Below are 56,933 nucleotides of genomic sequence, written 5' to 3' on the forward strand. Positions count from 1 at the left end.
ACCGCGTGGGGGGCGACGCGCCTCAGGCGACGGCGTCGGCCGGTGCGAACTGACCGGCGCGGACACCCTCCATGGCCTTGGTCCAGACGACGAGCTGGTCGAGCATGGGGCCGACGGCGGCCGTCGCGGGCTCGGTCGGGGCCAGGACGGAGAAGTTCTCGAAGTCCGTGAAGATCGAGAGCAGGGCGCTGTTGCGCACGTGCGCCACCTGCATCTCGGAGAGGATCCCGCGCAGGTGCTCGACTGCACGGGCGCCCCCGGCGGAGCCGTAGGAGACAAAACCCGCAGCCTTGTTGACCAGCTCCGGTCCGAGGTAGTCGAGCGCGTTCTTGAGCGCCCCGGTGATGGAGTGGTTGTACTCGGAGACGATGAACACGTAGCCGTCGAACTCGTCCATCCGGGCTGACCAGGCCTTGCTGTGCGCCTTGACACCCGGACCGTAGGCCGGCGGCAGAGCCTCATCCCACACCGGCAGCTCGAAGTCCGCGATGTCGACGATCTCGAACTCCGCGTCCGGGCGCTGGTCCGCGATGGACTTGACCCACGTCGCGACGTTGAGGCTCTGGCGGCCCGGGCGAATGCTTCCGGTGACGATGGCGATCTTCGTCATGTCTCTCTTCCTTGCTTGGGAGTCCCTGTTGGCGATTAGTTGAACTATCAACTAGATCCCGGGATTCCCGGGCCCCAAGTGACCTGGGTCACAGGGGCCGGTATCTGGGCGCCTGCCGGAACTCTCTTCTCTCCATCACGACGAACCGCGACCCGGAGTCCTGCTCCGCGCACGGGAGGGGAGCTGGACATGGACATCACGTACTGCCCCGAGTGCGGGGCCCCCGCCGAAGTGCTCTGGCGTGCGGACCTCGAGGGCACGAGCGGGCCGGTCGAGCACGCCAAGGTGCTCTGCCTCAACCGGCACGCCTTCTTCTTACCTGCCGAGACGTTGTGGACGCCGGAACCGCCGAAGCGACCCGAGGTCGAGGCGGCTGCGGCTCACCGCCGCCAGGGCGACCACGACCGGAACGAAGGCGAAGAGGTAACGGGACCGACCTTGGAAGAGGATCGTGAAGGCCGCGATGCCCAGCACAGTCACCGCCAGGATCAGCACCTCTCTCCGCGCCGGCCCACGCCGTAGCAGCCCTACCCCGGCGACGAGCAGCACGGCGAGCCACAGACCTTGCGCCGCTGCTGCTCGCACCGGGTACCAGCGGCCGTGCAGGCCGTTGACCTCGTTGACCGCCGCCGCCAGGGGATCACCCGGCACGACCCGCTCCGGCTGCGAGTCGGGCCCCTCGCCCCAGGCCCAGAACATGCCATCGCCCCAGTTCCACGCCGCCTTGCTGGCATAGAACTCGAGCATGCCGAGGGGTCCACGCTCGTCCCAGCGGTCGCCGATGAAGGTGCGGGCGTACTCGCGCATCTCAGCCGGTGTCCGGCCCTCGATCGCCTGCACCATGTCGCGCCGGTACGTGCCGTACTGCACGTCTCCCGACGCGTTGACCTGCTCGTTCATGCCGTTGGCGAGCCACCAGACCACGGGCGGAGTCACGTCGGGGGCGATACGGTCGGTGTCCAGGCCCGTCGCGGCAGCCGCTCCGGTGGTGAGCGCCGCGCTCAGCCCGAGGAAGGTCACGGCCGCCGCCAGGCCGGCGGGGATCAGCACGCGTGCTCTGGCGGTCGACCAGTCGTCGGCCAGCCGGACCATCGCGACGGCGACCAGCGCCACGATGACCACCGCCGGCGTCGTCTTGACCACGTAGGCCACGGCGATGGCCGCGACCGCCAGGCCGCCGAGAGTCAGCCGCGCCACCCAGCCGGGCCGGCGCCACGCCGCGGCTGCGAGCGCGACCCCGCCGACGACGAAAGGCATGGCGTAGTAGTCCGTGTAGGGAACGCTCAGCCAGGGGCTCGTCCCGACGAGCGCGGCGACGACGAGCTGGGTGAACAGGGCAGCACCGCGGCCGGCCACGGGCACGACGAGGAGGTGAGCGGCATACAGCGTCACAGCCACGCACACGCCGGTGAGGGTGATGAGGACTGCGACCGGGGCCAGCCCGAGGGCCGCGGCGACCTCGACCCCGAACCGGTCGATGACGAGGAGCGGGATGTTGTTCGGATACAGCGAGAGGTACTCGTACTCACCGTCGCCCAGCATCCGGCCCGCATGCAGGGACCTGGCCATCTCGAGCATGACACGCGCGTCCCACCCGAAGTCGTAACGCAGGGCAAGTCCGAGACCGGTGGCGACGGCGCCGCCCACGACGGCCACGCCGACCGGGACCCAACGGTTCTTCAGAGCGCCCGGCACGCGCCCGAACCACGCCAGCGCGGCACAGACGACCAGGACCGGCACGACGATGGCCCGGTCATAGGTGATGTTGGGCTGCCGTGGGGCGAGCAGCGCCGTCGCGACGACGAGAACGAGCGAGACCCCGGTCAGTCTGAGCAGCGCTCTGCCGACCGGGGTCTCCATGGGCCGAGACGCTACCCGACCGCGTTGGCCTCCGACGCCACCGCCTCGGCGGCGAGGCGGTCGCGAACGGCCCGGTTGACCGCGGAGACGACGGCCTTGAGCGACGCGGTGACGATCGACGGGTCGACGCCGACGCCCCAGAGGACCCGCTCACCGATGGCGCACTCGACGTAGGCCGCCGCCCGCGCGTCCCCACCGGCCGACAGCGCATGCTCGGCATAGTCGAGGACCCGCATGTCCGGCGCGCCCTCGATCGTCATGAAGGCGTCGAGGAACGCGGCGATGGGACCGTTGCCCCGGCCCCTGATCGTGATCGGCTCGCCGTTGTCGACGATGCTGGCCTCGATGGTGCTGTCGCCGTCGACGGTGGAATCGGTCACGACGTTGACCAGCTCGAAGCGGCCCCAGGGAGCGGCCGGGTTGGGCAGGTACTCGTCCTGGAACCTGGCCCACAGCTCGGCCGGGGTGACCTCGCCACCGTCCTGGTCGACGCCGCGCTGCACGACACCGGAGAACTCGATCTGGAGTCGGCGAGGCAGGTCCATCTGGTGCTCGGACTTCATGATGTAGGAGACGCCGCCCTTGCCGGACTGGCTGTTGACGCGGACGACCGCCTCGTAGGACCGGCCGAGGTCGTGCGGGTCGATCGGCAGGTAGGGGACGCCCCAGACGAGGTCGTCGATGCTCGTGCCCTTCTCCTTGGCCTCGACCTGCATCGCCTCGAAGCCCTTCTTGATGGCGTCCTGGTGCGACCCGGAGAACGCCGTGAAGACGAGGTCGCCGCCGTAGGGGTGTCGCTCCGCCACGGGCAGCTGGTTGCAGTACTCGACCGTGCGACGGATCTCGTCGATGTCGCTGAAGTCGATCTGCGGGTCGACGCCCTGGCTGAACAGGTTCATACCCAGGGTGACGAGGTCGACGTTGCCGGTGCGCTCACCGTTGCCGAAGAGGCAGCCCTCGATGCGGTCCGCGCCGGCGAGGTAGCCCAGCTCGGCGGCGGCGACGCCGGTGCCGCGGTCATTGTGCGGGTGCAGGGAGACGACGATCGACTCCCGCCGGTCGAGGTGGCGGATCATCCACTCGATCGAGTCGGCGTAGACGTTGGGCGTGATCATCTCGACCGTGGCCGGCAGGTTGATGATCATCTTGTGGTCCGGCGTCGGATCCATCACGGCGATGACCTCGTTGCAGATCCGGACGGCGAAGTCGAGCTCGGTGCCGGTGTAGGACTCGGGCGAGTACTCGTAGTAGATCTTCGTGTCGGGGATCGTCTCCTCGAGCTTCTTGATCAGGCGCGCACCCTGGACGGCGATGTCGACGATGCCGTCCTGGTCGAGGCCGAAGACGACGCGGCGCTGCAGGACTGAGGTCGAGTTGTAGAAGTGGACGATGGCCTGCTTGGCGCCGCGGATCGCGTCGAAGGTGCGCTCGATGAGGTGGTCGCGGCACTGGGTCAGCACCTGGATCGTCACGTCGTCGGGGATGTGGTTGCCGTCGATCAGCTCGCGGCAGAAGTCGAAGTCGGTCTGGCTGGCCGACGGGAAGCCGACCTCGATCTCCTTGTAGCCCATCTTGACGAGCAGCTGGAACATCCGCAGCTTGCGCTCGGAGTTCATCGGGTCGATGAGCGCCTGGTTGCCGTCACGCAGGTCCACCGCGCACCACCGGGGTGCGTGCTCGATCCGCTTCGTCGGCCAGGTGCGGTCGGGCAGGTCGACGGGGATCTGCTCGTGGAAGGGGACGTACTTCTGGAACGGCATCCCGGACGGCTGCTGGGGGTGGATCATCGCTGCTCACTCTCGTCGCTGTGTGGTCTCTGCGGTGTCCGGCCGGACACGGGACACTCCGCGACGAGGAGGGCCGGGGTCAGGCCTCGTCGCGGCAGCGAAGGAGAAGCAGCGCCGAACGCATGTTTTCACCGTATGCCGCTGGGCTGGCTTCGTCCACCACGCGGGCTCGGGTGCCCGGATCCTGAGACCCCCGAGGAGTCAGCGCGGTGGGCGAGCGGGGAGCCGACTGCGCCCGAGGGCCTTCGCTCCCGCGTCGATCGCCTCCAGTCGCTCGGTCACGAGCTGGACCATGAGGTTGGTGGCAGGCGAGAGCACCGCGCCCTGCCGGTGGACGACGGCGAAGCGGTCGAAGAGTCGGGGACGCAACGGCGCCCAGCCGAGGTGGTCGGGCACGGTCGCCCCGAGCAGGTGGAGCATGCCGAGCGACATGACGGTGTCCGCCTCACCGCTCGCGGCGATCTCGAGCGTGGTCTCGACGTCCTCCACCTCGACCCGCGTCTGCAGGCTCTGGCCGGCGGCTTCGACGGCTGCTGCCAGCCCGGCCCGCGTCGCGTCATTGGCCCAGCTGGCCCAGGCGAGGACGAGGGGCGCCTGGCCCAGTGCCGTCGCCGTCACCGGGCCGGCGAGGCGGTCGGCGTGGGCGCTGACGTAGACGAGCTCGTCATTCATGACGGGATGGACCTCGAGCGTGGGGTCATCGACGGGGAGCGCGATGGCCGCGGCCTCCATCCGTCCGCGGCGCAGCTGGTCGACGACGTCGGTGGAGTGACGTCCCACGAGCTCGACCCGGACGCCCGGGTGCCGACGCAGCAGCTCGAGCACCACGGTGGAGCCGAGGTAGAGCCGGGAGGCGCCGAAGACCCCGAAACGGATGGTCCCAGCCTCCAGCTGGTTGACCGCACGGACGGCACTGGTCGCCTGGGCGATCGCGCCGAGGGTCCGCTCGGCGTGCGGCCGCAGGGCGTGGGCGGCCTCCGTCGGGACGAGTCCGCGCCCGACGCGCTCGAAGAGGCGGGCCCCCAGGGACCTCTCGAGCAGCCGGACCTGCTCGGAGACCGTCGGCTGGGCATAGCCGAGCCGGGCCGCCGCGGCGGTGAGCGAGCCGAGCTCGTAGGCGGCGAGGAAGACCCGCAGCTGATGGATCGTGGCCAAGGTGTTCCCTATGGGTGTCCGAGGAAACTGAGGATACCTCGATGGCCGGCATCTCACCTACGGTGTGCTCGTGACCGACTCCCCACCCATCGCGGCGAGCCACCGCATCGATCGTCGCGGGGCCCTGCTCGTCATGGGCGCCGCCTGCTTCGCTGCCCTGGCGGTCGTCTTCGCCAAGGGCGCCTACGCTCATGAGGTCCCGGTGGCCACCCTGATGCTGTGGCGTTTCGCGATCGCGGCGGTCGTCTTCTGGTCGATGGTTGCCGTGCGGCGCCCGGCCAGGGTGAGTCGGCGCACCCTCCTGACCTGTGTCGGGCTGGGGGCGGTCGGCTATGCCCTCCAGTCGCTCTCCTACTTCGGGGCGGTGGCGATCATGGACGCCGGGCTCGCGGCGCTTCTCGTCTACACCTATCCGGCGATCATCGTGCTCATCGGCTTCCTCACGCGCCGGGAGTCGCCGACTCGCCGACGGATGGTGGCCCTCACCTGCTCGGGGATCGGGATGCTCCTGCTGCTCGGCCTCGGCGGCTTCGCGGCGGTTTCACCGGTCGGCATCGGTCTCGCGCTCACCGCGGGGACGACGTACGCGGTCTACACGATCGTCGCCTCCTCCTTGCCCAGGGACGCCGACGTGACCCTGCTGATGGCCGTCGTCTCGACGTCCGCCCTCGTGTCGGTGTCGGGCTTCACCGTCGCGACGGGGCAACCGGTCGGCCTGCGGCCCGACCCCGCAGTGCTCGGGTGGGTGCTGGCCTACGTGCTGGTCGGCACGGTCTTCGCCATGTTCCTCCACCAGAGCGGCATCACCCGCGTGGGGGCCTCGACCGGCGGCATCATCTCGAGCGTCGAGCCCCTCGTCGCCGCGGGGGCGGTCGCCCTCGTCCACGGTGAGACCATGACGCCCGTCCAGCTGGCCGGTGGCCTCGTCATCCTCGCGGGCGTCGTTCTCGTCCAGCTGCCGTCGCGCACCACCCCCAGCGCCCCCGCAACACACCCGCCTGCCGACCGCTCCCCTGTCCTGCAGCCGACCTGACCGACCCCGCCACGGGCCCGCTGGGCTCGGTCGCCCGACCGAGCCCAGCGGCATACGGCATCCGAGCGGCGGCCGCGTCAGAAACCGAGCCGCTGGAGCTGCTTCGGGTCGCGCTGCCAGTCCTTGGCCACCTTGACGTGCAGGTCGAGGAAGACCTTCTGCCCGAGCAGCGCCTCGATCCCCTTGCGGGCGTTGGTGCCGACCTCGCGCAGCCGGGAGCCGCCACGGCCGATGACGATGGCCTTCTGGCTCGGCCGCTCGACGAACACGTTGACCCGCACGTCGAGCAGGGGGTTGCCCTCCGGACGTCCCTCGCGCGGCACCATCTCCTCGACGACGACCGCGAGGGAGTGCGGCAGCTCGTCGCGCACGCCCTCGAGCGCCGCCTCCCGGACGAGCTCGGCGATCATGACAGCCTCCGGCTCGTCCGTCAGGACGCCGTCGGGATAGAGCTGCGGCGACTCCGGCAGATAGGACGCGAGGACGTCACGCACCTCCTCGACCTGCTCGCCCGACACAGCCGAGCAGGGGATGATCGCGTCCCAGTCGCCGAGCTGGTCGATCGCGATGAGGTGCTCGGCCAAGCGGTCCCGGTCGACTGCGTCGGCCTTGGTCGCGATCGCGACCACGGGCCGGCGGCGCACGGACCGCAGCTCGGCCAGCTCGTTGGCGATGAACGTGTCGCCCGGTCCGATCCGCTGGTCCGACGGGAGGCAGAAGCCGATGACGTCGACCTCGAGCAGGGTCTCGCGGACGAGGTCGTTGAGCCGCTCGCCGAGGAGCGTGCGCGGCTTGTGCAGCCCCGGCGTGTCCACGAGGATCAGCTGGGCCGAGGCCGTCGTCGCGACCCCACGAATCGTGTGACGGGTCGTCTGCGGCTTCGAGCTCGTGATGGCGACCTTCTGCCCGACGAGAGCGTTGGTCAACGTCGACTTGCCGGCGTTCGGACGTCCGATGAGGCAGGCGAAGCCCGCCCGGTAGCTGCCCGACTCGTCAGTGCGTTGCGTGCCCATGGGCTTCCTCCGTCTCGTGGGCCGGGGCGTCCGGCTCGTCGGTGGCCACCCGGTGCACGATGACCGAGGCCACCCGGTGCCGGCGACCGGCCATCCGCTCGGCCGTCAGCGACAACCCGGCCACCGTGCCGGACGACCCGACGATGGGCACCCGGCCGATCACCTTGGTCAGCAGGCCGCCGACGGTGTCGACGTCGTCCTCGTCGATGGTCACGTCGAAGAGCTCGGCGAGGTCGTCGATGTCCATCGACGCGGGGACGCGCAGGGTGCCGTCCTCGAGCTCCTCGATGCCCGGAGCCTCCCGGTCGTGCTCGTCGGCGATCTCGCCGACGATCTCCTCGATGATGTCCTCGATGGTGATCAGCCCGGCGGTGCCGCCGTACTCGTCGACGACGATGGCGAAGTGCGTCTGGTCGCGCTGCATCTCGCGGAGCAGGTCGTCGACCGGCTTGCTCTCCGGCACGAAGTGCATCGGCCGCATCACCTCGGTCGCCGGGTGCTTCGCGTCCTCCGGGGCGGCGTTGAGACGGCGCGCCACGTCCTTGAAGTAGAGCAGCCCGAGGATGTCGTCGGTGTCCTCACCGACCACGGGGATCCGCGAGAAGCCGGACCGCAGGAAGAGTGACATCGCGCTGCGCAGCGTCTTGTCGTGCTCGATGACCACCATGTCGGTCCGGGGCACCATGACCGCCCGGGCCACCGTGTCACCGAGCTCGAAGACCGAGTGGATCATCTCGCGCTCGTCCGCCTCGATCACCTCCGACTCCCCCGCCATGTCGAGCAGGTCACGCAGCTCCGACTCGGTCTGGAAGGGGCCGTCGCGGTAGCCCTTGCCGGGCGTCACCGCGTTGCCGAGGACGACGAGGAGCCTGGCGAGCGGCCCGAGGATGCGGTGCAGGCCCACGGCGAACGGCGCGCTCCACAGCGCGACGGACTCGAAGTTCTGCCGGCCGAGCGTGCGCGGGGAGACGCCGACGACGACGAACGACACGACGGCCATGATGGCGATCGACAGGAGCAGCGCCTGCAGGGTCGAGTCGATGGCCCGCGCGACGGCCAGCGTCACCAGGACCGCGGTCGTCGCCTCGGCGACGACGCGCAGGAAGGCGATGACCGAGACGTAGGGCGGCGACTCGGCGACGACCTTGACGAGCGACTTCGCCCCGGAGCGCCCCTCCTCGTAGAGCTCGAGGGCGCGCACCCGTGACATGCGGAAGATGGCGGCCTCGGCGGCGGACAGGAGGAAGGCGATGACGATGCTGACGACCGCCGGGATGACGAGCTGGGGGAACATCGCGGCCTCAGTCGACCGGTCTGTTGCGCGTCGCGAGGAAGGTGAGGAGCAGCTGGCGCTGCAGCTCGAACATCTCGCGCTCCTCGTCCGGCTCGGCGTGGTCGTAGCCGAGCAGGTGCAGGATGCCGTGCGTCGTCAGGAGCAGCATCTCCTCCATCGGCGCGTGACCCGCGTCGGCGGCCTGGCGCGTCGCGACGGAGGGGCACAGGACGATGTCGCCGAGCGTGCCCTCCTCCGGCTCCTGGCCCTCCTTGCCGGGCCGCAGCTCGTCCATCGGGAAGCTCATGACATCGGTCGGGCCGGGCAGGTCCATCCACTGCTCGTGCAGCACCGTCATGGCCGGCTCGTCGACGAGCTTGATGCACAGGTCAGCCTGCGGGTGCACCCGCATCTGCTCCATGACGTAGCGGGCGCAGGACAGCAGCTCCAGCTCGTCGACGGTCTCGTCGGTCTCGTTGAGCACGTCGATGCTCATGCGCGCTCCTCCTGCTCGGCTGCTGGCGCCGATGCGTTCGATGATGCCGTATGCCGCTGGGCTCGCCGCCGCTCGCGAGTGGCCTCGGGGCTGCCCCCGTCGCCGCCCGCCTGCCGGGTCGCGTCCTTGGCGGCGCGGCTGGCCCTGCGCCGGCCGCGGACCTCGTCGCGCTCGTAGGCGTCCACGATGGCGCTGACGAGCCGGTGCCGGACGACGTCGTTGGACGTCAGCTCGGCGAAGTGGATGTCGTCGATGTCGCCGAGGATGTCGCGCACCACCCGCAGCCCGGAGCGGGTCCCGCCGGGCAGGTCGACCTGGGTGATGTCGCCCGTCACGACCATCTTGGAGCCGAAGCCGAGGCGGGTCAGGAACATCTTCATCTGCTCCATCGAGGTGTTCTGCGCCTCGTCGAGGATGATGAACGCCGAGTTCAGCGACCGGCCACGCATGTAGGCCAAGGGTGCGACCTCGATGGTGCCGGAGGCCAGCAGCTTGGGGATCGTCTCGGGCGCGATCATGTCGTGCAGGGCGTCGTAGAGCGGGCGCAGGTAGGGGTCGATCTTGTCGTTGAGGGTGCCGGGCAGGAACCCGAGCCGCTCCCCCGCCTCGACGGCCGGCCGGGTGAGGATGATCCGGTCGACCTGCTTGGCCTGCAGGGCGGCCACGGCCTTGGCCATGGCGAGGTACGTCTTGCCCGTGCCGGCCGGGCCGATGCCGAAGACGATGGTGTGCTCGTCGATGGCGTCGACGTAGCGCTTCTGGTTGAGCGTCTTGGGCCGGACCGTGCGGCCGCGGTGGCTGACGATGTTCATCGTCAGCACGTCGGCGGGCCGCTCCATCGTCTGGTCGCGCAGCATCGAGATCGATCGCTCGACGGCGTCGCGGTTGAGCGGCTGACCGGCCTCGACGATGACGAGCAGCTCGTCGAGGAGCCCGTCGATGATGTCGAGCTCACCCGTGGGCCCCGTGAAGCTCATCTCGTTGCCGCGCACGTGCGTGTCGACGAGCGGGAACTGGCGCTCCATGGTCCGCAGCAGCTCGTCCCGCGGCCCGAGCAGGGAGACCATCTCGATGGGCGGTGGGATCTCGCGGGTGAGGCGGTGCGCCTCGCGTGAGGCTGCCGGGGTGGAAGGGTCGGAATCGAACGGGTCGTCGTCGTCACTCATCGTGGGTCCGAGTCTACGTGGAGCGGGCGGACGACCTCACCACGAAATCGGCGAGGTCTCGACTCTGCTGTACCCGCGACGGCTCGTGGACGTACATCATGTGGCCGGCCTCGTAGTAGGCGTGCTCGATGTTGGCCCGCAGCGCGTCCGGGAGGCGCAGCCTGGCGACGACGTCCTCTGCCGCGAAGTGCGGCGTCGCCCCGTCGTAGTAGCCGTAGGCGATGTGGACGCGCAGGTGCGGGTTCTGGCGCAGGGCCCGCTCCAGCCGGTCGGAGACGTCGATGGGCCGGCCCTCGAAGTCCTTGTAGGACCACGGGTGCACGCGCGTCGTGATCTGCTCGTAGTGCAGGTCGGAGGCGTAACCCAGCTCGTCGCGCACGTAGTGGTTCCAGGCGGCCGCGTAGGGACCCATGATCGCGTCGTACGACGGGTCGGCGTCCATCCCCTCAGCGATGGCGCTCGCTGCGGGCCCGGTGAACCGGCCGTCGAGCCGTCCCACCGAGAGCCGCTGGTCGCGGAGCAGCTCGGTGAAGAACCGCCAGTGCTCGATCCGCAGGTCGCACCGGTCGACGTAGTCCTCCGAGAGCCCCGAGAGCCGGGCCAGGGTCGCGACGGCCTCGGCCCGCTCCTGCGAGCTCAGCCGGGCACCTCGGGACAGGACCCACGGAAGGTCGCGAGCGGCATACGCCTCGGCCTCCTCGATGACGGAGCGCAGCGAGCGACGCCCGTGCCGCCCGTGGTAGTGGGCGATGGCGGCGTAGGTCGGGAGGTAGAGCGCGTGGGCGCGGTCGTTGCGCTGCTTCTCGAAGTCGATCGAGGACAGGTCGAGGACGCTGCTGATGAGGATGAGCCCGTTGAGGTACATCCCGTAGCGCTCCTGCAGGTGCGCCGTCAGGGCCGCGCCGCGCAGCGTGCCGTAGGACTCGCCGGCGACGAACTTCGGCGACATCCACCGCTGGTTGCGGGAGGTCCACAGCCGGATCAGCTCGCCGACGTGCTCGAGGTCGCGCTGGAACCCGTGGTACTCCCCCGGCTTGCCGCCCTCCACCGCGCGCGACCATCCGGTCGACATCGGGTCGATGAAGACGAGGTCGGCGACGGCGAGGAGGGACTCGGCGTTGTCGGCGAGACCGTAGGGCGGTGGTTGGAGGGCGCCGACGTCACCCATGACGACCCGCCGCGGGCCGAGGAGGCCGAGGTGCAGCCACACGCTCGAGCTGCCGGGTCCGCCGTTGAAGGCGAAGACGACCGGTCGTGTGCGCGGGTCGGCGTCGTCGAGGACATAGCTCGTCATCGAGATCTCGGCCCGGGCCTTGTTGCCCTTGAAGGTGCCGTCCGCGTGGTCCTCCTCGCGGAGCACGACGCGCCCTGCGGTCGCGGTGTACTTCAGGCGCCGCCGACCCACCCGCAGGACGTGGTGGGTGGTGACGAGGTCGTCCTTCGGCTCGGGCTCCGGCTTGCCCTTGTCCTTGTCGCCTTGGGTGCCGTCGTCCTTCGCGCGTGGCTCCGCCTCGTCCGCCCCGGGCCCCGGGGTGATGGAGGCCTCCTCGCTGGCCGCCTTGGCCGTGCTGCCCTCGTCGCCCATCTCAGCCGACCTCAGCGCTCGGTGAAGGTGCGGCCGCCGAGCACGTGCCCGTGGGCGTGGAAGATCGTCTGGCCCGCGTCGGTGCCGGTGTTGAAGACGAGACGGTGGTGCTCGGCGACACCCTCCTGCTCGGCGACCTCCGACACGAGCTCGAAGAGCGCGGCCAGGTCGTCGGGGGCGTTCGCCGCGAGCGCCCCGATGTTGGCCTCGTGGCGGCGGGGCACGACCAGCACGTGGACCGGTGCCGCGGGGTTGATGTCGCGGAAGGCGATGGCCCGCTCGCTCTCGGCGACCCGGTCCGAGGGGATCTCGCCGTTGATGATCTTGCAGAAGAGGCAGTCGTCCTGCTGGGGCGTCGCGGTCATGTCGACACCCTAGGCATGTCAACCGCGGCGTGCACCTGCGCGTCCTTCCAGCGTGAGAACGTGGACCATGGCTGCGAGCGGGCGGACGGCCTCGCCGGGGGCCGCAGGGCTCCCCGGGCTTCCCGAAGACGCCGACCGGGCCATCGCCGAGCTCTACGCAGCGCACTGGCACCGGCTCGTCCGCCTCGCCTGGCTGCTCCTGCACGACCAGCTCGCCGCGGAGGACGCGGTGCAGGACGCCTTCGTCGCGACGCACCGCAGCTGGTCGTCCATCCGGGACAGCGGCCGCGCGGTCGGCTACCTGCGGACCGCAGTCGTCAACGCCTGCCGCTCGGCGCAGCGTCATCAGGGCGTGGTCGAGCGGCAGCACCGACGCGACGCGGCTGCGGCCGACCTTCCCGGACGCGGCAGCCTCGAGAGCGCCGAGACCGCGGTGCTGTATGCCGCTGAGCGCGCTTCCATGGTCACCGCCCTCCGCGCCCTCCCGCACCGCCAACGAGAAGTGCTGGTGCTGCGCTACTACCTCGACCTGTCCGAAGGGCAGATCGCCGAGGCCCTCGACATCTCGACCGGGTCGGTCAAGGCGCATGCGCACCGCGGCCTCGCCCGCTTGCGGGCCGACCTGTCCCCGGCCGAACCGACCACGGGACCCGACCTCCCCGATGTGGAGCAGTGATGAACCTCGACGACCACCGCCCGCCCAACCGTCCCGACGACCCGACGGTCGAGATCGGGTCCGGTCTGCGCGAGCTGGAGACGCAGCTGCGGACGACGCTGGTGGAGGACGCAGCGTCGATCCGGCCCGGCGAGCGGCTGTCGGCCATCCTCGCCGAGGCCCACACGGTCACCGTGCCCGGTGCCGGGACGCCCCGGCGCTGGCTCGTCCTCGCGGCGGCCGCCGCGGTGGCCGTGGTGGCCGCAGGCACCCTCTGGCTCTCGGGGCGACCCACCGGGTTGTCCCCGGTGCCGGCCGGGACGGCCCCGACCTCGCAGGGCAGCCCCAGTCCGTCGACGCCCGCGCCGTCAGCCACCTCGGGCACGGTTACCGACCCCGGCACCTCGGCATCGACCACTGACGTTTCGACGCCAGCGCCGTCCGGGACGATCAAGGGAGTGCCGGTCTACTGGATCGGTGAGACCGGCGGGGCGCCGCGGCTCTTCCGCGAGTTCCGCACCGTGCCCGACGAGGGCGGACCGATCCTGTCCGCGCTCTACGCGATGACGCGTGAGAAGCCCCTCGACCCGGACTACTTCACGCCCTGGGCGCCGGCGTCCCGGATCACCCTCGACCGGGAGGGTGACAACCTCGTCGTCGACCTCTCGGCGGATGCGGTCTCGGGGTCGGGCGTCGGCAGCGAGGTGGCCGAGCGCGCCGTCCAGCAGCTCGTCCACACCGCGACGGCGGCAGCGCAGGTGGCCAGCACCCCGGTGCGCACCGTCACGATCCTCGTCGACGGCCGCCCCGCGGACGCCTGGGGCGTGGTCCGACTCGGTGAGCCCACGGCCCGCGCGCCGCAGGTCGAGGTCCAGTCGCACGTCTGGGTGCTCGCTCCTTCGGAGGGCCAGGAGCTCAAGGCGGGGCGCGTCACCTTCCGCGGCTACGGCACCTCGTTCGAGGCCAACTTCCTCTGGCGGATCGCCACCACGGACGGCACGGTCGTAGCGGAGGGAAACGCCATGGGAGGCACGGGCACGGGCGGCTTCGGTGAGTTCGAGTTCAAGCGGACGCTGCCGGCCGGTGACTACGTCGTCACGCTCTCGACGGACGACCCCTCCGGCGGCGCCGAGGGCGGCGGCGCCCACGTCGACACCAAGACCTTCACCGTCCGCTAACCCCTCCCCAACTCGAGTGGCCCCACGACCCACACCCGGCCTGTGCACACCCGGGCCACTCGACCCACCCCACCACTCGAGTGGCCCCACGACCCACACCCGGCCTGTGCACACCGGGGCCACTCGAGGGTGGGTCGGTCAGCGCCAGCGGGAGGCTGCGTTGAGGACCGCGAGGGCGGCCGGCCCCGCGGAGGACGCACGCAGGATCGTCGACCCGAGCCGCACCGGCTGGGCGCCGGCTGCGACGAGCGCGTCGAGCTCCCGGGGGGAGATCCCACCCTCGGGTCCCACGACGACCAGCACATCACCCGAGGCCGGCGGTTCGATCGCGGCGAGCGGCTCGGTGGCGTCCTCGTGGAGCACGAGCACCAGGGCAGCTTCGCTCACCCGGGCCACGAGTGAGGTGAGGTCGACCGGGGAGGAGGTGAGCGGCACGCGGGAGCGACGGGACTGCTTGGCGGCGCGGGTCACGACGGCGGCCCATTTGGCCAGGGACTTGGCGGCCCGGTCGCCGCGCCACACGACGATCGAGCGCTCCGCCGCCCAGGGCACGACCTCGTCGACGCCGAGCTCGGTCGCCGCCTCGATGGCCTGCTCGTCGCGGTCCCCCTTGGCGAGCGCCTGGACGAGCACGAACCGGGTGTCCGGCTCGGGCTCGTCGACGACCTCCACGACATGTCCCCGCACCGACGTGCGATCGACCTCGTCCGCCTCGGCGAGCACTCGGCGCCCGGCGCCGTCCGCGACGAAGTAGCGCTCGCCGGCCCGCAGCCGCACGACCGTAGCGGCGTGCCGCCCCTCGTCGCCGTCGAGGACGATGGCGGCTCCCGGCGCGGCCGCGGCGAGCTCGGCGGGAGAGCTGAGGAAGAGCTGGTGGGTCACCCCGCCCTCACTTCTCCTTGAAGGCGTCCCGGATCTTGCCGAAGAGGCCCTTGTTGGGCGTCAACCGACCCTCGGGCCGCTCCTCACCGCGCAGGGCGGCGAACTGGCGGAGCAGGTCCTCCTGCTCGTCCGTCAGCCGCGTGGGCGTCACCACCGTCGCGTGCACGAGGAGGTCGCCGCGGCCACCGTGCCGCAGGTGCGTCACCCCGAGACCGCGAAGGGTGAAGACGTCGCCGCTCTGCGTCCCGGGCTTCACCTCGAGGTCCTGCATCCCGTCGAAGGTCGACAGCTTGAGGGTCGTGCCCAGGGCTGCCGCCGCCATGGGCAGCTCGACCGTGCAGTGCAGGTCGTCGCCGCGCCGCGTGTAGGTCTCGTGGTTGGTGACCCGGATCTCGACGTAGAGGTCGCCCTTGGGTCCGTTGCCCGGGCCCACCTCGCCCTCGCCGGTCAGCTGGATGCGGGTGCCCGTGTCGACGCCGGCCGGGATCTTCAGCTTGAGGCTGCGGCGGGTGCGGACGCGGCCTTCGCCGGAGCAGTCGTGGCACGGGTCGGTCAACGTGGATCCGTAGCCCTGGCAGTTGACGCAGGGGCGCGAGGTCATGACCTGCCCGAGGAAGCTGCGCTGCACCTGCTGGACCTCGCCGCGGCCCTGGCAGATGGGGCACGTCTGACGGCCGGTGCCGGGCTCGGCTCCGTCACCCCCACAGCGGGAGCAGCCGATCGCGGTGTCGAGGGTCAGCTCCTCCTCGGAGCCGAAGACCGCCTTGGCGAGGTCGATGTCGAGACGCACGAGAGCGTCCTGGCCCCGCTGGACCCGAGGCCGCGGGCCCCGGGTGCCCGCCGTGGCGCCCGCGCCGAAGAAGGCGTCCATGACGTCGCTGAACGAGAAGCCGGGACCGGCCCCGAAGCCGGCGCCGCCCGTCGCGAACGGGTCCGCACCGAGGTCGAAGGAGCGCCGCTTGTGCGGGTCGGACAGGACGTCGTAGGCCTGCGAGACGCGCTTGAACTCCTCCTCCGCCTCGGGTCCGGGGTTGACGTCAGGGTGCAGCTTGCGGGCGAGCCGACGGTAGGCCTTCTTGATCTCCTCCTGGCTCGCATCACGGGAGACACCGAGGACGGCGTAGTAGTCGTTCAAGCGGGTGGTTCCTGTCATCTTCGTCTGGCGTCAGGTCGGCGTTGCACAGGTGCAACGCATGATCATGCGTTGTTGTTCTCGTCGAGGATCTGGGACACGTAGCGGGCAACGGCCCGGACCGAGGCCATCGTGGTCGGGTAGTCCATCCGGGTGGGGCCGAGCACGCCCAGGCTGGCGACCCGCTCCAGACCACTGCCGTAGCCCATCGAGACGAGGGACGTCGTCTGCAGGCCGGACACGGGGTTCTCCGAACCGATTCGCACGGAGACGGCGTCGGGGTCCTCGCCGAGCTGCCCCAGGAGCCGCAGCAGCACGACGTGCTCCTCGAGGGCCTCGAGGATGGGCGCCACCGACGTGGCGAAGTCACCGCCCGACCGAGCCAGGTTGGCCTGGCCGGCCAGCACGACCCGCTCCTCACGCTCCTCGACGAGCGCATCGCCCAGCGCGGAGACGATCGCCTCGACGATGGGCCGCTCCTCGGTCGGGGCGTCCTCGACGAGCCGGCGCAGCTCGGTCGCGGCAGCGGTGAAGGGGACCCCCGCGGACACCTCGTTGAGGGAGGCCCGCAACCGGCCGATCAGCTCGTCCCCCTCGGGCCCGCCGGGCATACTGCGCGCCTCCACGACGCGCTGCTCCACGCGCCCGGTGTTGACGATGAGGATGACCATCAGGTGCGCCGCGCCCACCGGCACGAGCTCGATGTGCCGCACCGTGGACCGGGTCAGCGACGGGTACTGCATCACCGCGACCTGGCGGGTCAGACCGGCGAGCAGGCGCACCGTGCGGTCCACGACGTCGTCGAGGTCGACGGCGCCCTGGAGGAACTGGCTGATCGCCCGCCGCTCCCCCGCGCTCAGGGGCTTGAGGTGGCTGAGCCGGTCGACGAAGAGCCGGTAGCCGGCATCCGTCGGGACCCGCCCGGCGGAGGTGTGCGGCGCGTGGATCAGCCCCTCCTCCTCGAGCTGGGCCATGTCGTTGCGCACCGTGGCGGCGCTGACGCCGAGATGGTGCCGGTCGACGAGCGCCTTGCTGCCCACGGGCTCGGAGGTCTGGACGTAGTCCTGCACGATCGCCCGCAGCACCATCAGCTTGCGTTCCTCGCTCATCGCCTCGCCCACCTCCTCTGGCACTCTCGTCGAACGAGTGCCAAGTCTACGTCGTCGTCCCTTGCGTCGCGAACGCCGAGACCACGTCCCCACCCCGCGCCCGCGTGGCGTTCCGGCTGGGACCGAGCCCAGCGGCATACGCTCCATGATCGTGTCCTCCCACGATCGCTACGGCTCCGACGTCCTCTCCGGTGACTGGCGCGCGCCCCGACGAGGACGCTCGGTCGACGTGCCAGCGGAGCCCGGCACCGTGGTCGAGGACGTCGAGACCGGCTGGGTGGGCGCGGTGGTCCGCGTCGAGAAGGCCGGCGGCATGCACGTCGTGCACCTCGAGGACGGCCGCGGGCGCGTGAAGGCGTTCCCGTTGGGGCCGGGCTTCCTCATCGACGGGCGCCCCGTCACCCTGACCAAGCCGGTCGCGGCCGCAACGGCCGCGCTCGCCCAGGCCCGCACGGCGTCCGCGCGGACGGCGAGCGGCTCGGTGGCGGTGCACGACGCAGTGGCCCGAGTCGCGAGCGGGTCCCGCATCTACGTCGAAGGGCGCCACGACGCGGAGCTCGTCGAGAAGGTCTGGGGGGACGACCTCCGGGTCGAGGGGGTCGTCGTCGAGATGATGGACGGCGTCGACGACCTGGCCGGCATCATCGCCGAGTTCCAGCCGGGCCCCGGGCGACGGCTCGGCGTGCTCGTCGACCACCTCGTGCCCGGCACGAAGGAGGCACGCATCGTCGAGCAGGCCCTGGCTCTGCCCGGCCTCGCGCAGCATGTGCGCATCCTCGGCCACCCCTACGTCGACGTCTGGCAGTCGGTGCGACCGGCGCGCCTCGGGTGGGAGCAGTGGCCGGTCATCCCGCGCGGGGTCTCGTGGAAGCACGGCATCTGCGCCGCGCTCGGCTGGCCGCACGAGACCCAGGCCGACATCGCGCGGGCCTGGAAACGGATCCTCGGCACCGTTCGGACCTATGCCGACCTCGAGCCCGCGCTGCTGGCGAGCGTCGAGGAGCTCATCGACTTCGTCACCGAGCCGGGCAGCTGAGTCACTCACCCGCCGGCCCGGGTCAGTGACCGGGGCACCTCAGGGACGTGGCGGCGCGACGAAACGACGCACGATCGCCTCCTTGAGCGACGTGAACGGGGGGTAGATCGCCACGAGGGCATCCGGCCTGGCCGGCACGTCCAGCACGGCCTTGGCGTGGCTGAACAGCGCCATGGACTCTTCGCCGTGGTACTTGCCCATCCCGCTCGGCCCCACGCCGCCGAACGGCAGGTCCGGCGCGGCCATGTGCAGGAGCGGGGCATTGAAGCCCAAGGCTCCTGAGGACGTGTCCCGGATGAACCTGCGCCGAGTCTCCGCGCGGTTGGTGAAGACGTAGAGGGCGAGCGGCTTGTCGCGCTCGGTGATGAACTCGATCGCCTCGTCGACACCGCCGACCTCGACGAGCGGCAGGATCGGCCCGAAGATCTCCTCCTGCATGGCCAGGTGGTCCCCGTCGACACCGTCGAGAATCGTCGGCTCGATGTAGCGGGAGGCCCGGTCCACCTGGCCACCCCGGGTCACGTGCGCCCCGTTGATGAGGGCAGCGAGCCGCCCGAAGTGCCGCTCGTTGACGATCCGCCCGTAGTCGTCCGAGAGGGCCGGATCTGCGCCGTAGAACTCGCGGATGGCCCGGTCGAGGAGGGGTTTGAGGGCGTCGAGGACCGGACGCGTGGCGATGACGAAGTCCGGCGCCACGCACGTCTGCCCGGCGTTGGTGAACTTGCCCCACACGATGCGCCGAGCCGCGGTATGCAGGTCGGCCCCCTCGTCGACGAAGGCCGGCGACTTGCCACCGAGCTCGAGCGTCACCGGGGTGAGGTGCTGCGCCGCGGCTTCCAGCACGATCCGGCCCACCGCGCTGGTGCCGGTGAAGAAGATGTGGTCCCACCGCTGGGCGAGCAGCTCGGTCGTCTCGGGCGCTCCCCCCTCCACGACCCTGACCGCGGCCGGGTCCACGTAGCGGGGCAGCAACCGGGCGAGCGCCGCGGAGGTCGCGGGTGCCAGCTCGCTCGGCTTGAGGACCACGGCGTTGCCCGCGGCGAGGGCGCCGACCACGGGGGTGAGGGACAGCTGGACCGGGTAGTTCCACGGGCTGATCACGAGGACGACGCCGAGCGGCTCCCGCACCACCTTCGCGCGCGCGGGTCGCATCCACAGCGGAAGGGAGGTGGCGCGCGGCCGGACCCACGACCTGAGCCGGTTGAGTGTGTGGGTGATCTCGTTGGAGGTGAAGCCCAGCTCTGTGATCCACGACTCGGTGCCGTGCTTGCCGAGGTCGGCCTCGAGCGCTTCGACGAAGGCCGCCTCCTGCTCCGCGAGCATTCGCTGCAGCCCCCGCAGCTGCGCGGTTCGCCAGGCCAACGGCTTCGTCACACCGGCGCCGAAGACTCCCCGGAGCCCCTCCACCAGCTCGGCCGCATCGAGCGCGCCTCCGCTCCCGGTCTCCGGCGCTCCCGGTGGGATCGTCTGGGTCATGGCCACTCCTCGCCTCTGGGGTCTGGTCTCGGGGCGTGCGGTCAGGGCGCGATGAGCCGGTGCACCACGGTGTCGGCGAGCAGCCGGCCCCTGCGCGTCAGCACGACCCTGCCGTCCCGAACTGCCGAAGGACCGTCCACGAGCCCGTCGGCGATGAGACCGGCGACGGCCGCACGCCCTGATACTCGCAGGTAACTCAGCGGCAGTCCTGCGGTGATCCTTGTGGTGAGGAGCACAGTCTCGTCATAGCGCTGCTCGTCGGTCAGGGTCTCCCGCGCGTGGGCAGGAGACTCGCCGGCCGCCAGCCGCGCGGCATAGGCGGCGGGATGCTTGACGTTCCACCAGCGCACGCCACCGACGTGGCTGTGGGCGCCCGGACCGATCCCCCACCAGTTCGACCCGGACCAGTAGGCGACGTTGTGCCGGCAGCGCGCCTGCGCCGAACGGGCCCAGTTGCTGACCTCGTACCACTCGAGGCCCGCAGTGGTCAGCACCTCGTCCGCGAGCTCGTACTTGTCGGCCTCGTCATCGTCCTCGGGCATCATGATCTCGCCGCGGCGGACCTGGCGAGCCAGCTTGGTGCCCTCCTCGACGACGAGGGCGTAGGCCGAGACGTGATCCGGCTCGAGGGCCAGGGCCGCCTCGAGGCTGCGACGCCAGTCGTCGAGCGACTCCCCGGGCGTGCCGTAGATGAGATCGACGCTCACCTGCAGGCCGGCGGCACGGGCGGCCGCGACGGCTCGAGCGACGTTGTCCGGGTCATGGGTCCGCTCGAGCGTGGCGAGGACGTGTGGCACGGCCGACTGCATGCCCAGCGAGACCCTCGTGAAGCCGCCTGCCGCCAGCTCGGCCAGCGACTCCGGCGTCACCGAGTCGGGGTTGGCCTCCGTCGTGACCTCCGCGCCGGGCCGGAGCCCAAAATGCTCCCGTATGCCGCTGAGCACCCTCACGAGGTCAGCCGACCTCAGCATCGTGGGAGTTCCACCCCCGACGAAGACCGTCGACACCGGCGGCGCCGCGTCGCCGAGGACGCGACGCGCCACACCCAGCTCCGCGATCGCCGCGGCAGCATAGGTGTCGAGCCCGATGGACGGGCCGTCCCCGTCGCGGGCCGACAGCTCCGTCAGCGTGTAGGTGTTGAAGTCGCAGTAGCCGCATCGCACGGAGCAGAACGGCACGTGCACGTAGATGCCGAGGTCGGTGGTCCCGAGGCCAGCCAGGGCCGAGCTGGGGAGCTCGCCCGAAGCGGGAGCCGGGTCTCCGTCGGGGAGCGAGCTGGGCGGCATACGGCCATTGTCTCAGGGCGCAGCAGCGCAGGCGGACGCCGAGACCTGCGATCAGCCCTTGGCTCGCGCTCGTCGCCCGGGTCAGCCGGCCGCACGCCGGATCAGCGCGGCGATCCGCTCCTCGACCTGCGGGGTCAGCTCGGTGACGGCGAACGACGTCGGCCACATCTCGCCCTCGTCGAGGCTGGCCTCGTCGTTGAAGCCGAGCGTGGCATAACGCGCCTTGAACTTCCCGGCGTTCTGGACTCCGCGATCTTGCCGAGCACGTCTGCGAGGTCATCGCCCTGGCCGGCGGTGCCGCTGCGCCGACGCGCCGCCTTGATCTCCTTGGCGTGCTCCTTCATCGCGGCCCGCTCCTCCGCGGTGAACCCCTCGGCCGGCTCCGGGGACCGACTGGAGGACTTCGGGGTGGCGCGGTTCGTCTCGGCCATCGTGCTCTCCTCGCTGCTTCGGCTCGTCGTCTCGTGCTGCTCCCCCAGTCTTGCTGGCACGCCCACGGCGGACTTCTCCAGAACTGACGGATGCCGGGTCAGCCGGAGTGGGTGGTGACCCCGTAGCGCTCCCTGGACGCGAGAGCCCAGCGTGCCGCGGGGAGGGTGACGAGGGCAATGCCGACCATGAGGCCGGCGAGCATGAACCAGCCGCGCTCTCCCTGCTCGACACAGAAGTACGTCACCACGGGCGGCCCGATGACGGCCGTCACGGAGAAGCCCAGCCCGGCGAAGCCCTGGTACTGCCCCTGCTTCTCGTGCGGAGCCAGGCCGAGCTGCAGGCCCCACTGACCACCCGACCCGATCATCTCCCCGACGACGTGCACGAGGGAGCCCGCGACGAGGACGACGATGGCCGCCCAGTAGCTGCCCCGCCCGGCGAGCGCGACGAGGGCGAAGCCAGCGGCGATCCAGAGCGAACCGCGGACGAGCGCCTTGGCGCCGGCCTCGACGGAGTCCGACCGTCTGGAGAACCGCACCTGGAAGAGCGCGACCATGGCGGTGTTGACGATGAGCAGCACCGCGACCATGACGGTCGGGGCCGCGGTGCGCTCCGAGATGTAGAGGGCCAGGCCGAGCTCCATGACGACGAAGTGCAGCGTGAAGAGCCCGGTCAGCGCGGAGATGACGACGTAGGGCCAGTCCCGCAGCACGGCCAGCCTGGGCTCTCCCTCGCCGCGCTCGTGGGCGGGCAGGTGCGGCAGGCGCGTGCTGTTGAACGCAGCGAAGCCGGTCAGCGCGGCGTTGAGGACGAAGACGGCGACGTACGCCCACACGTCGTCGACGATGAGGGCCGCACCCCCCAGCATCGACCCGAGCCCGATGGCGGAGTTCGTCACCGCGCGCAGGTAGGCCTTGAAGAGGACCCCACGGCCACCGGTCGCGAGCTGGGCGATGACCCCCTGGTTGACGGCACCCGCGCCGCGCTCGAAGAAGGCGAGGATGCCGAGCAGCAGGGCCAGGGCCCACGGCGAGCGAGCGAGCACCGGCGGCGCGCTGAAGATCGCCGCGCCCGTCATGAAGAAGGTGAGCACCTCCCGCGGTCCCCGGGTGTCGCCCCAGTGCCCCGCCGGCACCTGCACGACCATGCCGACGACGGCGCCGACCGACATGGCAAGAGCCACCTCGTTCGGGGCGAAACCCACTTGCCTGGTGAAGTAGAGGGCGCTGGTCGTGATGACCGCACCGGTCCCGAACCGGTTGGCGAACTGCCCGAGGGCGAGGATGCGCAGGTCGCGGTCGACCGGGATCCCGCGACGGGTGAGCCGCTCCTCCACCGTTGGGTCCTCGACGGTCACTCCGGGTCCTTTCGTCGCACATATCTCGATATCAAGATATGTGCAGGAAGCGGAGTCCGCGCAAGCCGTTTTCCCGGATCGCTTATCGTCGTGAGGTGCACCAACCCCACTGGATCGACCTGCCCGGCGTCGTCAACATGCGAGACCTGGGCGGCCTGCGCACCGAGAGCGGCGACGTCGTGCGGTTCCGGCGCCTGCTGCGGTCGGACAACCTCCAGGACCTCCCCGCGGCCTCCGTGTCACTGCTCCTCGAGGACTTCGGCGTCAGCGACGTCATCGACCTGCGCACGCACGTCGAGGTGGCCAAGGAGGGCGACGGCCCGCTCCGGGCCACCGCGGTGCGCCATCACCACCACTCCCTCTACCGGGAGGACAGCGACGAGTCCGGCATCCCGGCGGCGGAGCGGGCCCTCCCCTGGGAGAAGGACGAAGCGGAGGCCGCGGTGCTGCACGAGCGGCGCAACGGCCATCACCCGAGTCACGAGGAGTTCTGGTCGGAGCACTACCTCTCCTACCTGGCCAAGCGACCGGACTCCGTGCTCGCTGCCCTGCACGCCATCGCGGCCAGTGACGGCGCGGCCATCGTCCACTGCGCCGCCGGCAAGGACCGCACCGGCACCATCGTCGGTCTGGCGCTGAAGGTCGTCGGGGTGCCCGACGAGGTCGTCATCACCGACTTCGCGGCGTCGGCGGAGAAGGTGGGTGCGATCCTCGACCGGCTGCGCAGCAAGCCCGCCTATGCCGAGAACCTCAAGCACAAGACGGTCGCCCAGCAGTCACCGACGACGGACACGATGCGCAGGCTGCTCACCGCTCTCGAGACACGGCACGGCGGCGTCCACGGCTGGCTCGCCGAGCAGGGCTGGTCGGCCGCCGACACCGAACGGATGCGCCGCAAGCTCCTGGGCTGAGGCGGTGCGCGGCGTGAGCCGCGCCCCCTCCACGCCAACCGCCTGCGGCTACTTCTTCGCCTTCTCCCCGCCCCCGTCCGAGGACAGCGCCGCGATGAAGGCCTCCTGCGGGACCTCCACCCGGCCGACCATCTTCATCCGCTTCTTGCCCTCCTTCTGCTTCTCGAGCAGCTTGCGCTTGCGGCTGATGTCGCCGCCGTAGCACTTGGCGAGCACGTCCTTGCGGATGGCGCGGATGTTCTCTCGCGCGATGACCCGAGAGCCGATGGCCGCCTGGATCGGCACCTCGAACTGCTGGCGCGGGATGAGCTCCTTCAGCTTGGTCGCCATCATGACGCCGTAGGAGTAGGCCTTGTCCTTGTGCACGATCGCCGAGAAGGCGTCGACCGACTCCCCCTGGAGCAGGATCTGCACCTTGACCAGGTCGGCCACCTGATCGCCGTCCGGCTCGTAGTCGAGCGAGGCATAGCCGCGGGTCCGCGACTTGAGCTGGTCGAAGAAGTCGAAGACGATCTCTGCCAGCGGCAGCGTGTAGCGCATCTCGACGCGGTCCTCGGACAGGTAGTCCATGCCGCGCAGCTGTCCCCGCTTCTGCTGGCAGAGCTCCATGATCGCCCCGACGAACTCGCTCGGGGCCAGGATGGTGGCCCGGACGATCGGCTCGCTCACCGAGGCGATCTTGCCCTCGGGGAACTCGCTCGGGTTGGTGACGTGGATCTCCCTGCCGTCGTCCAGCGTGACGTCGTAGACGACATTGGGCTGCGTCGAGATGAGGTCGAGGTTGAACTCACGCTCGAGGCGCTCGCGGACGATCTCGAGGTGGAGCAGGCCGAGGAAGCCGCAGCGGAAGCCGAAACCGAGCGCCGCCGACGTCTCCGGCTCGTAGACGAGCGCGGCGTCGTTGAGCTTGAGCTTGTCGAGGGCCTCGCGCAGGTCGGGGTAGTCCGAGCCGTCGATCGGGTAGAGCCCGGAGAACACCATCGGCTTGGGGTCCCGGTAGCCACCGAGGTCCCGGGCCGCGGGCTTGCTCGCGTTGGTCACGGTGTCACCGACCCTGGACTGGCGCACGTCCTTCACCCCGGTGATCAGGTAGCCGACCTCGCCCACGCCGAGCCCCTTGGACGGGACCGGCTCGGGGCTGATGACGCCGATCTCGAGCAGCTCGTGCGTCGCCTTGGTCGACATCATGACGATGCGCTCGCGGGGGTTGAGATTGCCGTCGACCACGCGGACATACGTCACGACGCCGCGGTAGGTGTCGTAGACGGAGTCGAAGATCATCGCGCGGGCCGGGGCGTCCGGGTCGCCGACGGGGTGCGGGATCTGCGCGACGATCTGGTCGAGCAGCGGCTCGACGCCCTCACCGGTCTTGCCGGAGACCCTGAGGCAGTCCGCCGGGTCTCCGCCGATGAGCTTGGCGAGCTCCTCGGCATACTTCTCCGGCTGCGCCGCAGGCAGGTCGATCTTGTTGAGGACGGGGATGATCGTGAGGTCGTTCTCCATCGCCAGGTAGAGGTTGGCGAGGGTCTGGGCCTCGATCCCCTGGGCGGCGTCGACGAGCAGGACGGCGCCCTCACACGCGGCAAGGCTCCGCGAGACCTCGTAGGTGAAGTCGACGTGACCCGGGGTGTCGATCATGTTGAGGGCGTAGGTCTGACCCGCGCTCTCCCAGGGCATCCGGACGGCCTGGCTCTTGATCGTGATGCCGCGCTCGCGCTCGATGTCCATCCGGTCGAGGTACTGCGCGCGCATGGCCCGCGAGTCGACGACACCGGTGAGCTGGAGCATGCGGTCCGCGAGGGTCGACTTGCCGTGGTCGATGTGCGCGATGATGCAGAAGTTGCGGATCAGCTCGGGCGGCGTTGCGTGGGGCGCAAGCGCGGTACGGGCCATGGGCGACACGGTGGGACGAACCTCGCTGGGTGTGCTGGGGTGGGATCAGGACAGTCTCCCACGCTTTGGGCGGCCGCTTTTCACGTATGTCGCTGGGCCGGGTCCCGCACCCGCCTTGCCGCGTGCGGGTGCCTGCTGGGGCGGCCCGGCTCCAGTAAGCCCATCGAAAGAGCAGTTCGCGACACCCGGGCCCCAATCGAAAGAGCAGTTCGCGACAAAGGACGTGTCGCGAACTGCTCTTTCGATTGTCAGGTGGGGTAGACCAGTGCCGGGCCGATGACCCGGATCGCGACGTCGTCACCGCGCTGGAGCGGGGCGACCGTGCGGGCCAGGACCCGGACGGGCTCGGCGTCGGACATGACGGTGAGGCGGGCGAGCGCGTCGTGCCCGAAGAAGCTGACGTCGTCGACGTGCGCTCCCTTGGCGCCGCGCTCGACCCGAGCATCGACCCGGATCTGCTCGGGCCGGATCACGGCCACGACGGGGCCGTCGGCCGGGATCGAGGACCCGTGGATCGGGAGGCGACCGAGCACGGTGTCGACCACGAGACCGGACTTGGTGCCGGGCAGCTCGACGAGGTCGCCGACGAAGCGGGCCACCTCGAGGTCGACGGGGCGGTGGTAGACCTCGGTCGGGCTGCCGTGCATGACGAGCCGGCCCTGCTCCATCACGGCGACCGAGTCGGCCATCGACAGGGCCTCCTCCTGGTCGTGGGTGACGATGATCGCGGTGGCGTCGATGCTGCGCAGGACTTCGTTGACCTCGTCGCGGACCTGGGCCCGCAACCCGGCGTCGAGGGCCGAGAAGGGCTCGTCGAGCACGACGACGCGGGGGCTCGGAGCGAGGGCCCGGGCGAGCGCCACGCGCTGCTGCTGCCCGCCGGACAGCTGGTCGGGACGGCGCTTGCCGAGGCCGCCGAGGCCGACGAGCTCGAGCATCTCGTCGACGCGCTTGCGGCTGGCCACGGAGCGGGGAAGTCCATAGGCGACGTTGCTGGCGACGTCGAGGTGGGGGAAGAGGGCACCTTCCTGCGGGACGATGGCCACCCCCCGTCGTTCGGGAGCGATGTGCACGTTCTCGGCGACGACGGGTCGGCCGTCGATCTCGACGCGTCCCCGATCGGGTCGCACGAACCCGGCGACGATGCGCAGCAAGGTCGTCTTGCCACAGCCGGACGGCCCGAGCACCGCGGTCAGCTCGCCGGACGAGACCGTGAGGTCGACGTCGGCGAGTGCCGTGGTGGACCCGAAGGCCTTCGACACCCCAGAGAGCTTGACTTCACTCACAGGTCCTCCGTAGCGGTGAATCGTCCCTGCGCACGCATGAGCCAGAGCGTCGGCAGCACGGCGAGCAGGACGAGGGCAAGAGCGTAGGGGGCGGCCGCGGCGTAGGCGGCGACACCGGTCTCGGTCCACAGGCTCGTGGCCAAGGTGTTGGCGCCGGTGGGGCGCAGGAGCAGCGTGGCCGGCAGCTCCTTCATGATCGTCAGCATGACGAGCGCGGTGCCGGCGGCGATCCCGGGGGCAGCCAGCGGGATGGTGACCCGGCGCAGCACGGTGATCGGGGAGCTGCCGAGCGATCGGGCGACCTCCTCGATGCGCGGTGAGCTCATCGCGACGGCGCCGCGCACCGCACCGAGCCCCGCGGGCAGGAAGAGGACCGCGTAGGCGATGAGCAGCAGCGGCGTGCGCTGGTAGATCGGCTGGGCCACCCGCACCCCGAAGAAGACGAGCGCCAGGGCCACCACGATGCCGGGCAGCGCGTGGCCGGCCCAGGTCGCGGTCTCGACGACGGCGCTCGCGCGGCTGCGGTGCCGGGCGACGAGCACGCCGATCGGGACGGCGAGTGCCATGGTGGCCACGGCCCCGAGCACGGCGAGCAAGACGGTGGTGCCGGTGCTGGTGAGCAGCCGCTCGGTGTCGATCCCGGCGGAGAGCCCGGTCGCGAACCAGTAGAGCAGCGAGGCGACGGGGAAGGCGAGCGAGACGAGCAGGACGGCGACGACCAGCCCCGAGGCCAACGGGCCGAGCGCCCCGAGCCGGTGCAGCTCGGCGCGCCGGGCCACACCGCCCCCGACGCGGGTCTGCTCGACGGGGCGGCGGGTCCACCGCTCCCCCACGGCGATGACGACGGTGATCACGACGAGCAGCGTGGAGAGGACGGCGGCCGGCGTCCGGTCGAAGGTGGCCGTGTAGGACGTGTGGATGACCCGGGTGAAGACGTCGTACTGGAGGATCGACACCGCCCCGAAGTCGCTCAGGGTGTAGAGCGCGACGAGCAGGCCGCCGGAGGCGGCAGCCGGCCACACCTGACGGGCCGTGACGGTCCAGAAGGTGCGCCACGCAGACCGACCGAGGCTGCGGGACACCTCCTCCTGGGCCGGGTCGACGGACCGCATCGCGGCGACGACCGGCAGGTAGACGTAGGGGTAGGTGCAGGCGGTGAGGACGATGGTGGCGCCGATGAACCCGCGCGCCCACGGCACCGCCGCGACCCAGGCAAAGGCGGCGACGTAGCTGGGGATGGCGAGCGGCAGCGGGGCGAGGACGGCCAGGACCCGGCGGCCGGGCATCGCGGTGCGGGTCACCAGGGCGGCCATGGTGATGCCGATGAGGAGGCAGAGACCGGTGACCACGGCGGCCAGGCCCAGGCTGCGCCCGACCAGGGCGGCGGTTCCGGGCCGGTTGAGGATCTCCACGACCCGGTCGGGTCCGGCCTCGAAGGTGCGCACGAGGAGGTATCCCAGCGGCAGGACGGCCAGGGCGGCCCCGGCCAGCGCGGGCAGGACGAGCCACCAGGGCGGCCTGCCGTGGTCCTCGCGACCGCGGAGACGCGACAGCGCGCCGGGGGCCGTCTCGGCCACCGGGCGCTCCGTCGTCGTCAGCTCGCTCAGGTGAGACCCACCTCGTTGAGCATGGCCAGCGTCGTCTCGAGGGAGTCGAGCTTGTTGAGGTCGATGCTCGACTTCTCGAGGTCGGCGAGCGGCGGCAGGTCGTGCTTCGATGCGATCCCGGCGACGACCGGGTACTCAGCCGTCTCGTCGGCGAAGTACTTCTGGGCCTTCTCGGAGAGGAGGTAGTTCACCGCCTTGAGGGCGGACTCCTTCTGGTCCGTCCCCTTGAGGATGCCGACGCCGGCCACGTTGATCAGCGCGCCCGGGTCGTCGGAGCCGAGGAAGCGGATGCGCGCCGTGACGGCGTCGGCGCCCTTCTCGGCCACCCGCTCGTACCAGTAGTAGTGGTTGAGCAGCCCGAGCGCGACCTCGCCCTTGTCGACGCCGTCGAGCACGAGGATGTTGTTGTCGTACTTGCGCGGCTCGTTGGCCTTGAACTTCGTCAGCCATTCCTTGGCACCGTCCTCGCCCTTGGCGACGCGCAGGGCGGTCACGAAGGCGTGGAACGACGCGTTGGCGGGCGCGTACCCGACCTTGCCCTTGTACTTCGGGTCGAGCACGGCGTCGATCGACGTCATCTGCTCGGCCTCGGGCGCCAGAGTGGGGTTGTAGCCGATCACCCGGGCCCGGGCGGAGGTGCCCACCCACTGGCCGTTCGGGTCGGCGAAGCCGTCGATGACGCGGTCGGTCACCGCGGCGTCGAGCGCCTCGAGCCGCCCAGCCTGGGCCAACGCGCCGAGGGCGCCGGCGTCCTGGCTGAAGAACAGGTCGGCCTTCGTCGCTTCGCCCTCCTCGAGCAGCTGCGCGGCCAGCTCGCTCGAGCCGGCGTAGCGCACCCCCACCTTGACGCCCGTCTCCTTGGCGAGGTCGTCGAGGATGCCCTTGACGAGCGACTCGCTGCGGCCGCTGTAGATGACGAGGTCGGCCCCCTCGGTCGTGTCCGTCGGCCCGTCGCTCCCGCAGGCCGCCGCGCCGAGGAGGGCGATCGCGGCGAGGGAGGCGCTGAGGATTCGGCGAACGTGCACGTGCTGCTCCTGGCAGTTGGTCCAAGTTAGGTCAGACTTACCTTAGTGCACCCGGAACGGTGCTCCGACCCGTGTTCCTCCTCGTGGAACGCACATCACACCGAGCCGGCCGGCCCACCCGTCAGTACGGTGAACCCCATGCCTCGCCACCTGACCGCAGCCCTGGACCGAGTCACCACCGTCCTGCGCCGCCTCGCCCGCCCTGCCAGGCCCGCGCGGGGCCACGACTCCCCCGCCCCGCCGCGTGGTCAGGCGCGAACGGGAGCCGGCCCAGCGGCATACGGCCCCTATGCCGGCGACGCGACGACGCTCCCGGACATGACCTACGCCCCGGCCGTCGACGGCGAGCCCGACCCCGGGGAGATCGTGTGGGCCTGGGTGCCGTTCGAGGAGGACCACTCGCGCGGCAAGGACCGGCCCGTCCTCGTCATCGGCCATGAGGGCGACCGTCTCGTCGCCCTCCAGCTGACCAGCCGGGACCACGACCTTGACGAGCACCAGGAGCGGCGGGCCGGACGCGAGTGGGTCGACATCGGCTCGGGCTCATGGGACGGCCGCGGCCGATCGAGCGAGGTGCGGGTCAACCGGCTGCTGCGCCTCGACCCGCGGCACGTGCGACGCGAGGGCGCGGTGCTGGGGCCGGACCGCTACGAAGAGGTGGTCGCCGCGGTCCGGCGCCACCACCGCTGAAGGCGGGCCACATGCGACGAGCCCCTCACCCGGATCGGGTGGGGGGCTCGGTGCGACGTGCGGGACGCGTCAGAGCGACGCGGCCTTCTTGGCCATGGCCGACTTCTTGTTGGCGGCCTGGTTCTGGTGGATGACGCCCTTGGAGACGGCCTTGTCGAGCTTCTTCGAGGCGGTCTTCAGCGCGTCGGCAGCGGCGTCCTTGTCACCGGAGGCCGCGGCCTCACGGAACTTGCGGATCCAGGTGCGAAGCTCGCTCTTGACCGCCTTGTTGCGCTCCGTGCGCTTCTCGTTGGTCTTGATGCGCTTGAGCTGCGACTTGATGTTTGCCACGTGACGTTCTTTCTTGGTCGGGATGGTTGCCGTTAGAGGGCGGCAGAGCTGCTCGGGACCGGGCGTGGGGCACCCTTGCGTGAGCGGCTCCGGAGTGGTGCCTGCATGCGCGCACGACCTGAGCGCGCACGCAAGGAACAAAGTTACCAGCGGCGCACCTCACGCTCCAAACCCGGCGTGGTCCGTCGCTGCTGCCGTATGCCGCTGGGCTCGGTCAGTGCCCGGCGCGGGCCCGGGTGATCGTCAGGATCGCCCGCTCCACGGCGTAGACGGGGTCGCGTCCGCCGCCCTTGACCTCGAAGTCGGCGGCCGCGACGGCCTGCAACGCGACCGCGAGCCCGTCGCCGGACCAGTGGGCCACGGCTCGGCGGGCCCGGTCGACCTGCCAGGGGGCCATGCCCAGGGTCTTGGCGAGCTGCGCCGAGCTCCCCCGGCCGGCGGCACCGACCTTGATCAGCTGGCGCAGCTGCGAGGCGAGGACGGCGACGATCGGGACCGGGTCGACGCCGGTGGCGATGGCGTGGCGCAGCAGCCGCAGCGCCTCGCCGGCCTGCCCGGCGACGGCCGCGTCGGCGACGCGGAAGCCAGAGGCCTCGACCTTCCCCCCGTGGTACGTGTCGACGACTGCGTCGTCGATCGTCCCCTCGGTGTCCGCGACGAGCTGGGCGCAGGCGGCGGCGAGCTCACGGACGTCCTTGCCGACCGCCTCGACGAGAGCACGCACGCCATCGCTCGTGATCTTGCGCCGGGCGCGAGCGAACTCCTTCATGACGAAGTCGGACTTGTCGCGATCACTCTTGATGGCCGGGCAGTCGACCACGTCGGCGCCGAGCTTCTTGAGGGTGTCGATGACCTTCTTGCCCTTCATCCCGCCGCCGTGCGCCACGACGAGGGAGACGTCGTCCAAGGGCCCGCCGAGGAGGCTGAGCAGGTCCAGCTGCAGCTCGTCCGGCGACTCGTGCAGACCCCGAACGACGATGCACTTGGTCCCACCGAAGAGGGACGGACTGGCATGCAGGATCAGCGAACCCGGCTCGTAGCCGGTCGCGTCCACCCGGATCACATCGGCGCCGGCGGCCTTGGCTGCGGTGACGAAGCGGGCGACCGCCCGCTCGACGAGGACCTCCTCAGGACCGCTGACGAGCGCGAGGGAGGGAACGGCAGCGGCGGTCATGGCGTCCACTGTGCCATGGGGCTGAGACAACCCGACGCCCTCCCCGACGCTTCACAGAACCAGAGAGAAGGTCATGGTCTCCATCGTCCTCGCCGTCACCCTTGCCGCGGTCGGCATCGTCCTGCTCGGGCTGCGCAACCAGCCCCAGAGGCTGCACCGCTTCGCGGCCATCCCGTTCCTCCTCGCGCTCGCCGTGCTCGGGGGCGCCAGCTTCTACAAGCTCGACGCCGGTGAGGCCGCGGTGACCAAGACCTTCGGCACCGTGGGCGACACGGCGATCAGCGCCACCGGCCTGCATGTGAAGGCCCCTTGGCAGGACCTCATCACCTTCGACATCCGCAACCAGACGATCTCCCTCGACGAGAGCAGCGGCCGCGTCTCCACCGTGACCAGCGACAACGCCACGGTTGCCTACGACGTGACGATCCGCTACTCGCTGAATCCGGCCAAGCTGCCCGAGATCATCCGGCAGTACCCCGACCAGGAGTCGTTCATCGCCCGCGCGGTGCTTCCCGGCGTCTCCTCGGTGACCCGCGACGCCCCGACGACCTTCACGGCCGCGACGGTCCGTCAGTCCCGCTCCGAGCTCGCCCTGCGCATCACGGAGGGGCTGGAGAAGCGTCTGGGCGGGGTGGGCGTCACCGTGGAACAGGTGGACCCGCGGGCCATCGCGCTGGACGCGAACGTCCAGGCCAACTACGACAAGGTGCAGAGCTCGCTCGCCAACGCCGAAGCCGCCAAGGCCGATCTCCAGACCGCGCTCGCCAAGGCCGAGATCACCAAGACCGAGGCCCAGGCGACGTCCGACGCCGACCAGATCATTCGGTGCGGCGCCACCAGCACCCAGGTCCGGGAGCTGATCAACGGCAAGGAGGTCACGGCGGTCAAGGTCGTGCCGGTGCCGACGGACAAGTGCCAGAACCGCCTCAACGAGCAGGTCCTGATGAGCAAGTACATCGACATGCTCCGTGAGCACAGCGACTCCCTCATCGTCGTGCCCCAAGGGACGCAGAACCTGCTCCAGCTCCCTGCTGTGCCCGGAGGCCAGAGCAAGTCCGAGTGACTGCCTCCCTCATCTCGAGTGGCCCCGGAGTCCACAGGTCGGCCTGTGCACACCGGGGCCACTCGAGTGGCGGGGTGTGGACGGTGGGGCCACTCGAGTTCGCGGGGGGAGATCGTCGGTCAGTCGAAGAGCTGGCCGGTGGCGAGGGTCAGTCCGAGCTGGTCCGCCCGGGCCGCGATCGTCGCCTCGGGCAGCTCGAAGTGCTCCACCAGCTCATCGAGGAGCATGCCCGCGTCCGCGGCATCACGGAGCTCCTCGTCCTGCTCGTCCGACCACGCGTGACCGCCGGTGACGGCGCTCCGTGAGGACGAGGCGACCGGCGGGGCGGGGGCGACGGGCCGCGTGGGCTCGGCCGGCTCCGGCCGGGGGTGCTCCGTGCCGTCGCCGTCGGCCCGTGCGCCGGTGAGCGACCGGAGGGCCGGCTCCTCCACGGGGAGCGCCTCGGCCGCGGTCTCGTCGAGGCGGGCGAGCGCGGCCAGCACCATCGCCTGGTCGGTCGTCGGCCAGAACGGCGGCAGCGACCGCTGGAGGAACTCGGCGTAGCGCGCCGTGATCATCCTCGAGTCGAGGAACGCGACGACACCCCGGTCGTCGCCGCGACGGACCAACCGGCCCGCACCCTGGGCCAGGCGCAGGGCCGCGTGTGTCGCGGAGACGGCCATGAAGCCGTTGCCGCCCATCCGTGCGATGGCCTGCGAGCGCGCAGAGGCGAGCGGGTCGTCCGGCCGCGGGAAGGGGATGCGGTCGATGATGACGAGCTGGCACGAGGAGCCCGGCACGTCGACGCCCTGCCACAGGGTGAGGGTGCCGAAGAGACACGTGCGCGGGTCGCGGGCAAACTGGCGCACCAGGGTCGAGATCTGGTCCTCGCCCTGGCACAGGACGGGGATCTCTCTGCCGAGCCGGGCCCGCATCAGCTCGGCGGCCGCCTGCGCTGCGCGCATCGACGAGAAGAGCCCGAGGGTTCTGCCCCCGGCAGCTCGGATGAGCTGCTCGATCTCGTCGAGGCTCTCGTCGCTGGCACCGTCCCGGCCTGGTGGCGGCAGGTGGGCGGCCACGTAGGCGATGGCCTGCCGCCGGTAGTCGAAGGGGCTGCCGACGTCGAGTCCCTGCCACTGGGGCGCGCCCTCGCCGCGCAGCCCGATCGTCCCCGCCACGGCGTCGAACGTGCCGCCGAGCTCGAGAGTCGCGGACGTGAGGACGACGGTGCGATCGCTGAAGATCTTGTCCCGCACCAGCATGGCGACGCTCATCGGCGCCACCCGCAGCACTGGCCCCCGCCGCTGGTCGTGCGAGAGCCAGACGACGTCGAGGTCGCGTTCCTCGAGGATGCGCTCGGCGTTCTCGTGGACCTCGTCCACCGCGGCGCGGGCCACCTGCCGGGCTCCGTCTGCCTCCTGGCCCTGCGCCGGCTTGAGGTCGGACTGGACGGTCCGGGCCGTGTCCCGGACGCGGCTGAGGGCGAGCGTGACCGAGTCGGGCAGACCGAGGAGGCGACCGTCCTGGAGAGGCTCCAGCGCGGCGGACAACAGCGCGCCGGCGTCGTCGAGCGCCGCAGTGTTCTCGGAGAGCCGGCCGGCCTTCTTCGCGGCTGCGGTCACCATGGCCCCGGTCAGCTCGTCGGTGATCGTCGCTGTGACCCGGTCGACGAGCTCGTGCGCCTCGTCGACGACGAGCAGGTCGTGCTCGGGGAGCATCTGGCGCCCTTCGAAGGCGTCGATCGCCATGAACGAGTGGTTGGTGACGATGACGTCGACGTCCTTGGCCGCCTCCCGGGCCCGCTCGACGAAGCACTCGGCCACGAGCGGGCACTTGCCGCCGAGGCATTCGTGCGCGGACACGGACACCTGACGCCAGGCCCGCTCCGTCACCCCGGGCACGAGCTCGTCGCGGTCACCGGAGTCCGTCTCGGCGGCCCACTCGCGCAGCCGGACGACCTCCTGTCCGAGTCGTCCGGCGCCGGCGTCCACCTGGCCCACGGACAGCAGGCCGTCCTCCTCGTCCGGGAAGCCACCCTCGATCTTGTTGAGGCACACGTAGTTGCGCCGCCCCTTGACCAGGGCGTAGGTCGGGCGTCGACCGAGCAGCGGCGCCAGCGCCGTGGCGACTCGCGGCATGTCCCGGTCGACGATCTGGGCCTGCAGCGCGAGAGTGGCCGTCGCGACGACGGCAGGTCGCCCGGTCTGGTGCGCGTGCTGGACGGCCGGCACGAGGTAGGCCAGCGACTTGCCGGTGCCGGTCCCTGCCTGGACGAGCAGGTGCTCGTCGCTGTCGATCGCGGCTGCGACGGCCCGCGCCATCTCGACCTGCCCGGGCCGCTCGCTGCCCCCGACCGCGGTGACGGCAGCGTGCAGGAGCTGGTCGAGGGAGGGTGGCGCGGCCATTGGGTCAGGGTATTCGGACCCGCGGTGATGGCGCCGCGCAGGACCCGCGACATGTGGACGATGTGGGTTGCGGCACCTGCCTCACACTCGCCGTAGCGGGTGTTGTTGGATGCGACCATGGATACAACGTCGTTCCCCTCGGACCTCGACATCGCGTCTGCAGCCACCCTGCAGCCGATGGACGAGGTCGCTGCCCAGCTCGGCATCGGCTCGGACCACCTGGAGCCCTATGGCCGAGACGTCGCCAAGATCGACCTCGGCTTCCTCGACGAGCCGCGCGACGGACATCGCGCGAAGTACGTCGTGGTCACCGCGGTCACGCCGACACCTCTCGGTGAGGGCAAGACGACCACTTCGGTCGGCTTGGCGCAGGGTCTCCAGCGGCTGGGCAAGCGGGCGGTCGTGGCCCTGCGCCAGCCGTCGATGGGACCGACGTTCGGGATCAAGGGCGGTGCAGCGGGCGGCGGCTATAGCCAGGTCGTCCCCATGGAACGCCTCAACATGCACCTCACGGGTGACTTCCACGCGGTGACCGCGGCGCACAACCTGCTCGCCGCCATGGTCGACAACCACCTGCACCACGGCAACGCGCTGGGCATCGACGTCCGCAACATCACGTGGCGTCGCGTCCTCGACGTCAACGACCGCGCGCTGCGCAACGTCGTCATCGGCCTCGGCGCACGCGAGGACGGTGTCGTCCGGGAGACCGGCTTCGACATCACCGCGGCCAGCGAGATCATGGTGCTGCTCACCCTGGCGAAGTCCCTCCAGGACCTGCGCGAGCGCCTCGGCCGGATCGTCATCGGCTACACGACCGACGGCAGTAGCGTCACCGCCGAGGACCTCGGAGCCGCGGGTGCCATGGCCGCCATGCTCAAGGACGCCATCAAGCCCAACCTGCTGCAGACTCTCGAGGGCGGTCCGGCGATCATCCACTGCGGCCCCTTCGGCAACATCGCGACCGGCACGTCGTCCGTGACTGCCGACCTCATCGCGATGCAGGGCAGCGACTACGCCATCACCGAGGCCGGGTTCGGCGCCGACATGGGCGCGGAGCGGTTCTTCAACGTCAAGTGCCGGGTCAGCGGCCTCAAGCCCGACGTCGCCGTCATCGTGGTCACGGTGCGGGCCCTCAAGGCCCACTCCGGCAACTACGTCATCAAGCCCGGCAAGCCGCTGCCCCCCGGCCTGCTCGAGGAGAACCCGTCGGACGTCGAGGCGGGCCTGGCCAACCTGCGCAAGCACGTGGAGATCGTCCGCCGGTTCGGGGTGCAGCCCGTCGTGGCCATCAACGCCTTCCCGCAGGACCACGACTCCGAGCACGCGGTGATCCGCCGCTACTGCAACGAGGTCGGCGTCCGCACCGCGGTGAGCCGCCACGTGGCCGAGGGGGGCGCCGGTGCGCGCGAGCTCGCCGAGGCGGTCGTCCAGGCGGCCCACGAGCCGTCGAGCTTCGAGTTCCTCTACCCGCTCGACCTGCCCCTCGAGCAGAAGATCGAGGCCGTCGCCACGCAGATCTACGGCGCGGACGGCATCGACGTCAGCCCGGCCGCGGCGAAGGCCCTCAAGGACTACGAGCGCCTCGGCTTCGGCGGCCTCCCGGTCGTCATCGCCAAGACGCACCTGTCGATCTCGTCCGACCCGAGCCTCAAGGGCGCCCCTCGCGGGTGGCGCATGCCGGTGCGCGAGGTGCGGGCCGCTGTCGGGGCGGGCTACGTCTACGCGATCTGCGGCGACATGCGCACCATGCCGGGCCTGTCGGCGTCCCCCAACGCGGAGCGCATCGATGTCGGCGCGGACGGCAACATCACCGGCCTGAGCTGAGGCTCCGGCGTCGGTCGACCGATGGTCGGCCCGACCGAGGCGGGCGGGGACTCAGGTCCGACCGTCCGCCTCGAGCGGCCGACCGTCGACGCGGCGTGCCATGAGGACGTCGTCGCGATACTCGTCCGGCCCGACCTGGATCCCCAGGGGGATCCGCCCGATCTCCGACCACCCGGCACGGGCGTAGAAGTCGCCGAGTCCCAGGCCACTCCGGTAGTCGAGCAGGAGCAACCACACCTGGGGCAGCTCGCGCCGAGCAACGCCGACCATCCCGGCGAGGAGCACCGCGCCCCAGTTGCGTCCCTGACCCGCGGGGTCGACCATGAGCCGCTTCAGGGTGGCCTGGTGGCCGAAGCCGCGCTGACTCGACAGCTCCCAGAAACCGAAGCCGAGCAGTGCCCCGCTCGGTGCGCGCAGCGCCACCAGGGTGCCGAGGCCACTGCCCACCACGTCGAGGTGCTGGTCGAGCGCCGAGCGGACCCGTTCGCGCGGCGCACCGGGCAGGAACCCGACCGCTCCCCCGGCGCCGTTGACCCGGTCCCAGAGGTCCATGAGCTCGTCGGCGTCGACCCCGGACGCCGGCACGACATCCACCCGCGGCAGCTCCAGCACGACGTCCGGCTCGTCATCCGGAAACCCGGGGTCCGCCTTCCGTCCCACTTCGACGAGGCCCGCAGCCAGGGCGGTCGACCACGAGGCCCGGTTGACGGGCGCGACGACGGCTCGCACGGGTAGTTCGGGTCGGTGCTCGGCGGCCCAGCGGACCAACCCCCTGGCGAGCTCCCGACCGAGTCCGCGCCCGTGCGCCTCAAGCTTCAAGCGGTAGTAGAGGTTGAGGTGTGGTTCACTCCCAGCCGCCACGCGGAGGCCGGCCCAGCCGACGACCTCCCCCGTCTCGCGCTCGACCACCGGCCCGTAGCCCACTCCGTCGACCTGCCACCGCTCCACCATCCCGGGGAACTGCTCGACGCACTCCTGCTCGGTCGCCATCGCGCCCGGCTTGTGCACGTAGGTCCGCGGGTCGGTGTGCAGCCGGACATAGTCCGGCAGATCCCCCGTCTCGGGCCGCCGCAGCACGAGCCGCGGGGTCTGCACCCACTCGTCGACGCCCACGGTCAGCAGTCCCGCCCCGGTGACGCGCACGTCACGAGAGCACGGGTGGCACTCCACCCAGCCGTATGCCGCCGAGCTGGCTCAGCGGCATACGGAACGGGGGTGGTGGGCTCAGGCCACAACGTAGTCGGACAGGTCGGCCTCGATCGCAGGCGTCACGCGGGCGCGGACGCGGGTGCCGTCGGCGACGTGCTCGCTCGCGAGGATCTCGCCCTCGTCGTGGATCCGCGAGATCAGGTCGCCGCGGTGGTAGGGCACGAGGACGTCGACCTCGATCTCGGGCTTGGGCAGCTCGCGCGCGATGAGCTCGAGCAGCTCCGCGATCCCCTGGCCGGTGCGGGCGGAGACGGCGATGGAGTGCTTCTCGTGGCGGCGGATCCGGTCGAGGACGTCGGGGTCGGCGATGTCCGCCTTGTTGACGACGATGACCTCCTTGACGTCCGTGGCGTCGACGTCGGCGAGCACGCCGCGGACCGCGCTGATCTGGCCCTCCGGGTCGGGGTGCGAGCCGTCGACGACGTGCAGGAGCAGGTCCGCGTCGCCGACCTCCTCGAGCGTCGACCGGAAGGCCTCGACGAGGTGTGTCGGCAGCGACCGGACGAACCCGACCGTGTCGGTGAGGGTGAACTCGCGCCCGTCCTCGGTCTCCGAGCGGCGGACCGTCGTGTCGAGGGTCGCGAAGAGCTGGTTCTCGACGAGGACACCCGCGCCGGTGAGCCGGTTGAGCAGCGACGACTTGCCGGCGTTGGTGTAGCCGGCGATCGCGACGCTGGGGACGCCGCCCTTCTTGCGGGTCGAGCGCTTCGTGTCGCGGTGCGTCTTCATCTCGGCGATCTCGCGGCGCAGCTTGGCCATGCGCGTGTTGATCCGGCGCCGGTCGAGCTCGATCTTCGTCTCACCGGGACCACGCGAGCCCATGCCCTGCCCACCGGCCGCCTGGCCACCGGCCTGGCGGGACATCGACTCACCCCAGCCACGCAGGCGTGGCAGGAGGTACTGGAGCTGCGCAAGCTCGACCTGGGCCTTGCCCTCGCGGCTCTTGGCGTGCTGGGCGAAGATGTCGAGGATCAGGGCGGTGCGGTCGATGACCTTGACCTTGACGACGTCCTCGAGCGCGCGGCGCTGGCTCGGGGCGAGCTCGTCGTCAGCGATGACGGTGTCGGCGCCCTCGGCGACGACGATGTCACGCAGCTCGAGGGCCTTGCCCTTGCCGAGGTAGGTCGCCGGGTCGGGTCGCTGCCGGCGCTGGATCACCCCGGCGAGGACGTCGGAGCCTGCGGTCTCGGCGAGTGCGGCGAGCTCACGGAGGGAGTTCTCGGCGTCCTCGCTCGTGCCCTCGCTCCAGACCTTGGCGAGCACGACGCGCTCGAGGCGCAGCTGCCGGTACTCGACCTCGGTGATGTCCTCGAGCTCGGTGGACAGCCCGGTGACGCGCCGGAGCGCGGCGCGCTCCTCGCGGTCGAGCTGGTCGCCGTCGAACTCGGCGTATGCCGCTGGGTCGGCTTCCAGCGTCTCGTCGGCGAGCGCTTCGGCGCGGGTCGCGAGCAGGTCGGCGGCGGCTGGCTTGATGCTGTGGCTTCGATTCATGTTCCTCATAGGTTCCCATTCCCACAACACCGCAGGCGACACATTTGTGCCCGGACGGCCGCCGCTCCCCTGTCCGCGGTGCCGATCGGGTGACGGGGCCACTACGGTTTCCGGTGATGAGCGAGCACCCTGACCACTACTTCAGCGCAGACCCCGCGTCTCCGGAGGAGCGCCAGCAGATCCGCGTCCGCCTCGACGGGCGCGAGCTCACGCTGACCACGGCCCGGGGGGTCTACTCCCCCGAGCGGCTCGACCCGGGGACGGCCGTCCTGCTCGCCGGCGCGCCCGACCCGAGCCCGTCGGGCAACCTGCTCGACATCGGCTGCGGCTGGGGACCGATCTCGATCACTCTCGCGCTGCGCTCACCCGCGGCCCAGGTCTGGGGCGTCGACGTCAACCGGCGGGCACTGCAGCTGGCTGCCCTCAACGCCGAGGCCGCAGGCGCCGGGAACGTCACCTTCTGCGAGCCGGACGAGGTCCCGGAGGACCTGCGCTTCGACACGATCTGGTCGAACCCGCCGATCCACGTGGGCAAGGCGGCCCTGCACGCGCTGCTGGAGCGGTGGCTGCCGCGGCTGACTCCGGATGGGGTCGCCCACCTCGTCGTCCAGAAGCACCTCGGCTCCGACTCGCTGCAGAAGTGGCTCAACGCCCAGGACTGGGGCCTGAGCTGCACGCGGCTGTCATCGGCGAAGGCCTTCCGGATCCTCGAGGTCAGACGATCGCCGTGAGCGCCTCGATGAGCCGGTCGACGTCCTCGTCGTCGGTGTAGGGGGCCAGGCCGGTGCGCACGCCGCCGGCGTCCCCCAGGCCGAGGTGCCGCGAGCACTCGAGCGCGTAGAAGTGGCTGGCGGGCGCGTTGATGCCCTTGTCGGCGAGCGCCTGGCGCACCTCCTGCGGGTCCTTGCCGTCAACGGTGAAGAGCAGCGTGGGGGTCCGCTGGGCGGCGTTGCTGTGGACCCGGACGCCGGGCAACGCCCGGATCGCCGCCTCCAGACGCGAGCCGAGCCGCTCCTCGTGCTCCTCGAGGGCGGCAAAGCCGGCGACGAGTCGGCCGCGCCGGTCCGCACTGCCGGGCTGGTCCCAGTCGGCGTCCGCGAGGCCGGCGAGGAAGTCCACCGCCGCGGTCGTGCCGGCCATCAGCTCGTAGGGCAGGGTGCCCAGCTCGAAGCGCTCGGGCACCGCGTCGCTCGAAGGCAGGAGCTTGTCCATGGTGAGGGTCTCGAGCAGGGCCGGGTCGGCCGCCACGACGCCGCAGTGCGGCCCGAGGAACTTGTAGGGCGAGCAGGACCAGAAGTCGGCTCCCACGGCGGGGCGGTCGACGAGGACGTGGGCGGTCGCGTGGACGCCGTCGACCCAGTAGAGCGCGCCTGCGTCGTGCACGACGTCGGCGATCCCAGCCACGTCGGGCCGGGTGCCGATGAGGTTGGAGGCCGCAGTGGTGGCCACGAGACGGGTCCGGTCCGACAGCTGTGCGGCGACGGCCTCGACGGGCAGCTCGCCGGTGGCGGGGTCGAAGTCGACCCAGCGGACCGTGGCGCCGGCGGCGGCAGCGGCCTGGACCCAGGGGCGGATGTTGGAGTCGTGGTCGAGGCGGGTGACGACCACCTCGTCGCCGGGCCCCCAGGTCTTGGCGAGCGCCCGGGACAGGTCGTAGGTGAGGGCGGTCGCACTGCGCCCGAAGACGATGCCCCGCGGGTCGCTCCCCAGCAGGTCGCCGAGGGCGGCTCGGCAGTCGAGGACGATCTGCTCGGCGCGCCGCTCGGCGGGCGTCACGGTCCCGCGGTTGGCCACGGCGGAGATCATCGCGTCGTGCACGGCCCGGGCGACGGTGTCCGGCACCTGGCTTCCGCCGGGGCCATCGAAGTGGGCGGCGCCCTCGCGCAGGGCCGGGAAGTGCGATCGGACGGCTGCGACGTCGTAGCTCATGGGCCCATGATCACAGACCACGGCGCCGCGTCCGGGGCCGGCTCAGCAGGTGGGTCAGAGACCGACGTCACCGTCGGCGACGAGCTCGGCCGGACCGGAGAGCTCGACGCGGTTGCCGGGCAGCGGGGTCACCGTGAGTGTGCCGCCGGGGACGTCGACACGCCACGGGCTGAGGTCCTCGACGCCGGACCAGAAGCGCGTGGCGAGAGCCGCCGCCGCCGCGCCGGTGCCGCACGACCGGGTCTCCCCGACGCCGCGCTCGTGCACGCGCATGGCGATGTGGGCCGGACCGATGGTCTTGACGAACTCGACGTTGATCCCGTTGGGCTGCGCCGGCTGGACCTCGGGCGCGGCCGTGAGGTCGAGGTTGTCCAGCTCGATGCCGTCGGGGAGCATGACGACCGCGTGCGGGTTGCCCAGGTCGAGGCTGAGCGCGGGGACGGGCTTGCCGTGCCGCGGCCTGACCATGATGTCGAACCCGTCACGCCTGGCGCCCGGCTCGTCGCCGTAGCGCCACGGCCCGAGGTCCACGGCGAAGCCCTCTGGCACGACGCGCACGTGCTTGACGCCGGCTCGCGTGGCGATGTCGAAGGTGTCGCCGTGGACGAGACCCTCCCGCACGAGGAACGACGCGAAGACCCTCGTGCCGTTGCCGCACATCTCGGCGAGCGACCCGTCGGCATTGCGGTAGTCCATGAACCACTCGGCCTGCGCAGCCTGGGCGCGCACCGCGTCCTCGGTCGCATGCCGGGTCGGGACGACGCGGATGACGCCGTCACCACCGATGCCGGCGCGTCGGTCGGCGAGACGCTGCACCTGGGCGGGGGTCAGCTCCAGGGTGCCCTCGGGGTCGGGCACGAGGACGAAGTCGTTCTCGGTGCCGTGGCCCTTCGTGAAGCGCGTCATGACGGTCATTGTGCTGTATGCCGCTGGGCTCGCTCCCAGCGGTCCACACCCTCGAGTGGGTGGCGGCGCACGCGCTCAGCGATCCGCCGGGACCGACTGGAGGGGATCGTGCGCGACCCGACCGGCGTGGAGCCGAGCGTGCGTGATCGCCTCGGGGGTCGTGGTGAACAGGTGCCGCTCGTGGGCGAGCTGAGCGTGGACCCCGAGCTCCCGCAGCACCTTCTCGTGCTCGGGCCGAACTCCGGAGAGGAGCACGGTGACGCCCCGCGCCTCGAGCCGCGAGACCGTGTCCGCGAGGACGCTGGCACCGGTGGCGTCGATCACGCTGACGCGGGACATGCGCAGCACGACGACGCGCACGTCGCCGACGTTGGCCAGCTCGAGGAGGAAGTCGTGGGCGGCAGCGAAGAAGAGCGGTCCGTCGATCCGGTAGGCGACGATGTGCTCGTCGAGCAGCGCGCGCTCCTCGTCGCTGTGGTCCGTCGGGTCGAGGGGAACCTGGTCGACGCGCACCGCGCGAGAGGCCTGCTGCAGGGCGAAGAACCCGGCGACGACGAGGCCGATGAGGACTGCGACGACGAGGTCGGTGAGCACGGTGGCAAGCGCCGTGGTGACCAGGACGGTCGCGTCGCCGCGAGTGGACCGGAGCAGCGCGCCCAGGCTCGAGAACCGGACCATCTGCACGGCGGTGGCGATGAGGACACCGGCGAGAGCCGCGACGGGGATCAGCCCGACCCAGCGTGAGGCGACCAGGACGACGAGGAGCAGCACGGCGGCGTGGGTGACCGAGGCGAGGCGCGAGGCCGCTCCGGAGCGGACGTTGACAGCAGTGCGGGCGATGGCCGCGGTCGCCGGGATGCCGCCGAAGAGCGGGGCGACCAGGTTGGCGACACCCTGGCCGACGAGCTCCCGGTCGGGGTCGTGCCGCTGTCCGACGCTCATGCCGTCGGCGACCGTGGCCGACAGGAGGCTCTCGAGCGCGGCGAGCGCGGCGACGGCGACAGCGGGGAGGAGCAGGCTGTCGAGGGTGGCGGGGTCCACGGACGGGAACGACGGCGCAGGCAGGCCCGCAGGGATCGCGCCGATGTCCGTCAGCCCAAGGTGCAGTGCGACGTTGGCCAGGGTGGCGGCCACCACGACGACGAGAGCCCACGGCGCCCCCGGTCGCAGCCGGGCCAGCACGAGGATGCCGGCGGCGACGGCCACTGACACGACCACGGGAGCCCAGCTGACGTGTTGGGTCCACTGGAGGGCGGCCTCGGCAGCGGTCCCGAGCACCTTCTCCCCCGCGACGGACTGGCCGAGCGCGGCAGGGACCTGCTGCAGGCCGATGATGGCGGCGATCCCCAGGGTGAAACCCTCGACGACGGGGACTGGGACGTAGCGGATGAACCGGCCGGCGCCGAACCACCCGAGGCCGACGAGGATCGCCCCGGCCAGGAGGCCAACGAGCAGGACTCCGCTGGCGCCGTGGGTGGCGATGATGGGGGCCAGCACGACGGTCATGGCCCCGGTCGGGCCGCTCACCTGGACCCTGCTCCCGCCGAACACCGCGGCCAGGGTGCCGGCGACGACGGCCGTCACCAGGCCCGCAGTGGCCCCCATGCCCGAGCTGACCCCGAAGCCGAGTGCGAGGGGCAGCGCCACGAGGCCGACCATGAAGCCGGCCGGGAGGTCGCGACGCGGGCGCACCGTGCTCCAGTCGGAGCGTCTCGGCGACAGCTGCCGGAGGCGCCGCCAGGCCACCCCGGCCCAGCTCCCGCTGTCAGGTCGCACGGTGACACTCACGAGGACACCGACCGGCCGGTGCTCGCGGCGAGCTCGGACTCGAGCTCGCCCTGGGCGGCGAGGACCCCGGACAGGATGCTCCGGGCAGCGATGAGCAGGTCGCGGACCTCTGGGACGCTGACCGAGTAGACGACCTCGTTGCCGAGCCGCCTCGAGCTGACCAGGGAGGTGCGGCGGAGGACGGCCAGCTGCTGGGAGAGGTTGCTCGGCTCGATGTCGATCATCTCGAGCAGCTCGTGGACTGCGTGGTCCCGGTCGGAGAGGAGCTCGAGGATGCGGATCCGCGCCGGATGACCCAGCGTCTTGAAGAACTCTGCCTTGGCCTGGTAGAGCGGCACACCCACCGCCGACTCCTTCGCATGGGGTCCTGACACCCCCCACCTGGAGGTATCGATTGAGAACATGAAGAAGTTATCAAGTCATTGATTCACCTGGATCGACGTCTCACGGGTCGGGACGGCTCAGCCGATCAGCGGACGAGGGAGAGGACGCGATCGACCGGCACCGGCGTCGTGGCATCGACCCAGGTGATCCGAGGGTCGGGGCGGAACCAGCTCTCCTGGCGCCGGGCGTAGCGCCTCGTCGCCTGCGCGGTCTCGGCCACGGCCTCGACCTCGGTCAGGCGCCCGTCGAGGACGCCGATGGCCTGGGCATAGCCGATGGCACGGCTGGCGGTGAACCCATCCCGTAGGCCCAGTGGGAGCAGCGCCTCGACCTCCTCCCGGAGCCCGTCCCGCCACATCTGCTCGACCCGGGCCTCGATCCGGGCATCCAGCACCGGACGGTCCACGGTCAGCCCGATGAGCAGCGCGGGAGCGACGAGCTCGCGCGTCGGCATCGAGGCACTGAAGGGCCGACCGGTCAGCTCGATGACCTCGAGCGCCCTGACGACGCGGCGGACGTTCGCGGGCTGGATGCGCGCCGCAGCCGCCGGATCCTGCTCCGTCAGCAGGCGATACATCGCCTCCGCGCCCTCCTCGGCCGCCCGTGCCTCGAGCCGACCGCGGACGCGTGGGTCGGTCGGGGGGATGTCGAGCCGGTCGAGAGCGGCCCTGACGTAGAGGCCGGAGCCGCCGACCAGGATCGGGACGCGGCCCCGCTCCCGGATGGCGGCGAAGTCTGCTCGCGCGGCCTCCTGGTAGGCGGCAACACTCGCCTCCTCGGTCACCTCGAGGACATCCAGCTGATGGTGCGGAATGCCCCGCCGCTCGGCGACCGGGAGCTTGGCGGTCCCGATGTCCATGCCGCGGTAGAGCTGCATCGCGTCGGCATTGACGACCTCGCCGTCGAGACGCTCGGCGAGGTCGAGGGCCAGTCCGCTCTTGCCCGTCGCGGTGGCCCCCACGACGGCGATGATGGGCAGGTCGGCCGCAGCCGTCACATCCCCTCGCTGTGGGCGTGGTCGTGCGACCCATGGGCGTGAACCTCGTCGTCCAGCTCGTCGACCTCGTCGTGGCCGAACGGGTCCGGATCGACCCCCGGCAGCCAGGTGTGTCCCGGCTTGCCCCAGCCGTTGCGCTTGACGGCCTTGCGCGCCTTCTTGGCCTGGCGGTCGTCGAGCCGGTCGACATAGAGCGTGCCGTTGAGGTGGTCGTACTCGTGCTGCATACAGCGTGCGAACCAACCGGTGGCATCGAACTCGATGCGGTTCTGGTCAAGGTCGAAGCCGACCACGTGGGCCCGGTCGGCCCGCTTCAACGGAAACGACTCCCCCGGCACCGACAGGCAGCCCTCGGTGTCCTCGCGGGGATCAGGCCGCTCCTGGGGGACGCGGGACGTCGTCACGGTCGGGTTGATGATGTGACCCCGTGCCGGCACCCCGTCCTCGTTGTCCATCTTCCAGATGAAGACCCGCAGGCCCACCCCGATCTGCGGGGCCGCGAGACCGACGCCGTTGGCCGCGTCATTCGTCTCGAACATGTCCTCGACGAGCTGTCGCAGGTCGTCGTCGAACTCGGTCACGAGGGCGGCGGAGCGGTGCAGCACCGGCTCACCGGAGATCACAATGGGTCGAACGGCCATGCGCAGCATCCAAGCATGTCGGACGCACCACCGTGCCATCCCCGGTGAACGCGGCTCCGGTGCCGAGCCTCCGTCCACCCCTATTCGAAGACGCGCACCAGCAGTGGCCGGTTCTGCGGCGACCAGTACAGCTCGCGGAACTGGTCGACGGGTCCGACCGGCCACCTCTGCGCTATGCCGGCGACGACGGGGTCCTGGATCAACGGGAGGAGCAGACCCGGGATGTCGGCCCAGGCCACCTTGAAGGGCCGGTCCCACAGCTGGACCAGCTCCGTCGCCACGGGCGCGGTCAGGCCGAGCGCGTTGTGCATGCCGACCAACTGCTCGTAGGCCGGCAGCAGCGCCGCCTCACGGTCCTGCCACCCCTCCGCCCGGCCGGCCTGCTCCAGGAGGGGCGTCAGCTGCGGTCCACACGGGAGGCGTGCGAAGGCGGTGCCGAACCACTTCGAGTACGGCGCGTACTGCCGCTCCATCAGGAAGGCCAGCCGCATGAGATCACCGACGATGCGCCACCCGATCAGCGCGGACCCCAGCTCGTCGCCGGCGGCTCCTGCCCTGCCGACGAGGTTCACCTCCGGGTGGACGCGCCACCAGCCCGTGATCATGAGGTAGAGCCAGACGTCGCGCGGGTAGTACGCCAGCCGGTCCTGCGCCGCCTGCAGGCCCACCTCGTCGCGAAACACCGGCCCCGAGGTGAACATCCGAAGCCCCTGCTCCGGCAGCGTCAGCCAGTCGCGCGGCTGGATGTCGCGATCCAGGTCGAGCTCGAGCTGCTGCCGGACGTAGCCGCGGACAGTGTGCACCTCTGCGTGGACGGGGCGACCTGCGAAGGTCGGCGGTACGCCGCGCCGCAACGCCGCGCGGACCTCGTCCCCCCGGGCTTCCTCGTCCTCCTCGGTGAGGAAGAGCAGGACTCGCGGCCGCCAGTCGTGGTCCGTCGACATCTCGTCATCGAAGCCGAGCACCTCGGACCCGCGACCCAGCAGCGCCGCAGCATGCGGCAGACCGGGGAACCGGGCTCTCAGGACGGGCTGAACCACCTCGACGTACCACCGCCGGCTCAGCTCAGCCCCCGCAACGAACGTCGACATGGCCCGGCCTCCTAGTCCAGAACCTCAGTCTGGACCCGTTGGACGCTGCGTGCATGCCGGTGCACCCGACGCCGGAGGGAGAGGCCGACCGATGCTAGGGGGCCGTGGGCAGGCGAGTGAGCCCAGCGGCATACGGACGATCAGGGCGCGGCGCAGGCGGGAGCCGTCGGCACCTGGGCCGGCCGGCCGACCGACGGGATCCCCAGGCTGACCTTCGGCTTGTGGCTGCCTGCGTCCTCCTGGAGGGCCGCCCAGGCGTCGCCGCCCCGAGTGCGACGGACGCGATAGGTGCCACCGTCGAGCGCGGAGTCGGCGACGAGGTGGTGCGGTGCGCCGTAGGTGACCCCGACGGTGACGACATCGCCGGGACGCGGGCGCTCGACGCCGTCGGGCACTGCGAAGTGGACGAGCCGGTTGTCCCGGGCCCGACCGGACAGGCGCTGGGTCTCGGCGTCCTTGCGGCCCTCTCCGGGAGCCACGAGCACCTCGACCTCGCGCCCCTCGATGCGGCGGTTCTCCGCCCAGCTCACCTCCTCCTGGAGGGCGATGAGCCGGTCGAAGCGCTCCTGGACGACCGCCTTCGGGACCTGGTCCGGCATCGTCGCGGCAGGAGTCCCCGGCCGGATCGAGTACTGGAACGTGAAGGCGCTCGAGAAGCGAGCCTGCCGCACGACGTCGAGGGTGCCCTGGAAGTCCTCCTCCGTCTCGCCGGGGAAGCCGACGATGATGTCCGTCGTGATCGCGGCGTCCGGGATGTGCTCACGAACCGTGTCGAGGATGCCGAGAAACCGGGCGCTGCGGTAGGAGCGCCGCATGTCCTTGAGCACCTTGTCCGAGCCGGACTGCAGCGGCATGTGCAGGCTCGGCATGACGTTGGGCGTCTCGGCCATGGCGAGGATGACGTCGTCGGTGAACGCGGCCGGGTGGGGGCTGGTGAAGCGGACCCGCTCGAGGCCCTCGATGTCACCGCAGGCCCGGAGCAGCTTGCCGAAGGCGAGGCGGTCCCCGAACTCCACGCCGTAGGTGTTGACGTTCTGGCCCAGCAGGGTGATCTCCACGACGCCCTGGGCAACGAGGGCCTCGACCTCGGCGAGGATCTCCCCCGGCCGACGGTCCTGCTCCTTGCCGCGCAGGCTGGGCACGATGCAGAAGGTGCACGTGTTGTTGCAGCCGACGGAGATCGACACCCACCCGCTGTAGGCGGAGTCGCGGCGCGTCGGCAGGGTCGAGGGGAAGGTCTCGAGGCTCTCGAGAATCTCGACCTCGGCCCGCTTGTTGTGCGCGGCACGGTCGAGCAGCGCGGGCAGGGAACCGATGTTGTGGGTGCCGAAGACGACATCGACCCACGGCGCGCGCTCGACGATGGTGCCGCGGTCCTTCTGGGCCATGCAGCCACCGACGGCGATCTGCATGTCCGGGTTGCGCAGCTTGGCCTGGCGGAGCTGACCGAGGTTGCCGTAGAGCTTGTTGTCGGCGTTCTCCCGAACCGCGCACGTGTTGAACACAACGACGTCCGCGACCTCCGGGCGCTCCCCCGGTGCGACGCTCGAGAGGTCGACGTAGCCGGCGGTCTCGAGCAGGCCGGCGAGGCGCTCGCTGTCGTGGACGTTCATCTGACAGCCGTGCGTGCGCACGTCGTACGTCTTGGGCATCGTGTTCTCCGTCGTCATGGCACCGACAAGGGTACGTCCTCGGAGCGATCGAGACGGCCGCCCAGCGGCTCAACGAGCGGCCTTGGCACGTCCTCGGTAGAGTGGCCCCAGCGGATACTTGACACTTCAACCAAAGTCCTGCATCATAGTGATTGAAGGTTCAACCACTACTGACAAGGACTTCATCATGGGACTGTTCAACCGCAGCAAGAACGCCGACGTCGTCGAGGCTCCCGCCGCGTCCGTCGCCGTCAACGACATCGCCGGTGACTACACCATCGACCCCAGCCACACCCGCATCGGCTTCTCCGCCCGCCACGCGATGGTGACCAAGGTCCGCGGCAACTTCGAGGACTTCGAGGGCTCGGCGCACGTCGACACCGTGAACCCGGCCAACTCCTCCGTCAAGGTCGTCATCAAGGCCGCTTCGGTCACGACGCACAACGAGCAGCGCGACGGGCACCTCAAGACCCCCGACTTCTTCGACGTCGAGAACTACCCGGAGATCACCTTCGTCTCGACCAACGTCGAGCGTGACGGCTCCGAGTGGGACATCACCGGCGACCTGACCATCAACGCGGTCACCAAGTCCGTCACGATCCCCTTCGAGGAGACCGGCTCGGCCAAGGACCCGTTCGGCAACATCCGCATCGGCTTCGAGGGTGAGACCACCATCGACCGCACCGACTGGGGCCTGACGTTCAACGCCGCCCTCGAGACCGGTGGCGTTCTCGTCAGCGAGAAGGTCAAGCTCGAGTTCGACGTGTCAGCGATCGCAGTGGTCCCGTCCCAGGCCTGAGCGACGCTGACCACCCAGAGGGGGTGGGGACCATCTGGTCCCCACCCCCTCTTTTTTCGGTTCGATTCTGCTGCTCGCCGCCTCGGGCTCGGCTGATCAGTCCCGCTGGTGCTCGGGCGCGCCGTTGACGGCGTCCCGGATCACCGGCCAGGCCACCTCGCCTGAGTAGCCCTTGCGGGCCAGCATCCCGGCCAGTCGTCTGGCCTGGACGTCGGGCGCCAGCCCCGTCATGGTCCGCAGCTTCTTGGCGACCAGCTCCTCGGCCTTGGCCCGCTCGTCGTCGCCGCCGACCTGGTCGAGCGCCTGGTCGGCGATCTCGGCGTCGATCCCCTGCCGTCGCAGCTCGTGGGCCAGGCCCTTCCGGGCCAGCCCCTTCCCCTGCTGCTTGGAACGGACCAGCATCTCGGCGTAGGCCTCATCGTCGACGAGGCCCACCTCGGTCATCCGGTCCAGGACGCGCGCCGCGACCTCGGGGTCGCAGCCGCGCTGGCTCAGCTTGCGCTCGAGCTGGGCCCGGCTGCGCGGCGCCATCGAGAGCTGGCGCAACACGATCGCCCGGGCGACCGACTCAGGGTCCGGCTCGTCCCCGGTTGCGACCGGGTCCTCCGGCGGAGGCGCCCACGAACGGCGCCCCGCGCCGGTCCCACCGGCTCCGAGCTCACGCCCACCCGTCCGCGGCGCGGCCATCCCCTCGGCTTCCGCGAGGATGGCCGCAGCGCGGGCCAGCTTGGCTTCCTGACTCTCGTCAGTCATGAGCGGTCAGGCTCAGAACTCGACGGGCACGTCCGCCCCGTCGGCCGGCTTGTCGACGCGCGGTCCCACGCCGAGCTTCTCCTTGACCTTCTTCTCGATCTCGTCGGCGAGGTCCGGGTTGTCGCGCAGGAAGTTGCGGGCGTTCTCCTTGCCCTGCCCGAGCTGGTCGCCCTCGTAGGTGTACCAGGCGCCGGCCTTGCGGATGAAGCCGTGCTCGACCCCCATGTCGATGAGGCCGCCCTCGCGGGAGATGCCCTGCCCATAGAGGATGTCGAACTCCGCCTGCTTGAACGGCGGCGACACCTTGTTCTTGACGACCTTGACGCGCGTGCGGTTGCCGACCGGCTCGGTGCCGTCCTTGAGCGTCTCGATCCGACGCACGTCGAGACGGACCGACGCGTAGAACTTCAGCGCCTTGCCACCCGTCGTCGTCTCGGGGCTGTTGTGCACCATGACGCCGTCGACGAAGTAGTTGTGCGTCCCTGCGACCTCGATGTCGAACCGGTGCATTGAGCGCGTCTGCGGCTTCACGTGGACGTCGAGCACCTTCGCCGGGACGAGGACCTGGATCGGCTCGACGAACTCCGGCTCGACGGCAAACTGGCCGCGGAGGCGCGGGAGCAGCTTGTAGTCCATCGAGGGGTGGATGTAGGGAGCGACGATCTCCTGGAACCGAGCAGACCCGGCGGTCGTCATCTGGAGCACCGCCATCTGGCGGGCTCCCCGAGCGGAGACGCTCGACTCCACGCCGTGCACGTCGCGGAGGAACTCCACGAGCCGCTCCCGGCTGCCCTCGCTCATCGCCTCGACACAGATCTCGACCCGGCCGCTGCCTCCGGCCGTGCGAGCCTGCAGGCCCTTGGACCGGAGGGCAGATGAGCCGTCGTCCATGAACCAGATTGCGAGGGCCAGCGGCGTGAGCTGTTTGATCACGTCGTGGGTGAGGTGCTTCTTGCCGTCGCCCCAGTACAGCACCTCGCGCAGCTCGCCGAGCTCGGGCAGCGGCGAGAGGTCGACGTGCACCGCGCCGTTGGGCCGCTCGGACCGGGTCTGGCCGATGTTGCCGAGCAGGGACGCCTTCCAGTCGAGGTAGGGCACCTGCTTCGACCCGTGCCCCATCCGGTACCGAACGCCCTTGCGGCCGCGGAGATCGGGCGCGAGGTGTCCGTCACCCATGAGTCCGCCCAGGACGACCTGCCACTGCTGCTCGCTGAGGCGGGCGGTCTCGTTGACCATGACCCGGTCGCCGGCAATGATCTCGCCGGCCTCACGCCACCCGCCGGGGGTGCGGATCAGGTGGTTTTCGGTGGCTGCGAACTGCGAGCGGCCGTTGCCGCCCGACTTCTCGACGGTGAACTGGAGGAACCGCTCGGTCACACCGTTGTCGAACCAGTTCGTCACCGGGCGCGCCACGATCTCGTTGGTCTTGGGGTCGTAGGTCCGCACCTCGACGGGGAGCCGCTGGCTGACGATCTTGCCGATCTTCTCGGTCGAGCCGTCCGCGAGCGTGACGCGGGTGCTGTAGTTGAAGCACCCGAACATGACCCCGATCTTCTCGCGGAGCTGGTTGATGAAGATCGCGGTCGTGCCCGTCGTGTTGAGCGCACCGGTGAGCTTGCGAAGCGCCTGGCTCATGAGGCGGGCCTGGAGGCCGACGTGGCTGTCGCCCATCTCACCCTCGATCTCGGCCCGGGGCACGAGCGCGGCGACGGAGTCGATGACGATGATGTCGAGGGCCCCGGAGCGGATCAGCATGTCGGCGATCTCGAGCGCCTGCTCCCCCGTGTCGGGCTGGGAGACGAGGAGGGCGTCGGTGTCGACGCCGAGCTTCTTGGCGTACTCGGGGTCGAGCGCGTGCTCGGCGTCGATGAAGGCCGCGATGCCGCCGCCACGCTGGGCGTTGGCGACCGCGTGCAGCGCCACCGTCGTCTTACCGGACGACTCCGGGCCGTAGATCTCGACGACCCGCCCGCGGGGCAGGCCGCCGATCCCGAGGGCGACGTCAAGAGCGATCGACCCGGTGGGGATCACCTCGATGGGCGGCCGGATGTCATCGCCGAGGCGCATGACGGCTCCCTTGCCGAAGTTCTTCTCGATCTGCCCCATCACCGAGGAGAGGGCCTTGTCCTTGTCCTGCACCGTGGCCATGTCGGTCACCTATCTGCCGTCTCCGCTGCGGTCGTCTACCTGCGACCTGCAGCCACGGCTCGTGTCGATCGCGCTGTCAGGTCAGACGTTAGGTGCGAGCACCGACATCGTGGTGTTCCACGGGACGGCCTGTGGACGACGTCGAGCTTGGCGCTCCACCTGTGGACACCGTACCGAACAGATGTTCGACAACGGGGACCCACCCCCCGACACGCCGGAGCGCCCTGCGCACGTGTCAGGCGCCGCGCCGGAAACTTCCCAGCGCCTGGCCAAAAGCCGCATAGGTGTCGTCGCCGAAGAGCCAGAACCGAGCCCGCTCGACCTCACGGTGCTCCCCCATGGCCTCGGCCACGGTCCCGATCGCGATCGGCGCGGCCAGCTCGACCGGGTAGCCGTAGATGCCGCACGAGATCGCCGGGAACGCCACGACGGAGCATCCCGCCTCTGCGGCCAGTTCGATGCTGCGGCGGTAGCACGACGCGAGGAGGTCGGCCTCTCCCGCACCGCCCCCGCGCCAGACCGGCCCCACCGCATGGATGACGTGGCGCACCGGCAGCCGACCGGCGCCGGTGATCTTGGCGTCGCCCGTGGCACAGCCACCGAGGGTCCGGCACTCGGCGAGCAGCTCCGGCCCGGCCGCCCGGTGGATCGCCCCGTCGACGCCACCGCCTCCCAGCAACGACCCGTTGGCCGCGTTGACGATGGCGTCCGCCTCCGCATCGGTGGTGATGTCCCCGCGCAACAGCTCGATGCCGTATGCCGCTGGGCTCGTCCGCGTCACGGCTTGCCTCCCAGCTGCCCCCCTTGGGCGCCTCGCGCGACTCGGGTGTTGCGCCCCAGACGCCGCTCGGCGGGCACGTCCATGTCGTCGCACAGCGCATCCCACACGGCCCGAGGCGGCTCGCCCTGCTCGAGGGCCTCGTTGACGGTGCGGCCACCGAGTGACCCGAGGACATGGTCCCTCGCCAGGGTGGCGGCGTACTCCGCCCCGAACTCGTCGTTCATCAAGGTCCAGAAGTGGCTCATCCGCACGGGGTGAGTCTGCCATCGTGTGGCCCCGGCGAAGGCGACGTCGGTGACAACGCCGACCTGCCAATCCGGTGGGGTCGCCACAGACACCGCGAGTATCGTCGTTCCCGACCCGCGAACCGCGGCGCACCCAGTCCGGGGGACCCCATGACACAGCCGACCGACGGCCACCCATCAGACAACGAGAGCCTCGGGACGGGCCCACAACCCGTCGAGTTCACCGACGTCGTGACGTCACCGGCGCAGCCCGGGTCGGAGGCCGCTCCGGCCCCTCGCACGCGCGGCCGGGCGCTCCTCTTCGGTGGCCTGGCCGCCGTGCTCCTGGCAGGGGTGGGCGGCGCCGTGGCGGTCCAGCAGCTCAACGGCAGCGGCGCCCGCCCCGCCGACGTCCTGCCGGGCGACACGTTCGGTTACGTGCAGGTCGACATCGACCCGTCCGCCGGCCAGAAGCTCGCCGCGGTCCGCTTCCTCGCGGAGGTCCCCGAGATCAAGGCGCTCGAGTCCGGCGACGCACGGGAGAAGCTCTGGGATCTCGCCGTGGCCAGGTCGGGCGACGACTGCCTCGAGTCCTTCGACTTCGCGCGCGACATCGCCCCGTGGCTCGGCGAGCGGATCGGCTTCGGAGTGCGACCCGGAGGCACGCCGGAGGAACCCAACGTGGTGGTGGCCCTGCAGGCGTCCGACGAGGAAGCGGCGACCTCCACGCTCGATCGCCTCGGGGACTGTCGCGAGGGCGGCGACGACGTGGACCTGCGAACCAGGGACGGCTACGTCATCGTCACCAAGGGCGGCCAGGGCGACGCGACCCTCGCGGCCATCCAGCAGGGCAGCCTGTCCGAGCAGAACGAGTTCAGCGGCGACATGGCAGCCCTCGGCGAGCAGGGTCTCGCCTCGGCGTGGTGGGACCTCGGCAAGACAGTGAAGGAGCTCGCGGGCAAGCTGCCCCAGACGCTCGTGCCGGGTATCTCGCCCGAGGCACAGGGCCGGGTGGCCGCGGCACTCCGTTTCGACCCGGGTCATGCCGAGATAGCGGGCATCGCGCGAGGTCTGGCGGGGTCGCAGACGCTGCAGCCGGCCGCGGGTGACGAGGCAGGGCTCGGCAGCCTTCCTGACGACACCATCGCGGCGGTGCACGTCTCAGGCGGCGGGGCCGCGCTGAAGCAGGCCTGGCCGGAGCTGGAGAAGCGCATCAACGCTGCCGCCTCGGCCAGCGGCATGGACGACGTGGCCGGCGCCATCGAGGACGATCTGGGGCTCGTCCTGCCCGACGACCTGGAGGCCCTGCTCGGCAGGTCCTTGACCCTGAGCCTGCCCGAGCAGGTGCTCGGCTTCGGCATGCCGACGCTGGGCGCGCTGATCACCACCGACCAGGCCGAGCGGGCTGCTGAGGTCGTGACGCTCATCGAGGAGGCGAGCGGGGCCGCCGGCATCCTGACCAAGCAGGTCGAGGGTGACCGCCTCTACCTCTCGACGACCCCGGACTATGTCGCCCGGCTCAAGACTGCAGGTTCGCTCGGCGACACGGAGTCGTTCAAGGCTGCCCTCGGGGACGCCGACGATGCCGACTTCGCGCTCTACGTGAAGCTCGACCCCATCGAGAAGCTCTACCTGGGCGAGGTGGATGCCAAGATGCGCCCGGCCCTGGAGTCGATGCGGGCCGTGGGTCTGGCGATCACGGCCACGGGTTCCGGTGAGGCGGAGTTCTCCTTCCGCGTCGTGGCCAACTGACAGCGTTCGGTGCTCGAGGTCGGTGGGTGCTCTGCCTGTGGGAATCAGGCGGCGGAGGCTGCGACGACGTCCTCTGCCGGCACGGGCAGGACCACCGTGGGCGCGAGACCCTCGGACTCGGCCATGCGGCACGAGACGTCGATCAGGACCTGGGAGAGCGGCAGCTCCAGCGCGCCGCAGATGGAGGCGAGCAGCTCCGAGGAGGCTTCCTTCTCGCCGCGCTCGACCTCGCTCAGGTAGCCGAGTGAGACGGAGGCGGAGGCCGAGACCTCACGAAGGGTGCGCCCCTGCGCGCGCCGGCGCTCCCGGAGAACGTCTCCGAGCTCACGTCGCAACAGGGCCATGCCGTCCTCCTTCGGTAGCCGTGGCTGGGCCAAGCTCTGTGTCTCTGCCCCTACCGTACCCCGTGGCTCTCGGGAGGTCGCAGGGGTTTGGGGTTCGCGGTCATCATCTCGAGCGCCAGCTCCAGTGCTGCCGCCGTTGCACCTCGCCGCACCTCAGGACGCGCACCGTTCAACCGCAGTTCACGGTCCCGTGTTCCCGAAGGGCCCGCGACGGCGACGTGCACGGTCCCGGCCGGCTTGCCCTCGGCAGGCCCTGGACCGGCGACGCCGGTCGTCGAGATTCCCCAGGTCGCCCCGAGCACGTCGCGCGCACCCTCCGCCATGGCCCGGGCCACCCGAGCGTCCACCGTGCCGGCCTCGGCCACCAGGGCTTCGGGCACTCCCAGGAGTCCGACCTTGACGTCTGCCGCGTAGGCGACGACGCCCCCGCGCAGGACGAGCGACGCCCCCGGCGTGTCCGCGATGGTCGCCGCGACGAGCCCGGCGGTCAGCGACTCGGCGCACGCGACGGTCTGTCCGGCCTCGGTGAGGTGCGCGACGAGACGCTCGGAGACGTCGGCCCCGGAGATCACGCCGGGCCGTCCGAGCGACGTGCCGCCCGCGCCTCTCGCCGCAGCCGGGTCCGTTCGCTGTTCTCGCGCAGGTGCAGGGCCTGGAAGACGTAGTCGACCCCGGAGACCACGGTGACGACGAACGCGGCCGCGAGGACTCCATGCGCGGCCCACGTCCACGCCTCCGAGACGGGGAAGGCGCCGAGCGGCAGCGTCAGCGCGGCGAGCGCGAAGGTCTGGAGCATCGTCTTGAGCTTGCCGCCGCGACCTGCGGGCATGACCCCGTGCCGGATGACGATGAAGCGCAGCAGCGTGATGCCGATCTCGCGCACGAGGATGATGATGGTGACCCACCACCAGATGAGGCCGAGGGCGGACAGGCCGATGAAGGCAGTGCCGGTCAGCGCCTTGTCGGCGATC

At 70.9% G+C, this 56,933-nt stretch carries 51 protein-coding genes and 3 pseudogenes (1 of these 54 running past the window's edge); 11 read left to right on the forward strand and 43 right to left on the reverse strand.

Going from position 1 to position 56,933, the window contains the following annotated elements; translation table 11 throughout:
• Positions 1–22: 22 nt before the first annotated feature.
• The 4 genes from OO014_RS00665 to OO014_RS00680 form a co-directional block, all read right to left on the reverse strand.
• Positions 23–610: an NADPH-dependent FMN reductase gene (locus OO014_RS00665; protein ID WP_272460298.1), complete on the reverse strand. Its 588-nt coding sequence runs from the start codon at positions 608–610 to the stop codon at positions 23–25.
• Between the two features lie 315 nt (positions 611–925).
• Entirely contained in the window at positions 926–2,470 is a 1,545-nt protein-coding gene (locus tag OO014_RS00670; RefSeq protein WP_272460299.1) for a hypothetical protein, read from the reverse strand.
• 11 nt (positions 2,471–2,481) lie between these two features.
• Positions 2,482–4,257 carry a 2-isopropylmalate synthase gene (leuA, locus tag OO014_RS00675; protein ID WP_272460300.1) on the reverse strand — a complete coding sequence of 592 codons (1,776 nt, stop codon included), beginning with the start codon at positions 4,255–4,257 and terminating at the stop codon, positions 2,482–2,484.
• Positions 4,258–4,458: 201 nt separating this feature from the next.
• Positions 4,459–5,412, reverse strand: a complete 954-nt coding sequence (locus OO014_RS00680) for a LysR family transcriptional regulator (RefSeq protein WP_272460301.1) — start codon at positions 5,410–5,412, stop codon at positions 4,459–4,461.
• 70 nt (positions 5,413–5,482) lie between these two features.
• Between OO014_RS00680 and OO014_RS00685 the strand changes: the two genes are divergently transcribed.
• Positions 5,483–6,445 (forward strand): DMT family transporter, encoded by a 963-nt coding sequence (locus OO014_RS00685; RefSeq protein ID WP_272460302.1) that lies wholly within the window; start codon positions 5,483–5,485, stop codon positions 6,443–6,445.
• A 77-nt stretch (positions 6,446–6,522) separates the two neighbouring features.
• On the opposite strand, the gene era is transcribed toward OO014_RS00685, so the two are convergent.
• The 6 genes from era to OO014_RS00715 are packed head-to-tail and all read right to left on the reverse strand — an operon-like array spanning position 6,523 to position 12,343.
• The gene (gene era / locus OO014_RS00690; RefSeq protein WP_272460303.1) at positions 6,523–7,458 is read right to left on the reverse strand and encodes a GTPase Era; all 936 of its coding nucleotides are present in this window, start codon (positions 7,456–7,458) and stop codon (positions 6,523–6,525) included.
• Complete coding sequence (locus tag OO014_RS00695; protein WP_272460304.1) at positions 7,439–8,752, reverse strand: hemolysin family protein; 1,314 nt, start codon at positions 8,750–8,752, stop codon at positions 7,439–7,441. Before OO014_RS00695 ends, era begins: the two co-directional genes overlap by 20 nt.
• A 7-nt stretch (positions 8,753–8,759) precedes the next feature.
• Complete coding sequence (gene ybeY, locus OO014_RS00700; protein WP_272460305.1) at positions 8,760–9,227, reverse strand: rRNA maturation RNase YbeY; 468 nt, start codon at positions 9,225–9,227, stop codon at positions 8,760–8,762.
• Positions 9,224–10,393: a PhoH family protein gene (locus OO014_RS00705; RefSeq protein WP_420485464.1), complete on the reverse strand. Its 1,170-nt coding sequence runs from the start codon at positions 10,391–10,393 to the stop codon at positions 9,224–9,226. The genes ybeY and OO014_RS00705 overlap by 4 nt, the downstream gene beginning before the upstream one ends.
• Positions 10,394–10,406: 13 nt before the next feature.
• Positions 10,407–11,978 (reverse strand): S10 family peptidase, encoded by a 1,572-nt coding sequence (locus OO014_RS00710; protein ID WP_272460306.1) that lies wholly within the window; start codon positions 11,976–11,978, stop codon positions 10,407–10,409.
• An 11-nt stretch (positions 11,979–11,989) separates the two neighbouring features.
• Entirely contained in the window at positions 11,990–12,343 is a 354-nt protein-coding gene (locus OO014_RS00715; protein WP_272460307.1) for a histidine triad nucleotide-binding protein, read from the reverse strand.
• A 67-nt stretch (positions 12,344–12,410) separates the two neighbouring features.
• Between OO014_RS00715 and OO014_RS00720 the strand changes: the two genes are divergently transcribed.
• Both OO014_RS00720 and OO014_RS00725 read left to right on the forward strand, forming a co-directional pair.
• Positions 12,411–13,019 carry a SigE family RNA polymerase sigma factor gene (locus OO014_RS00720; RefSeq protein ID WP_272460308.1) on the forward strand — a complete coding sequence of 203 codons (609 nt, stop codon included), beginning with the start codon at positions 12,411–12,413 and terminating at the stop codon, positions 13,017–13,019.
• Entirely contained in the window at positions 13,019–14,176 is a 1,158-nt protein-coding gene (locus OO014_RS00725; protein ID WP_272460309.1) for a Gmad2 immunoglobulin-like domain-containing protein, read from the forward strand. The genes OO014_RS00720 and OO014_RS00725 overlap by 1 nt, the downstream gene beginning before the upstream one ends.
• 138 nt (positions 14,177–14,314) lie before the next feature.
• Here the strand turns inward: OO014_RS00725 and OO014_RS00730 are convergent, their stop codons facing one another.
• From OO014_RS00730 to hrcA, 3 genes are all read right to left on the reverse strand, one after another.
• Complete coding sequence (locus OO014_RS00730; RefSeq protein ID WP_272460310.1) at positions 14,315–15,058, reverse strand: 16S rRNA (uracil(1498)-N(3))-methyltransferase; 744 nt, start codon at positions 15,056–15,058, stop codon at positions 14,315–14,317.
• 7 nt (positions 15,059–15,065) lie between these two features.
• Positions 15,066–16,193 (reverse strand): molecular chaperone DnaJ, encoded by a 1,128-nt coding sequence (gene dnaJ / locus OO014_RS00735; RefSeq protein ID WP_272460388.1) that lies wholly within the window; start codon positions 16,191–16,193, stop codon positions 15,066–15,068.
• A gap of 62 nt (positions 16,194–16,255) precedes the next feature.
• Positions 16,256–17,299, reverse strand: coding sequence for a heat-inducible transcriptional repressor HrcA (gene hrcA / locus OO014_RS00740; RefSeq protein WP_272460311.1), 1,044 nt, complete (start codon positions 17,297–17,299; stop codon positions 16,256–16,258).
• A 145-nt stretch (positions 17,300–17,444) separates the two neighbouring features.
• Between hrcA and OO014_RS00745 the strand changes: the two genes are divergently transcribed.
• The gene (locus OO014_RS00745; RefSeq protein WP_272460312.1) at positions 17,445–18,335 is read left to right on the forward strand and encodes a DUF3097 domain-containing protein; all 891 of its coding nucleotides are present in this window, start codon (positions 17,445–17,447) and stop codon (positions 18,333–18,335) included.
• A 39-nt stretch (positions 18,336–18,374) separates the two neighbouring features.
• Here the strand turns inward: OO014_RS00745 and OO014_RS00750 are convergent, their stop codons facing one another.
• The 4 genes from OO014_RS00750 to OO014_RS00765 form a co-directional block, all read right to left on the reverse strand.
• The gene (locus OO014_RS00750; protein WP_272460313.1) at positions 18,375–19,811 is read right to left on the reverse strand and encodes an aldehyde dehydrogenase family protein; all 1,437 of its coding nucleotides are present in this window, start codon (positions 19,809–19,811) and stop codon (positions 18,375–18,377) included.
• 41 nt (positions 19,812–19,852) lie between these two features.
• Positions 19,853–21,097, reverse strand: coding sequence for a radical SAM family heme chaperone HemW (gene hemW / locus OO014_RS00755; RefSeq protein WP_272460314.1), 1,245 nt, complete (start codon positions 21,095–21,097; stop codon positions 19,853–19,855).
• Positions 21,098–21,231: 134 nt separating this feature from the next.
• Positions 21,232–21,528, reverse strand: coding sequence for a hypothetical protein (locus OO014_RS00760; RefSeq protein WP_334685020.1), 297 nt, complete (start codon positions 21,526–21,528; stop codon positions 21,232–21,234).
• A 98-nt stretch (positions 21,529–21,626) separates the two neighbouring features.
• Positions 21,627–22,886 carry an MFS transporter gene (locus OO014_RS00765; RefSeq protein ID WP_272460315.1) on the reverse strand — a complete coding sequence of 420 codons (1,260 nt, stop codon included), beginning with the start codon at positions 22,884–22,886 and terminating at the stop codon, positions 21,627–21,629.
• A 95-nt stretch (positions 22,887–22,981) separates the two neighbouring features.
• Between OO014_RS00765 and OO014_RS00770 the strand changes: the two genes are divergently transcribed.
• Positions 22,982–23,797 (forward strand): tyrosine-protein phosphatase, encoded by an 816-nt coding sequence (locus OO014_RS00770; protein WP_272460316.1) that lies wholly within the window; start codon positions 22,982–22,984, stop codon positions 23,795–23,797.
• 48 nt (positions 23,798–23,845) lie between these two features.
• On the opposite strand, the gene lepA is transcribed toward OO014_RS00770, so the two are convergent.
• The 4 genes from lepA to OO014_RS00790 all read right to left on the reverse strand — a co-directional run bounded on the left by lepA (position 23,846) and on the right by OO014_RS00790 (position 29,608).
• Positions 23,846–25,690 carry a translation elongation factor 4 gene (gene lepA / locus OO014_RS00775; protein WP_272460317.1) on the reverse strand — a complete coding sequence of 615 codons (1,845 nt, stop codon included), beginning with the start codon at positions 25,688–25,690 and terminating at the stop codon, positions 23,846–23,848.
• Positions 25,691–25,938: 248 nt separating this feature from the next.
• On the reverse strand, positions 25,939–26,976 hold the full coding sequence (locus tag OO014_RS00780; protein WP_272460318.1) for an ABC transporter ATP-binding protein: 1,038 nt from the start codon (positions 26,974–26,976) through the stop codon (positions 25,939–25,941).
• Entirely contained in the window at positions 26,973–28,553 is a 1,581-nt protein-coding gene (locus OO014_RS00785; RefSeq protein WP_272460319.1) for an ABC transporter permease, read from the reverse strand. The genes OO014_RS00780 and OO014_RS00785 overlap by 4 nt, the downstream gene beginning before the upstream one ends.
• A gap of 26 nt (positions 28,554–28,579) precedes the next feature.
• Positions 28,580–29,608 (reverse strand): extracellular solute-binding protein, encoded by a 1,029-nt coding sequence (locus OO014_RS00790; RefSeq protein WP_272460320.1) that lies wholly within the window; start codon positions 29,606–29,608, stop codon positions 28,580–28,582.
• 138 nt (positions 29,609–29,746) lie between these two features.
• Between OO014_RS00790 and OO014_RS00795 the strand changes: the two genes are divergently transcribed.
• Positions 29,747–30,298, forward strand: a complete 552-nt coding sequence (locus OO014_RS00795) for a type II toxin-antitoxin system PemK/MazF family toxin (RefSeq protein ID WP_272460321.1) — start codon at positions 29,747–29,749, stop codon at positions 30,296–30,298.
• Between the two features lie 69 nt (positions 30,299–30,367).
• Here the strand turns inward: OO014_RS00795 and rpsT are convergent, their stop codons facing one another.
• Both rpsT and holA read right to left on the reverse strand, forming a co-directional pair.
• A complete protein-coding gene (rpsT, locus tag OO014_RS00800) occupies positions 30,368–30,628 on the reverse strand; it encodes a 30S ribosomal protein S20 (RefSeq protein WP_272460322.1) in 261 nt (86 codons plus the stop codon).
• A 214-nt stretch (positions 30,629–30,842) separates the two neighbouring features.
• Positions 30,843–31,802, reverse strand: a complete 960-nt coding sequence (gene holA, locus OO014_RS00805; protein ID WP_272460323.1) for a DNA polymerase III subunit delta — start codon at positions 31,800–31,802, stop codon at positions 30,843–30,845.
• Between the two features lie 73 nt (positions 31,803–31,875).
• Here holA and OO014_RS00810 point away from each other — a divergent pair, with 73 nt between their 5' ends.
• Complete coding sequence (locus tag OO014_RS00810) at positions 31,876–32,865, forward strand: prohibitin family protein (protein WP_272460324.1); 990 nt, start codon at positions 31,876–31,878, stop codon at positions 32,863–32,865.
• A 119-nt stretch (positions 32,866–32,984) separates the two neighbouring features.
• Here OO014_RS00810 and OO014_RS00815 read toward each other — a convergent pair whose 3' ends face one another.
• Positions 32,985–35,249, reverse strand: coding sequence for an ATP-dependent DNA helicase (locus tag OO014_RS00815; protein WP_272460325.1), 2,265 nt, complete (start codon positions 35,247–35,249; stop codon positions 32,985–32,987).
• A 117-nt stretch (positions 35,250–35,366) separates the two neighbouring features.
• Between OO014_RS00815 and OO014_RS00820 the strand changes: the two genes are divergently transcribed.
• Complete coding sequence (locus OO014_RS00820) at positions 35,367–37,073, forward strand: formate--tetrahydrofolate ligase (RefSeq protein ID WP_272460326.1); 1,707 nt, start codon at positions 35,367–35,369, stop codon at positions 37,071–37,073.
• A gap of 51 nt (positions 37,074–37,124) precedes the next feature.
• On the opposite strand, the gene OO014_RS00825 is transcribed toward OO014_RS00820, so the two are convergent.
• Together OO014_RS00825 and hflX are read right to left on the reverse strand one after the other, a co-directional pair.
• Complete coding sequence (locus OO014_RS00825; RefSeq protein ID WP_272460327.1) at positions 37,125–38,216, reverse strand: GNAT family N-acetyltransferase; 1,092 nt, start codon at positions 38,214–38,216, stop codon at positions 37,125–37,127.
• 81 nt (positions 38,217–38,297) lie between these two features.
• Positions 38,298–39,782 (reverse strand): GTPase HflX, encoded by a 1,485-nt coding sequence (hflX, locus tag OO014_RS00830; protein WP_272460328.1) that lies wholly within the window; start codon positions 39,780–39,782, stop codon positions 38,298–38,300.
• A gap of 107 nt (positions 39,783–39,889) precedes the next feature.
• Between hflX and OO014_RS00835 the strand changes: the two genes are divergently transcribed.
• A complete protein-coding gene (locus OO014_RS00835) occupies positions 39,890–40,504 on the forward strand; it encodes a class I SAM-dependent methyltransferase (protein ID WP_272460329.1) in 615 nt (204 codons plus the stop codon).
• On the opposite strand, the gene OO014_RS00840 is transcribed toward OO014_RS00835, so the two are convergent.
• From OO014_RS00840 to miaB, 8 genes are all read right to left on the reverse strand, one after another.
• A complete protein-coding gene (locus OO014_RS00840; protein ID WP_272460330.1) occupies positions 40,488–41,702 on the reverse strand; it encodes a cysteine desulfurase-like protein in 1,215 nt (404 codons plus the stop codon). The genes OO014_RS00835 and OO014_RS00840 overlap by 17 nt on opposite strands.
• A gap of 54 nt (positions 41,703–41,756) precedes the next feature.
• Entirely contained in the window at positions 41,757–42,608 is an 852-nt protein-coding gene (dapF, locus tag OO014_RS00845; RefSeq protein ID WP_272460331.1) for a diaminopimelate epimerase, read from the reverse strand.
• 75 nt (positions 42,609–42,683) lie between these two features.
• Positions 42,684–44,384, reverse strand: coding sequence for a SulP family inorganic anion transporter (locus OO014_RS00850; RefSeq protein ID WP_272460332.1), 1,701 nt, complete (start codon positions 44,382–44,384; stop codon positions 42,684–42,686).
• An 8-nt stretch (positions 44,385–44,392) separates the two neighbouring features.
• Positions 44,393–44,740 (reverse strand): ArsR/SmtB family transcription factor, encoded by a 348-nt coding sequence (locus OO014_RS00855; protein ID WP_272460333.1) that lies wholly within the window; start codon positions 44,738–44,740, stop codon positions 44,393–44,395.
• 125 nt (positions 44,741–44,865) lie between these two features.
• Positions 44,866–45,777 (reverse strand): tRNA (adenosine(37)-N6)-dimethylallyltransferase MiaA, encoded by a 912-nt coding sequence (gene miaA, locus OO014_RS00860; RefSeq protein ID WP_272460334.1) that lies wholly within the window; start codon positions 45,775–45,777, stop codon positions 44,866–44,868.
• On the reverse strand, positions 45,774–46,418 hold the full coding sequence (gene def / locus OO014_RS00865) for a peptide deformylase (RefSeq protein WP_272460335.1): 645 nt from the start codon (positions 46,416–46,418) through the stop codon (positions 45,774–45,776). The genes miaA and def overlap by 4 nt, the downstream gene beginning before the upstream one ends.
• Before the next feature lie 80 nt (positions 46,419–46,498).
• Positions 46,499–47,509: a DUF4037 domain-containing protein gene (locus OO014_RS00870; protein WP_272460336.1), complete on the reverse strand. Its 1,011-nt coding sequence runs from the start codon at positions 47,507–47,509 to the stop codon at positions 46,499–46,501.
• A gap of 140 nt (positions 47,510–47,649) precedes the next feature.
• A complete protein-coding gene (gene miaB, locus OO014_RS00875) occupies positions 47,650–49,179 on the reverse strand; it encodes a tRNA (N6-isopentenyl adenosine(37)-C2)-methylthiotransferase MiaB (protein WP_272460337.1) in 1,530 nt (509 codons plus the stop codon).
• 169 nt (positions 49,180–49,348) lie between these two features.
• Between miaB and OO014_RS00880 the strand changes: the two genes are divergently transcribed.
• On the forward strand, positions 49,349–49,960 hold the full coding sequence (locus OO014_RS00880; protein WP_272460338.1) for a YceI family protein: 612 nt from the start codon (positions 49,349–49,351) through the stop codon (positions 49,958–49,960).
• 96 nt (positions 49,961–50,056) lie between these two features.
• Here OO014_RS00880 and OO014_RS00885 read toward each other — a convergent pair whose 3' ends face one another.
• The 6 genes and pseudogenes from OO014_RS00885 to OO014_RS00910 all read right to left on the reverse strand — a co-directional run bounded on the left by OO014_RS00885 (position 50,057) and on the right by OO014_RS00910 (position 53,893).
• The gene (locus tag OO014_RS00885; protein WP_420485465.1) at positions 50,057–50,647 is read right to left on the reverse strand and encodes a regulatory protein RecX; all 591 of its coding nucleotides are present in this window, start codon (positions 50,645–50,647) and stop codon (positions 50,057–50,059) included.
• A 78-nt stretch (positions 50,648–50,725) separates the two neighbouring features.
• Positions 50,726–51,292, reverse strand: a pseudogene (locus OO014_RS00890) (recombinase RecA); the annotation flags it as partial.
• 102 nt (positions 51,293–51,394) lie between these two features.
• A pseudogene (locus tag OO014_RS19335) lies at positions 51,395–51,949 on the reverse strand (LAGLIDADG endonuclease); the annotation flags it as partial.
• Between the two features lie 60 nt (positions 51,950–52,009).
• Positions 52,010–52,861 (reverse strand): annotated as a pseudogene (gene recA, locus OO014_RS00900) (recombinase RecA); the annotation flags it as partial.
• A 235-nt stretch (positions 52,862–53,096) separates the two neighbouring features.
• Complete coding sequence (locus tag OO014_RS00905; protein WP_272460340.1) at positions 53,097–53,642, reverse strand: O-acetyl-ADP-ribose deacetylase; 546 nt, start codon at positions 53,640–53,642, stop codon at positions 53,097–53,099.
• On the reverse strand, positions 53,639–53,893 hold the full coding sequence (locus OO014_RS00910) for a DUF3046 domain-containing protein (protein ID WP_420485466.1): 255 nt from the start codon (positions 53,891–53,893) through the stop codon (positions 53,639–53,641). Before OO014_RS00910 ends, OO014_RS00905 begins: the two co-directional genes overlap by 4 nt.
• A gap of 144 nt (positions 53,894–54,037) precedes the next feature.
• Here OO014_RS00910 and OO014_RS00915 point away from each other — a divergent pair, with 144 nt between their 5' ends.
• Positions 54,038–55,618, forward strand: a complete 1,581-nt coding sequence (locus OO014_RS00915; protein ID WP_272460341.1) for a DUF3352 domain-containing protein — start codon at positions 54,038–54,040, stop codon at positions 55,616–55,618.
• 44 nt (positions 55,619–55,662) lie between these two features.
• Here OO014_RS00915 and OO014_RS00920 read toward each other — a convergent pair whose 3' ends face one another.
• The 3 genes in view from OO014_RS00920 to pgsA are tightly spaced (at most 50 nt apart) and all read right to left on the reverse strand, a layout consistent with a single transcriptional unit that may run on beyond the window.
• Positions 55,663–55,962, reverse strand: a complete 300-nt coding sequence (locus OO014_RS00920; protein ID WP_272460342.1) for a helix-turn-helix domain-containing protein — start codon at positions 55,960–55,962, stop codon at positions 55,663–55,665.
• 50 nt (positions 55,963–56,012) lie between these two features.
• Positions 56,013–56,534, reverse strand: a complete 522-nt coding sequence (locus OO014_RS00925) for a CinA family protein (protein WP_272460343.1) — start codon at positions 56,532–56,534, stop codon at positions 56,013–56,015.
• Positions 56,531–56,933, reverse strand: the 3' portion of a protein-coding gene (gene pgsA, locus OO014_RS00930; protein ID WP_272460344.1) for a CDP-diacylglycerol--glycerol-3-phosphate 3-phosphatidyltransferase. It continues 260 nt past the right edge of the window; the window shows 403 of its 663 coding nt (coding positions 261–663); its start codon lies beyond the right edge, outside the window; the stop codon is at positions 56,531–56,533. Before pgsA ends, OO014_RS00925 begins: the two co-directional genes overlap by 4 nt.

This window comes from Intrasporangium calvum (assembly GCF_028446585.1).
Lineage (GTDB): Bacteria > Actinomycetota > Actinomycetes > Actinomycetales > Dermatophilaceae > Intrasporangium > Intrasporangium calvum_A.

Bases quoted from the DNA above. Each gene is read 5' to 3' on its own strand.
- OO014_RS00880 (WP_272460338.1), top strand. From the start codon at position 49,349: ATGGGACTGTTCAACCGCAGCAAGAACGCCGACGTCGTCGAGGCTCCC.
- miaB (WP_272460337.1), bottom strand. From the start codon at position 49,179: ATGACGACGGAGAACACGATGCCCAAGACGTACGACGTGCGCACGCAC.
- OO014_RS00810 (WP_272460324.1), top strand. From the start codon at position 31,876: ATGGTCTCCATCGTCCTCGCCGTCACCCTTGCCGCGGTCGGCATCGTC.
- OO014_RS00720 (WP_272460308.1), top strand. From the start codon at position 12,411: ATGGCTGCGAGCGGGCGGACGGCCTCGCCGGGGGCCGCAGGGCTCCCC.
- OO014_RS00710 (WP_272460306.1), bottom strand. From the start codon at position 11,978: ATGGGCGACGAGGGCAGCACGGCCAAGGCGGCCAGCGAGGAGGCCTCC.
- OO014_RS00870 (WP_272460336.1), bottom strand. From the start codon at position 47,509: ATGTCGACGTTCGTTGCGGGGGCTGAGCTGAGCCGGCGGTGGTACGTC.
- holA (WP_272460323.1), bottom strand. From the start codon at position 31,802: ATGACCGCCGCTGCCGTTCCCTCCCTCGCGCTCGTCAGCGGTCCTGAG.
- OO014_RS00815 (WP_272460325.1), bottom strand. From the start codon at position 35,249: ATGGCCGCGCCACCCTCCCTCGACCAGCTCCTGCACGCTGCCGTCACC.
- OO014_RS00725 (WP_272460309.1), top strand. From the start codon at position 13,019: ATGAACCTCGACGACCACCGCCCGCCCAACCGTCCCGACGACCCGACG.
- OO014_RS00715 (WP_272460307.1), bottom strand. From the start codon at position 12,343: ATGACCGCGACGCCCCAGCAGGACGACTGCCTCTTCTGCAAGATCATC.
- OO014_RS00915 (WP_272460341.1), top strand. From the start codon at position 54,038: ATGACACAGCCGACCGACGGCCACCCATCAGACAACGAGAGCCTCGGG.
- def (WP_272460335.1), bottom strand. From the start codon at position 46,418: ATGGCCGTTCGACCCATTGTGATCTCCGGTGAGCCGGTGCTGCACCGC.
- OO014_RS00795 (WP_272460321.1), top strand. From the start codon at position 29,747: ATGCCTCGCCACCTGACCGCAGCCCTGGACCGAGTCACCACCGTCCTG.
- OO014_RS00705 (WP_420485464.1), bottom strand. From the start codon at position 10,393: ATGAGTGACGACGACGACCCGTTCGATTCCGACCCTTCCACCCCGGCA.
- hrcA (WP_272460311.1), bottom strand. From the start codon at position 17,299: ATGAGCGAGGAACGCAAGCTGATGGTGCTGCGGGCGATCGTGCAGGAC.
- OO014_RS00835 (WP_272460329.1), top strand. From the start codon at position 39,890: ATGAGCGAGCACCCTGACCACTACTTCAGCGCAGACCCCGCGTCTCCG.
- ybeY (WP_272460305.1), bottom strand. From the start codon at position 9,227: ATGAGCATCGACGTGCTCAACGAGACCGACGAGACCGTCGACGAGCTG.
- era (WP_272460303.1), bottom strand. From the start codon at position 7,458: ATGGGCACGCAACGCACTGACGAGTCGGGCAGCTACCGGGCGGGCTTC.
- hflX (WP_272460328.1), bottom strand. From the start codon at position 39,782: ATGAGGAACATGAATCGAAGCCACAGCATCAAGCCAGCCGCCGCCGAC.
- OO014_RS00820 (WP_272460326.1), top strand. From the start codon at position 35,367: ATGGATACAACGTCGTTCCCCTCGGACCTCGACATCGCGTCTGCAGCC.
- OO014_RS00670 (WP_272460299.1), bottom strand. From the start codon at position 2,470: ATGGAGACCCCGGTCGGCAGAGCGCTGCTCAGACTGACCGGGGTCTCG.
- OO014_RS00750 (WP_272460313.1), bottom strand. From the start codon at position 19,811: ATGACCCAGACGATCCCACCGGGAGCGCCGGAGACCGGGAGCGGAGGC.
- OO014_RS00920 (WP_272460342.1), bottom strand. From the start codon at position 55,962: ATGGCCCTGTTGCGACGTGAGCTCGGAGACGTTCTCCGGGAGCGCCGG.
- dapF (WP_272460331.1), bottom strand. From the start codon at position 42,608: ATGACGCGCTTCACGAAGGGCCACGGCACCGAGAACGACTTCGTCCTC.
- hemW (WP_272460314.1), bottom strand. From the start codon at position 21,097: ATGCCGCCCAGCTCGCTCCCCGACGGAGACCCGGCTCCCGCTTCGGGC.
- OO014_RS00745 (WP_272460312.1), top strand. From the start codon at position 17,445: ATGATCGTGTCCTCCCACGATCGCTACGGCTCCGACGTCCTCTCCGGT.
- OO014_RS00885 (WP_420485465.1), bottom strand. From the start codon at position 50,647: ATGGCCGCGCCGCGGACGGGTGGGCGTGAGCTCGGAGCCGGTGGGACC.
- lepA (WP_272460317.1), bottom strand. From the start codon at position 25,690: ATGGCCCGTACCGCGCTTGCGCCCCACGCAACGCCGCCCGAGCTGATC.
- OO014_RS00665 (WP_272460298.1), bottom strand. From the start codon at position 610: ATGACGAAGATCGCCATCGTCACCGGAAGCATTCGCCCGGGCCGCCAG.
- OO014_RS00840 (WP_272460330.1), bottom strand. From the start codon at position 41,702: ATGAGCTACGACGTCGCAGCCGTCCGATCGCACTTCCCGGCCCTGCGC.
- OO014_RS00695 (WP_272460304.1), bottom strand. From the start codon at position 8,752: ATGTTCCCCCAGCTCGTCATCCCGGCGGTCGTCAGCATCGTCATCGCC.
- OO014_RS00760 (WP_334685020.1), bottom strand. From the start codon at position 21,528: ATGGCCGAGACGAACCGCGCCACCCCGAAGTCCTCCAGTCGGTCCCCG.
- leuA (WP_272460300.1), bottom strand. From the start codon at position 4,257: ATGATCCACCCCCAGCAGCCGTCCGGGATGCCGTTCCAGAAGTACGTC.